Here is a 56,990-nt window from a genome sequence, read left to right as displayed (position 1 = left end):
GTTGCAGCCTCCGCCGCGCAGTAAACCGGCCCGGCACGAAAAAAGCGCCTCAGCGGGCGCTTTTTTTGTTGCCGGCAGCCCAGCTGCCTAGGCCGGCAGATACGGCGCCACATGCTGCATGGCGCGCGCCACATAATCCTCCTTCTCCGCCACCGGCGCCACGTAATGCAGCGCGCCCTGCGCCGCGTCGCGCCCCAGCAGTCGGGCAATCACCCACACCGCCAGATACTGCGCGGCCAGACAGCCCCCCGCGGTGGCCACGTTGCCGTTGGCAAAGAACGGCTGATTCAGCACCGTCACGCCCGCCTCCTGCACCCAGGGCTTGCTGGTCAGGTCGGTACATGCCGCCACGTCGTGCAGCAGGCCGAGTTTCGCCAGCAGCAGCGTGCCGGAGCACTGCGCGCCCAGCAATTGCCGGGCGGGATCAAGCTGTATCTGCGCCATCAGTGCGGCATCGGCGACCACCTGCCGCGTCTGCATGCCACTGCCGACCAGCACCACATCGGCCTGGCTGGCCCCATACAGCGGGATGTGCGACTCCAGCACCACGCCATTCATCGAACGCACGCGGGGTGTCGGGCTGGCGATTGATACCCGCCAGTCCGGCTGCTTGATGCGATTCAGGATGCCCAGCGCAATCAGGGAATCGAGTTCGTTGAAACCGTCAAAGGTAAGGATAGCGATGTGCATGGAGTCGTCTTTCGGTAGCGATGGGGTTGCGACGACACAGCCTAGGCCGAATAATCAATACAATCAAAAAATTGTCATGGATACATTCCGTCATGCCACAGCCGCGCTACAAACAACTGGTGGATACGTTGGCCGCAGACATCCGCAGCGGCCGGCTACCACCCGGCACACGGCTGCCAACCCATCGCCAGCTGGCCGCCAAGCAGCGCATCGCCCTGGTAACCGCCACGCGCGTCTATGCCGAGCTTGAGGCCATGGGGCTGGTAAGCGGCGAACCCGGCCGCGGCACCTTCGTCCGCGACACCTCGCTGCCGCCCGGCCTTGGCATCGACCAGCCGTCGCTTGGCGCCGGCATGGTGGACCTCAACTTCAACAATCCGGCGCTGGCGGAGCAGAGCGCCATGCTGCGCGATGCGCTGCGCCAGCTGGCCGCCTCCGGCGATCTGGAGGCGCTGTTGCGCTACCAGCCACACGGCGGCCGCCCGCATGAGCGCGCCATCGTCGCCCGCCACCTGGCCAGCCGCGGCCTGGCGGTAAGCGGCGAGCAGACCCTGCTCGTCAGCGGCGCCCAGCACGGCCTGACGGTAACGGCCATGGCGCTGCTGCGCGCCGGCGATGTCATCGCCTGCGACGCGCTGACCTATCCCGGTTTTAAAGTGCTGGCGGAAGCCCTGCAGCTCGAGCTGCTGCCCATTCCGGCCACGGCACACGGCCCCGACCTGGCGGCCTTGGCACAGCTATGCACCCACCGCCGGGTCCGCGCCGTCTACAGCATGCCAACCCTGCACAACCCGCTGGGCTGGGTGCTGAGCGCGGCGCAGCGGCAACAGCTGGTATCGATCGCCCGCCGCCACGAGCTGCTGCTCATCGAGGATGCCGCCTACGCTTTTCTCGCGGAGCAAGCGCCGACACCGTTGGCCGCACTGGCGCCGGAACGGACCGTGTATGTATCCGGGCTATCCAAGAGCGTGGCCACCGGGCTGCGCGTCGGCTTTGTCACCGCACCGCTGCCCTGGGTCGCCGCCATCGAGCGCGCGATCCGCGCCAGCACCTGGAACACCCCCGCCGTGATGACCGCCCTCGCCTGCGGCTGGCTCGACGATGGCACCGTCACGCGGCTGGAGGCCGCCAAACGCCAGGACGCCACCAGCCGCCAGGCATTGGCTCGCCGCATCTTCGCCGGCCTGCCCTGCGTCGGCCATCCGGCGTCGTATTTCCTGTGGCTGCCGCTGGCCGAGGAGGTACGTGCCGAACAGCTGGTGGCACGGCTCGCCGCGCAGCAGGTAGCGATCGCGACGGCGGAACCGTTCGCCACCTCCGCCCAGGTTCCGCACGCGATCCGGCTGGCGCTTGGTTCCGCCCCGCCCGATGTGCTGCAACAGGCCTTGCAACAGGTGCGGCAGGCAATCGACTACTGCACGTATTGAATGCGGCCACGGCGTCGGGGCCGTTCCACCCGGCTCAGGGCGCCGCCTGCGCCGGACAACATTCGCGCGCCACGCCGTCACCGCTATTTGCCTCAATAGAAGGACGGATAGGCGACCTGCGTTTTGGCATGGCCATAGCGTTTAGATGTGGCCGAAGGCAGCTCGCCAAAAAAGGTACGATAATCGTGCGCGAAGGCGCTCAAGTGCAGAAAACCCCAACGCACGGCGGCTTCAGTCACAGACAGCCCGCACATCAAATCATGGCGCACATGATTGAGCCGTACCGCCTTGAGGTATTTTGCCGGGTTGGTCCCCACCGCACTTTCAAAGGCATACTGGATAGTACGGCGACTCAATTGCAGCTCGATGCATAGCTCGGCAATCGAAAGAAAGCATGAATCCGGATTCTGCAAAGACTGCTGGACCCGCTTAACAATTTCCCAGTTTTTGGCTGCTCGCGGTGGAGAATGCGGAGGAAACTCCGGAAAAGCAGAAACCACCTCCAAGATGCCATATAGCAGATTTCTCTCGAGCAGCGACATCCGCTCCTTATGCTGCACGGAAACGTTGGCCGCATCAGCCCGGATTGACCCAAGCGCCTGCCGCAACAACTGTCTTATATGCTCTGCGGCGGCGGGGCTTAGCTCGACCACTGGCGCCAGCAATTTTGCATACAGCGCCTGCCCAAGTCCTTGCGTCAACTCCGAGCTTAGCGAGTTAATGTCAAATTCGACATTGGCGACAATATGCCGCTCAGGTGATAAAAACTCAAAATCCGGGTAGCAGGAAAAAACATGCAGCGCATCTTTTGTGCTTTGTTCACCGCACATCCGCGAGTGCCCTTCAAGCTCCAAAGGAATGCCAATCGCCAGCCTATTTTTCGGCACCGTGCCACGCTGCAATATTTTTTTATTCAAATCCTCCACAACAAGCTGCAAGCCCCCTACCGAGGCCATGACGGACGAGCCACGGAAGATGCCGTTAGATATCTGGGTATACGACAGCCCCCACTCGGCAAACGAGCGAGCCTGATCTTCCACGTTGGCACTCACGCAGAAAGATGCACGCATGGTGGTTGGCAAGGCGTTCTGATTTTTCATGTGCGTAAAAATCGGATGCCACTTAAATTCGATAACATATTTATGGTTTCATACGACGCAATTCGTTATCTATTTACCGGTTATTTTTAATAATCCACGGCCGAATTTCCCTGCAAACATCGGCCCAAGACTACCAAACAGACCATCCATGACATATCACTTTCAAGCCGTACAGCTGTCCCGAGCTGGCAGCCCGGCTAGCCAACCGTTGCAGGCGATACTCCCTGCAAACCTATTGCAGCGCCATGCAACAAGTCATAACAGCGATCTGACACCAGAGCCAGCCAGAACAAATCCGCAACAAAAACAACCCGGCCGTCATCGGAATTGTGCGGCAAGCTGGCTACAGCCTGGCCGAGTCGCAGCCTCGCACAATGCAGCATATTAGCTTTGCCGCCCACAGCCGCCGCAATGCACCCGGCAAGTCCCACCACTACGCTAGCAATATAAAAACCAAACGCAGCAGGCATTAAAAAACGTCACCTCATTTTTTGAGGTGACGTTTATCCAAGACTGCGCGATCAAATTTAAATGGCAGAAAAGCCGTTATCGACAAACAGGTGCGTGCCATTCACGAAGCTGGATTCGTCGGAGGCCAGAAACAACGCGGCACTGGCGACTTCGTGCGGCTCGCACAACCGCCCCTGTTGCTGAATAATCGCCGCTTCGCTGACATCTACCCCCATGGCTTGCAGGTCTTGCAGCTCCTTCATGCCATGCGGCGTGCGGATAAAGCCGGGGGCAATGGCATTACAGCGGATGCCCTGGTCGCGATACTCCATCGCCACCGCCCTGGCAAACATGTGGCAAGCGCCTTTGGTGGCATCGTAGAGCACCTCGCCCGGCGTGGCGCAGACTGCAGAAATGGAAGAGGTACACACAATGCTGCCCTTGCCTTTTCTCAGCATCTGCGGCAATACCGCTTGCGTCATCAGGAACATGCTTTTGACGTTCACCCCCATCAGCCAGTCCCACTCGCTTTCCTGTATTTCCAGAAAGGGTTTCACGATCAGCGTGCCGGCATGGTTGAACAGAATGTCGGCATCGCCGTGGCGCGCCTTGATGGCTTCAACCGCCGCATTGACGTCTGCCTGCTTGGCCACGTCGGCGTAATGCGCCGATGCGACTCCGCCCTGATCGCGAATCGCCGCCGCTACCGACCTGGCCTGCTCGATATTGCGGTCGACAATCGCCACGGTGGCCCCCTCACGGGCAAAGCGCTCCGCCGCGGCGGCGCCGCAGCCGCTGGCACCACCGCTGATGATGGCGACTTTCCCAGCCAGGCGGCCTGTTGTAGTTGGCATGTTCATGTCCTGCCTGCTTAGCGAGTGGTTTCGGAAGACAAGTTGGCCGCGTCAAACACGTCCAGATGCAGCTGCTTGTTGCGGTTGACCAGGTAGTACAGCACGCCCGGAATCACCAGCGCCGGCAGCCAGGAAATATCGGTGCCGATAATCTGGTCGATGGGGCCCTTGTAGAAAGACAGCTCCATGAACGGAATCTGCGCCACCACCGCAATGGCGTAGATGGCCAGCGTATTCCAGTTCACCTTGCCGTAGATGCTGTTGACGTCATACATCGCCGGCACGCTGTAACGGCCCTTGCGGATCAGGTAGTAATCCACCAGGTTGATGGCACTCCAGGGCACCAGCACATACACCTGGCCGATCAGGATGTCGCTGAAGTAGGCGTTGAAGTTGTACTGCGCGGCAATGGCGATCACGGTCACGATAACGGCGACAATGGCCATGATGATGAACTTGGTCCACACGCCGATCTTGGTAGCGCCCTTGAAGCCGGTAAAGATGGTGGTGGTCGACATGTACGAGCTGTACAGGTTCATCACGTTCCACTCCAGCACGCCGATGATGATCACGTAGTACGCCAGCTGCGTATGCTCCGGAAACAGCTTGGCAATGGCGCTACCCGGGTCGGTGGTGACATCCATCGCCGCGGCGGCCATGATCGCCCCCAGCAGCATCACCACGGTGGAACCGACCACGATGCCCAGATAGCTGTACCAGAAAGTGGAGCGGGTAGAGATGCTGGACGGCAGGTAGCGCGAGTAATCCGCCACATAAGGGCCGGCGCCCAGGGTCCAGGAAGCAGCCTGGGTCACCACCAGGCAGAAGGTGGCAAACTTGAAGGTGCTGGCCGCTACCAGCCACATCCCGGCCGGCAGGCCTTTCTGCAGCACGAGATACGCGGCCATCAGGAAGATGACGCCGGAGATGGCGCTCATGTAGGCGCCGATCTTGTGGATCAGCTCGTAGCCGATGAAACCGACGATCAGCGTCAGTACGCCAAACAGGATGATGGCGTCGTTATCCGACACCGGCACCACCGCCTTGATGGAATCGCGCATCACCACTCCGTTGGCCGCAGTGAACAGGATGTAGGCCAGCACCACGATGGCCAGCGGCACCCCGGCGCCGATCACGCCAAACTGCGCCCGGCTTTGAATCATCTGTGGAATGCCCAGATGCGGGCCCTGCGCAGAGTGGGCCGCCATGAAAATGGAGCCGATCAGGTTGCCCAGGATCAGCCCGATGAAAGTCCAGCCAAGATTCAGCCCCGCCACCACCCCCAGCGCACCGATCACCATGGTGGTGACTTGCATGTTGGCACTACACCAAATGGTAAACAGCCGTTTGGCTGAACCATAGCGTTCATTCTCCGGAATGAACTCGACACTTCTGTTCTCGATCTCCATACCTTCCCCTATCCGGATGTCTAATGAGTATTTCCGTAAAACCGCACTCCAGCGAAAAGTTGAAGTCACGGTTTGTGAGGGAAAATCTAGGTGATGGCCAGAGCCGCCACTATCAGATATTGGCAAGGCTGGAAAAATTGTCGGGCGAACGCTGGCAGCCGACACGCCGAGCAACAACTGCCCGCCACTAGCCACCGTTACCCCGGGATACCGCGGGCGCCTGCCACGGGCCTACAGCATCGCAGGTTGCCATGCCGCATGCTCCACCCCCTGCCCGGCCGGCCTGCGGCCAACGTTACCGGCCGGGGCGGTGCGCTAGCGCACCGCCGGCGGTTCTAGCCGGCAATAAAAAAAGCGCCGACTGGCGCTTTTTTACCTCCGACAGCAACGGCTATTTCACCGTGCCATGTCGGCCATTTTCTCGCCCAGTCGCACCGGACGCGCCGGCGCCCAGTCGGCGTTGAACTGCACGGTCTGCTGCGGAAACAGCAGCACCACGGTAGAACCCAGCAGGAAGCGCCCCATCTCCTCGCCCTGGCGCAGGCGGATGGCGCCGTCGTCATAGCGCCATTCGCGGACATCGCCACTGCGCGGCGGGTTGACCACGCCATGCCAGGCCGTCGCCATGCTACCGACGATGGTGGCGCCGACCAGCACCAGCAGCATCGGGCCGTGCGCGGTCTCGAATTCGCACACCACCCGCTCGTTGCGGGCGAACAGCCCCGGCACGCCGCGGGCGGTGGTCGGGTTCACCGAGAACAGCTCACCCGGCACGTAGATCATGCGCTTGAGCGTGCCGTCGCACGGCATGTGGATGCGGTGGTAATCGCGCGGGCTGAGATAGATGGTGGCGAAATGGCCGTTGGCAAACGCGGCGGCCAGCTGGCTATCGCCGCCCACCAGCGCGGTGGTGGAATAGTGATGGCCCTTGGCCTGGAACAGCTGATCCTGCTTGATGGCGCCAAACTGGCTGATGGCGCCATCCACCGGGCAGACGAACGGCGCCGCCGCCAGCGGGCGCGCGCCCGGCTGCAAAGCGCGGGTGAAGAATTCGTTGAACGAGGCGTAGCTGGCTGGGTCCGGGTTGGCCGCTTCCGCCATGTTGACGTTGTAACGCTGGATGAAGCGGCGGATCAGCGCCGTCGTGGCGCCGCCACCCTTGGCATTGGCGATGCTGCCGGCGAAGCGGGTCAACGCCTGTTTGGGCAACAAGTACTGCGGCAATACGGCCAAGCGGTCACGCACGATTCATCCCTCGTCAAAAGCAGCCGCGCATTATAGCGGCAGCCCGGCGCCGGCGGCCAGTCGCGTTGCCCCCCCCGGCAGCAGGCCGCGGCACGCCGAGCCCGGCGGCAACGGCGCGGTGCAGACCGCGCCAAGGGCATGCCGGGGTGTGGCGCCGGCCCCGGTTGCGGCCAACGTTGGCCGCAACCGAACGGCACCATGTGCGGCAAGCCGCCCGGCGCCCTTGCCGCGAGCCGCCCCCTAAATGCAACAAGCGGCATGCTCCTCCCGGAACATGCCGCTTGCCGGCAACAGCAGCCGCTGCTCAGGCCGCCAGGATCACCCGGTTGCGCCCCAGGTGCTTGGCCTCGTACAAGGCCGCGTCGGCACGGCGCAGCCAGTGCTCGACATCGCTGTCTTCATGATGCGCCATGGCCACGCCGATGCTGATGGTCAGCTGCACCTCGGCGCCCCCCTCGCTGATCAGCGCCGCCGCCACCCGTTGCCGCACCCGTTCCGCCACTTCCAGCGCCGTTTCGCACTCGCAGCGCCGCAGTAGCAGCACGAACTCCTCGCCGCCAAAACGGCCGGCCAGATCGCTGCTGCGCACTTCGCGCCGCAGCATGCCGGCCACCATGCGGATCGCCTTGTCGCCGGCCATGTGGCCGTGCCTGTCGTTGATGTGCTTGAACAGATCGATATCCAGCATCAGCAGCGCCGCCTCCTCGCCGCGCAGCCGGCTGGTATGCCAGCACTCCGCCAACGCCTGGTTGGTACTCTGGCGATTAGCAAGGCCGGTCAGGCCGTCGGTGCGCGCCTGTTCCGCCAACTCGGCATTGGCGCGCTCCAGCTGCGCCAGCAGCTGGTTGTTGGTACGATGCCAGTGCAGGAACATCTGGTAGCCGAACATGCCCATGAACACCGACACAAAGGCAATCACCCAGAAAAACGCCCAGATCATGGCGGACAGCCGATCGGCCGCGAAGCTGAGCTTGGCAACCGACTGGCTGTGCACCTCGGCCTGCACGCTCTCGGTGCCCAGCCAGATGGTGGTCAGCGCGTAGATCAGCACGCCGATGATCAGCGCGCCCATCAGCTGCAGCACCAGCTTGCGCGACTCGGTGGGCTGAATCGACAGCAACTGCTGGTGCGCGCCCAACCAGACCTCCACCCGCGGCCAGGTCAGCGCCAGCAGCGGCGCCACAATCAGCGAGCTCTGCAGGAAGTTGCCCAGCCACCAACCCTGCCAGATGGCGAACAGCGCCACCTGGTCCACCCGGTTGGTGTAGCACCACACCAGCGCCGCGGCGGAGCTGAACATGCTGCCGACGAAGGCCATCTGCAGGAAAAACACCAGCGCACGCCAGGAAAACAGCGAGCATGGCATGGCAATGGCGCGGTAGCCCAGCACCATCACCCCCAGCCCGATGGGGTTACCGCAGGCAAACAGCAGCGCCCAATACCAGGGCATGCCGGCGTACAGTGCCAGGGTCAGCGTGGACAGATAGGCCGGCAGCGCCCCCCAGCCCCAGCCGAAGCACAGCGCCCACCAGGTACAGATCAGCAGCGGCGGATAAATGGAAACGTACAGCTCGGCGCCGCCAAACTGCAACGCCTGCCCGGACCAGGCATAGATCACCGAGGCCAGCCCCAGCGAGATGCTGAGCAGGATGGACAGGAGCCAGGTGGCCAAGAAGGTCGTCTTTTGCCCGGTAGTGCCGTTGCGCCACAAACGCCGGAAGCTGACGCTATGGTACGCGTCAGCCATATTCACGGCGGCAGGAGGCGGCAGGTCGGCACACAGAGTCATGGCATGATTTCGAAATGGTGGACGTATGCTGACGGGCGGCCCGTCATGCAGATGGCAATCACTGGCTTAACCCTATCAGTAAACCCTATCACTATTAAGTTAAAACGCGACCAGTTTCAAAAAAAGTTTAATGTCATGACGTGCCACGCACAAAATGGCCGCCCGAGCCCGACACATGTTGGCCGCATGCCGGCTGCGCCACCATCACGCCACCACGGCGGCAGCCCGGCTGCCGCCACAACCAGAGAGAAACGCGACATGACCACCTTGCAACGCTGCGGCTGGTGCGGCGACGACCCGCAATACATCGCCTACCACGACGACGAATGGGGCCGCCCGGTGCACGACGACACCCGGCTGTTCGAGATGCTGGTGCTGGAGGGCGCCCAGGCCGGCCTGTCGTGGATCACCATCCTGCGGAAGCGCGACAACTACCGCCGGCTGTTCCACGGCTTTGATCCGGCCAGAGTGGCCGCCATGAACGAAGCCGACGTGGAACGGCTGCTGCTGGACGCCGGCATCGTGCGCAACCGGCTGAAAGTGAACAGCGCCATCCGCAACGCCCGCGTGTTCCTGGCCATGCAGCAGCAGTACGGCAGCTTCGCGCGCTGGCTGTGGCAGCAGGTCGACGGCCAGCCCATCGTCAACCACTGGGCCAGCCTGGCCGACTGCCCGGCCAGCACACCGCTGTCGGACCGCATCAGCAAAGCGCTGAAGCAGCACGGCATGAATTTTGTCGGCAGCACGGTGATCTACGCCTTCCTGCAGGCCACCGGCGTGGTGAACGACCATCTGCTGAGCTGCCCCAACCATCCGCAGCATCACGCCGCGCGCTAGCGGCTACCGGCTCTACCCTGGTCTGCCCGCACACCAAGCCAGCCGCAAGCAAGGTTGGCCGCATGCGCGCCAGCCGCGGCCAGGCTTTATGCCGCCGCGGCGCTCAGGCCAGCTCCAGCAGCTGCACCTCCAGCGCACCGTTGTCGTCGGCCACTTCCTGGCCGAATTCCATGATGGTGTCGTCGTCCGGGTCGCTGTGCCACTGCACCGTCACGTAGTTGCCGGCCACCGCGGCGGCGTTCAGCCGTTCGAAGATGGCCAGGATCGCCTTGGTGCTGGCGCTGTTGAAATAGGCCAGCTGCACGTCCACGATGATGCGGCTGCTGCTCTGCTGCGCCAGGTAGCCATGCAGCGCGTGCATGAGCGGCTCGAAGAACACCGCGGCGTTTTCCGGGTAGCACTCGCCCTTCAGCGCCAGATAGTGGTTGGCAAAGTCGAAGTTCACTTCCGGGCTGAAACTGGTGGCGGCAAGATAGATGTTTTGCATGATCAGATAGTGGCTTTCAGATAGAACATGGTGGTCGGGCTGTCCGGGCCGTGCTCGTCGGCGAAGTCGAACTCCACCGGGCCGGACGCGTCGCGCGCCACGGTGAGGAAGCCCAGCCCGGCCCCCTTGCTTTCGGCGTCGTTGTCGGCGCGCAGCTTCTGCTTGTACAGCTGCTTGATGTCGTCGTTGCTCATGCCCAGAAGCGGCGCCAGCTTGTCGCGGATGCGGCCAACCTGGTTGCGGTCCACCGGGTTGGCGCACACCACGTAGAACTGCCCCAGGTGCTCGCCCACCCACAGCGCGCCGCGGCGGATCTCGTGGTCATCGCTCTCGCTGGCGGTAAGGTGCTCGGCGGAGTAATGCACCACGTTCTGCGCCATCTCGATGAACACCGAGAACAGCTTGCGGCGCTGCACATTGCTGGCGTCGGTCTGGTTCAGCCGCAACCGCAGCGCGTCGGCCATGGCGGTAACGATGGCCTGCGAGAAATAGCCGGTGTAGAAGAACACCACGCTCTCGTCGCGGGCCAGGTTCTGGAAACGGAAGAAAGCGTCCAGGCTCATGCGCGCTGCTCCGTGAAATGCACGCCGAACAGGCTGACGTCGTCGCGGCGGCTGTTTTCGCCCTGCCAGTGGTGGAAGGCGTCCAGCAGTGCCTGGCGCTGTGCCGCCATCGGCTGCTGGGCGTGCTTGAGAATCTGTTCCTTGAAGCGCTTCTTGCCGAAGCAGATACGCTTGGGGCCGCCGATCTGGTCGATGATGCCGTCGGTGCTGATGTACAGCCGGCTGCCCGGCTTCAGCTTCACGCGGTGGTTGTCCCACTGGTAGTCCAGCGGCGTGGACACATAGCCGACGCCCTTCTTGTTGCCGTCGATCACCTCCACCGCGTCGCCGCCCTTGGGCAACACGAAGATCGGCGTCTTGGCGCCGGCAAAGGTCAGCGTGTGGCTGGCGTGGTCGTACCAGCAGAACGCGCAGTCCATGCCGTCGTCGGAGCGCACCTCGATGTTTTCCTCCACCTGGTGCTCGTCGGCCGACAGCTGGCCCAGCGACTCCTTCACCTGGCGGTTGATGGCCGACAGCAGCGCCGCCGGATTGTGCAGATCGTAGGTGCCCAGCACCTGTTTCAGTGCCGAGGCCATGATCAGTGTCATGAAGGCGCCGGGCACGCCGTGGCCGGTGCAGTCGATCACCGCCACGAAAAAGCCGTCGTCGCGCTTCACGAAGTAGTAGTAGTCGCCGCCCACCACGTCGCGCGGCTCCCAGGCCATGAAGTAGTCGTCCAGGCAGGCAGCCATGTCGCGGCGCGAGCTTTGCAGGAACGATTGCTGGATCACCGAGGCGTAATTGATGCTGTCCATCATCTGGCGATGCTTCTGCGCCTGCTGGTCGGCCAGCGCCTGCACCAGCGACACCCCCAGCCCCACGCCGGCGTAGTCGCCATCCACGGTAATCAGAAAGCCATCGGACAGCACCTTGTCGCCGCGCGACAGCGCCAGGTAGGACAGCTCGGTCAGCGGCAAGTGGTAGTCCACCACCAGCGGGTTGGCGTCCATGAACGCGGTGCACGGCTTGCGGCCGAAGATCTCGCGGTGAAACGGCCGCGCCAGCATGCTCATGAAATGGTTGCGGTTGATGATGCCCAGCGGCGCGCCATCGCGCACCACCGGCAGGTTGGACAGCTCCGGCTGGCTGCTGAACAGCTCCAGCACCTGGTAATTGCTGCTCTCCGGCGTTACCACCGGCGGGCTTTGCAATAGATGACCGGCTACCTGGGTTACCGCAGACAGCGCGGCACGATCGCTATGCATGGTGAATTCCTGCGTCGACAAACAATGCCGGCAGTGTAGGCAGCCCGCATTACTGGCAGGTGACGGCAATTTGAAATCACTGTTAAACAAAAGCCGGCAAATTGTTCGTCATTATTAAACGCTTGCTCAAAAATGCCACGTGGCGGCGGCACAAAGCCAGCACCGTGCCCCGCCGGCTGTTTTATAGTCAGCAGATGCCATCTGCCTGCCGCCACGCCATGCGCCGCTACCTGCTACTGCCCCTGCTGCTTGCCAGCCTGCCCGCCGCCCATGCGGCCAACTGCGACGGCCTGCCGGCGCTGGCCGCGCCCACCGCGCCCGGCCTGTGCGCCGGCATCGTCGCCGACGGGCTGCACCAGCCGCGCGGCATCGCCGTGCTGGCGGACGGCAGCGTGCTGGTGAGCGAAATGCGGCGCTGGGACGCTCCAACCGGACGACTGTTGCGCTTTAGCCAGCAAAATGGCCGCTGGCAGCGGCAGACGCTGCTGCGCCAGCTGGATCGCCCGCACAGCGTGGCGCAGCTGGCGGATGGCAGCATCCTGCTGGGCGAGGTTGGCCGCATCAGCCGCTTCAACCTGGCCAATCCGCAGCAGCGCCAGACACTGGCCACCCTGCCCGCGCGCCAGCGCCACCCGCTGACCACCTTCACCCTCGCCGGCGACACGCTGTACGTGAACATCGGCAGCAGCAGCAACAACTGCGAGCAGGCCAGCGCGGCGCAGCGCCAGGCCGGGCGCTGCGCGGAGGTGGAAGGCGACGCGGCCACCGGCGTGGTGCGCCGTTACCGCTGGGACGGCAGCGCGCTGCAGTACCAGGGCGTGTTCGCCCGCGGCCTGCGCAACAGCATGGCCATCTCCGTGCACCCATCCGGCAGCGTGCTGCAGGTGGAAAACAGCCGCGACGGCATCCACCTGCCGCTGGGCCTGCCCGACGACAACGAGCTGCCGCACGACGAACTGAACCTGCTGCAGGCCGGCCGGCACTACGGCTGGCCGTTCTGCTACGACAACGCGGTGACGGCGCCGGAATTTCCTGGCTATAACTGCCGGCAGAGCGCCAAGCCGCTGCGGCTGCTGCCGGCGCATGCCGCGCCGCTGGGGCTGGCCTGGTGGCAAGGCGGCAACGCCCCGGCGGCCTGGCGCGACTGGCTGGTGATCGGCTACCACGGCTACCGCCAGCACGGCCAGCGCGTAGTGGCCTTCGCCAGCGATGCGCGCGGCCTGCCGCGCGGGGCGGGCGTCACCCTGCTGGGGCCGTGGCGCGGCCAACATGGCCCGGCCGGGCCGGTGGAAATCAAGGCGGCAGCGGACGGCAGCCTGTGGCTGACCGACGACCGCAACGGCCAGCTGCTGCGGCTGGTGGCCCACTCACGCTGACCAGCCGGCCACCGCCTGCTGCGCCGGCGCGGCACAACGGCGCCCCGGCAGCGCAGCGGCGCCTTCCCCGCCGTAACGCGTGCGGCACGCCGCCGGTCACGCATTGCCATCGGCATAGGCAAATCACATAATGCGCCGTCCCCCACCCAAGGAGCCCAGCATGATCGACCACACCGGCATCAGCGTCAGCGACTTTGCCCGCAGCAAGACCTTCTACCAGGCCGCACTGGCGCCTATCGGCTACCAACTGCTGCTGGAATTTAGCGCCGCCGTTACCGGTCGCAGTGACGTGGCCGGCTTCGGCGAGCCGCCCAAGCCGGATTTCTGGCTCAGCCACGGCACGCCGAACCAGCCGCCGCTGCACGTGGCGTTCCGCGCCGCCAACCGCCAGCAGGTGGACGCCTTCCACGCCGCGGCACTGGCCGCCGGCGGCCGCGACAACGGCGCGCCGGGGCTGCGGCCGCACTACCACCCAGACTATTACGGCGCCTTCGTGCTGGACCCGGACGGGCATAACATCGAAGTGGTCTGCCATCAGCCGGCCTGAGCACCATCACGCCCCCGCAGGCCGGCCGTGCGGCCAACATCCGCCGCCGCCGGCGTGCGCCAAGGTTGGCCGCAAGCCCCCTTGCTGCTACACTCCCGCGCCTTAGTCCGTTTCCATAGCCAAGTCATTGTGAACAAAGCCAAATTCTCCAGCCTCAACCTGCCTGACGCTCTGGTGTCCAACCTCGATAGCCTGGGCTATCACAGCATGACCGCGATCCAGGCCGCCAGCCTGCCCGCCATCCTGGACAACCGTGACGTGATTGCGCAGGCCAAGACCGGCAGCGGCAAGACGGCGGCGTTCGGCTTGGGCCTGCTCACCAGCATCAACCCGCGCTGGTTCGCCATCCAGGCACTGGTGCTGTGCCCCACCCGCGAGCTGGCCGACCAGGTGGCACAGGAAATCCGCCGCCTGGCGCGCAGCATCGACAACGTGAAGGTGATCACCCTGTGCGGCGGTACGCCGATGGCGCCGCAACGCGCCTCGCTGGAACACGGCGCGCACATCGTGGTGGGCACCCCGGGCCGGCTGCAGGATCACCTGTCGCGCGGCACGCTGGAGCTGGCCGGGGTCAAGACCCTGGTGCTGGACGAGGCCGACCGCATGGTGGACATGGGCTTCATCGAGGAGATCGTCGGCATCGTGCGCGCCTGCCCGCGCCAGCGCCAGACGCTGATGTTCAGCGCCACCTACCCGGACAACATCCGCAAGCTGGCCGAGCAGTTCATGAAGAACCCGCACATGGTGCAGGTGGAAGCGCTGCACGACGCTGGCCAGATCGAGCAATGGTGGTACGAGATCGACCCGGATCACCGCCTGGAGGTGGTGGCGCGCATCCTGCAAAGCGTGCGGCCAACCTCGGCGCTGGCGTTCTGCAACACCAAGCAGCGCTGCAAGGAGCTGGTCGACGCACTGCAGCAGGCCGGTTATTCCGCCATCGCGCTGTACGGCGAACTGGAGCAGCGCGACCGCGACCAGGTGCTGGCCCGCTTCGCCAGCAAGAGCGCCACCGTGCTGGTGGCCACCGACGTGGCGGCGCGCGGCCTGGACATCAAGGAACTGGACCTGGTGATCAACGTCGACGTGGCGCACGACCCGGAAGTGCACATCCACCGCATCGGCCGTACCGGTCGCGGCGAAAAGCACGGCCTGGCGCTGACCCTGGTCAGCCCCAGCGACGCCCGCCGCGCCTCGGCGATCGAGGAATACCAGAAGGCCGACCTGAACTGGGAAGAGCTGGACGACCTGAAGCCGGCCCCGGGCGGTGCGCTGCTGCCGCCGATGGTGATGCTGGAAATCGCCGGCGGCAAACGTGACAAGCTGCGCCCCGGCGACATCCTCGGCGCGCTGACCGGCGAAGGCGGCCTGAGCGGCCCGCAGGTAGGCAAGATCACCGTGTTCGAGTTCAACACCTTCGTGGCGCTGGACCGCCACATCGCCGAACAGGCGTTCGGCCGCCTGTCGCGCGGCAAGATCAAGGCCAAGCAGTACAAGATGCGCCTGCTGGACTGAGCTGCCGCCAGCCCGCATGCTGCCGCGACCGCCCGCCCGGGTGTCGCGGCATTTTTATTGCCCGCCGCACGGCCCCGCCGAGCGGCAACAGCACAAGGTCGCCCCATGCGCATTACCCTGGACAAGGCCCGCCGCGAGCAGGCCATCGCCTCGCTGCAGCGCTACGGCGCGGAAAACTTCGACGAACCGCCGGGCCGGCTGCAAAGCGAGGCGCTGCTGGACTTCCTGCTGGCCGAAATCGGCCCCGCCATCTACAACCGCGCGGTGCACGACGTGCAGCAGCGACTGCTGCAGCGGGTGCAGGAGGTGGACATCGAGGTGCACGCGGAAGAGTTCGACTGGTGGCAGGCACGGCGCCAGCGCTGAGCCGGCCGCCACTCCAAAAAAAAACAGCCCGGCCGCAGCCAGGCTGTCTTGCGCGGCAAGTCGCGCTTATTTCTTCGCCAGCTTGGCGAACGCTGCCGCCATGGCGCCGCCGGCCGGCTCCTGCGCCTGCTGGCGCGGCTTGCCGCCAGCACGCGGCTCGCTGCGGCCGGCACCGCTGCGGCTGCTGCTGCCCGGCTCATCGTCCAGGCGCATGGTCAACGCGATGCGCTTGCGCGGCACATCCACCTCCAGCACCTTCACCTTCACTACCTGGCCGGCCTTCACCACCGTGCGTGGGTCGTCGACGAACTTGGTCGATAGCGCCGAGATATGCACCAGGCCGTCCTGGTGCACACCGATGTCGACGAAGGCGCCGAAGTTGGCGACGTTGGTCACCACGCCTTCCAGCAGCATGCCCGGCTGCAGGTCCTTGATGTCCTCCACCCCGTCCTTGAAGGTGGCGGTGCTGAATTCCGGACGCGGGTCGCGGCCCGGCTTTTCCAGTTCCTTCAGGATGTCGATCACCGTGGGCAGGCCGAAGCGCTCGTCGGTGTAGTCGCTGGCGCGCACGCTCTTGATGAAGCTGATGTCGCCGATGATGTCCTTCACCGCGCGGCCAGTCTTGCCGACGATGCCCTCCACCAGCGGGTAGGCTTCCGGGTGCACCGAAGAGGCATCCAGCGGGTTGGCCCCGCCCATGATACGCAGGAAGCCGGCCGCCTGCTCGAAGGTCTTGTCGCCCAGGCGGCTGACTTTCAGCAGCTCGCGGCGGCTCTTGAAGGCGCCGTTGGCGTCGCGGTGGGCCACGATGTTGGCCGCCAGCGTGCTGTTGAGGCCGGAGACGCGGGTGAGCAGCGGCACCGAGGCCATGTTCACGTCCACGCCCACGGCGTTCACGCAGTCTTCCACCACCGCGTCCAGGCTGCGCGCCAGCTGGCTCTGGTTCACATCGTGCTGGTACTGGCCGACGCCGATGGATTTCGGGTCGATCTTCACCAGCTCGGCCAGCGGGTCCTGCAGGCGGCGGGCGATGGACACCGCGCCGCGCAGGCTCACGTCCAGCTCCGGGAATTCCTTGGCCGCCAGCTCGGAGGCGGAGTACACCGAGGCGCCGGCCTCGCTGACCACGATCTTGGTCATACCCAGTTGCGGGAAGGCGCGGATCAGCTCCTGCGCCAGCTTGTCGGTTTCGCGGCTGGCAGTGCCGTTGCCGATGGCGATCAGCTGCACCCGGTGACGGGTGCACAGCGCCGCCAGGGTGGCGATGGAGCGGTCCCAGTCGCGGCGCGGCTCGTGCGGGAAGATGGTGCTGGTATCCAGCAGCTTGCCGGTGTTGTCCACCACCGCCACTTTCACCCCGGTGCGCAGCCCCGGGTCCAGGCCCAGGGTGGCACGCGGGCCGGCCGGCGCCGCCAGCAGCAGGTCTTTCAGGTTGGCCGCAAACACCTTGATCGCCTCGGCATCGGCGGCTTCCTTGATGCGCGACATCAGTTCCAGTTCCAGCGACAGGAAGATCTTGGCGCGCCAGGTCAGGCGTACGCTGTCCAGCAGCCACTTGTCGGCGGCGCGGCCGGCATCCTTGATGCCGAACTGTGCGGCCACCAGCTCCTCGTAGGCGGAGCGCTGCGTCAGCGGGGTATCGTCCGGCTGGTACTTCAGCGCCAGGCTCAGCACGCCCTCGTTACGGCCGCGCAGCAGCGCCAGCGCGCGGTGCGACGGCGTGGTTTTCAGCAGCTCGCGGTGGGCGAAGTAGTCGGCAAACTTGGCGCCTTCCTGCTCCTTGCCGGCCACCACGCTGGCGGCCAGCTCGGCCTCGCTCCACAGCTTGTCGCGCAGGCGGCCCAGTAGCGCGGCGTCCTCGGCAAAGCGTTCGATGAGGATGGCGCGGGCACCGTCCAGCGCCGCCTTGGTATCGGCCACGCCCTTGTCGGCGTCGACATAGCCTGCGGCCAACGTTTCCGGCACTTGCGTCGGGTCGGCCAGCAGGCTGTCGGCCAGCGGCTCCAGCCCGGCCTCGCGCGCAATCTGTGCCTTGGTGCGGCGCTTGGGCTTGTACGGCAGGTACAGGTCTTCCAGCGTGGTCTTGTTGTCGGCACCGTAGATGGCGGCCTGCAGTTGCGGCGTCAGCTTGTCCTGCTCGGCAATGCTTTTCAGGATGCTGTCGCGGCGCTCGTCCAGCTCGCGCAGGTAACCCAGGCGTTCGCCGAGCATGCGCAGCTGGGTGTCGTCCAGGCCGCCGGTGGCTTCCTTGCGGTAGCGGGCGATGAAGGGAATGGTGGCGCCCTCGTCGATCAGGGCAATGGTGGCGCTGACTTGCGCTTCGCGGACATTCAGTTCGGTAGCCAGGCGGCTGGCGATGCTCTTCAACATGCGGCGTGATTCTGTGCGAAAAAACGGAAGCCGCTACTGTAACGGCATACGCCGGAAAAGCAAGCCGCGCGGCGCCAAAAGCACAAGGCCCGGCATGCGCCGGGCCTTGTGCTGGCAGAACTTGCGAGCTGCTTACACCGCCACCGGGCGCAGCAGCCAGGCCTGCGCCTCTTCCACGGTGTCGAAGTATTCCGGGTGGCTGCGGGTAAGCAGGCCGGAGATATGCGCCGCCAGGTTGATCCACACATCGTTGCGCACGATGGCGAAGCGGCCGAAATCGTTCTCGTGCGCGCGCATGAAGCGCACTTCTTCCATCGCCATGTCCAGCGTGAAATCCTTCATGCCGGACAGGTCCAGCAGCACATCCGGCTTGCCATGCTCTTCGGCGCGCTTGAGCAGCGCCTGCTCCAGCAGCTTGAAATCGCCGAGGGTGAACTCGTTGAACAGCGCCACATCCAGGCCGTATTCCTGTTCGCGGATGGAAATCATGTCGGGCTCCTTTCTGGGTAACGGCAACCAGCCCCCTTGCGAGCGGTGCCAACGGTCATGCTCAGTCTGAATTCTAGCGGCGGCTGGCCAGAATGCCGCTGAGAATAATCAAGCCCATGGCGGCCAGCTCGCCGGCGCTCAGCACATGCCGCCACACCAGCACGCCGAACAAGGCGGAGAACACCACGGTGAGATAGGACAGATTGGCCACCAGCAGCTTGCGGCCAACCTTGTAGGCGCGGGTCATCGCCAGCTGCGCCACCATCGCGGTGGCACCCAGCCCCAGCACCCACGGCAGGTTGGCCGCGGTGAGCGGCTGCCAGTCCTGCCCCAGCATCAGCAACAGGCCGCCCAGGGTGGAGATCAGCGCAAAGTAAAACACCGTGCGCCATTCCGCCTCACCGGCCTGGCCCAGCTCGCGCACATGCAGGTAGGACCAGCCGGCGAGGAAGCCGGAACCCAGCCCGATCACCCCCGGCCACAGCCCCACCCCCAGCAGCGTGGGCTTGAGCAGCAGCGCCACGCCGGCAAAGCCCAGCACCATCGCCAGCAGCGCCGGCGGCGCCAGTTTCTCGCGCAGCAGCAGCACCGACAGCAAGGCCAGGAACAAGGGCGAGGTGTAGTTGAGGGTGACGGCGGTGGACAGCGGCAGATGGCTGATGCCGTAGAAGTAGCACAGCAGCGAGATGTAACCCAGCACGCCGCGCCGCAGGTGGCGGCCCAGCAGCGGCGTGGCGAACGACTGCCGCCGCAGCAAGGCATTGCCGCCCAGCAGCAGCACGGCAAAAGCGGTGCGCCAGAACACCAGTTCCACCGTCCCCAGTGTGGCGGCGGCCAGTTTGACGAACACGCCCATCAGGCCGAAGCTGCCGGCGGCCAGCAGCATCCACAGCGCACCGTTCATCGGCCGCCCCGGATCGCCAGCAAGCCGCAGGCCACGATCAGCAGCATGCCGGTCAGCGCCGACGACGCCAGCACCTGGCCCTGCAGCAGCACGCCCAGCAGTGCGGAAAACACCACGGTGAGATAGGACAGGCTGGACACCAGGTACTTGCGCCCTTCCTTGTAGGCGCGCGTCATCGCCAGCTGCCCCCACAGGCCGAACAGGCCCACCGCCACCAGCTGCAGCAGCGCCGGCAGATCCGGCAGCGAGAAGCCGCCGCGCAGCAGCACCATGCCGAGGCCGAACAGCGAGGCCAGCAGGAAGAACCAGAACACGATCACCGACGGCGCCTCGCCCAGCTCGCCCAGCTCGCGCACGTGGAACACCGCCAGCCCGGCGCACAGGCCGGAGCCCAGGCCGATCAGCCCCGGCAGCCACTGGCCGGCATCAAAGCTGGGGCGCAGGATGAAGCTGATGCCGGCAAAGCCCAGCAGCAATGCCAGCAGCACCGGCGGCGACAGCCGCTCGCCGCGCAGCAGCACGAAGCACAGCGCGAACGACAGCGACGAGGTGTAGTTGAGGGTGACCGCGGTAGCCAGCGGCAGGTGCGCCAGCGCGTAGAACAGCATTGCCATCGACAGATAGCCCATCAGGCTGCGCTTGACGTGCGCGCCGACATGACGGGTGAGCAGCTGCTCATGGCGGCGCAGCATGGCCGGCAGCAGCGCCAGCAGGCCGACAAAGGTGCGGTAGAACAGCACCTCGAAGGAATCGAAACGGGTGCCAAGGTTGGCCGCAAAGAAGCTCATCAGCGCAAAACACAGCGCGGCGATCACCATCCAGCCCGAGCCCAGGCGGGCAAACCACTGCTGCATGCCTATGCCCCCTTGCCGCCACGTAGCACGGTGGCGCCCAGGCACAGCGCGGCAAAGGCCTTGCGGTAGCGGTGAAACTCGGAGGCATTGGCGGCACAGTCGGCCAGCAGCGCGTTGCGGCCGTCCTGCTGCACCACGCGCAGGTGATTGCGCACGATCCACAGGCTGTTCTGCACGTATTCGCCCTCGCGGTATTCCAGCACCAGGCGGCCGGTGGTGCGCTGCAGCTGCACCTTGCCGGCGCTCTCGCGCTCGCCCTGCGGCTTGCGGTAGCTGTCGGCCAGCCTGGCCATCGGCTCCTTGCCGCGCAGGCGCTCGCGCCACAGCCGCACGCTGACGCCGCTGCGCTCGCGGTCTTCCACCTGCGGCGGCAGCACGCGGATGCCGCCCTGGCTGTCCGGGCGCACCTTCCAGCCGGCCGGCAACTCGAAGCTCACACCCAGATCGGGGTTACGGTACGGCGCCGCGTAAGCGGCAGAGGCAAGCAACAGCAGGACAGGCAGCAGGCGGTAACAGCGCATGGAGGGCAATCGGCAAATAAAAAGGCGCGGAAATCCGCGCCCTTTTATTGTGCCGCACAATACAGTGTCTTAGCCAGCCAGTTGTTCGCCCATCAGCCGGCGGTAGAACTCGTGGAAGTGCTGCATGCCGTCCTCGGTGGGCGACTGGTACGGGCCGACCTCGCTCTCGCCGCGCAGCCACAGCGCCTTACGGCCCTCGTGCATGCGCTGGCAGATTTCGTCGTCCTCCACCGCGGTTTCGAAGTAGGCGGCCTGCTCGGCTTCGATGAAGTCCGGCTCGAACCACAGGATGTCTTCCGGGTAGTAGAACTCGGTGATCACCGTGCACTGCTCCGGTCCCTTGGGAATCACCACGCTCACCACCAGCACGTGCGGGTACCACTCCACCATGATGTTGGGGTAGTAGGTCAGCCAGATGGCGCCGAACTCCGGCTGCTGCTCGGCGTAGCGCTTGATCACTTCCTCGTGCCACTTGCCGTACACCTTGCTGCCGGAGCGCGCCAGCTTGTTCTTCACCCCCACGGTCTGCACGTGGTAGTGGTCGCCCCACTCCCACTGCAGGTCGCCGCAATCGACGAAGTTGCCGAGGCCGGGGTGGAACGGGTCCACGTGGTAGTCCTCGGAATACACCTCGATGAAGGTCTTCCAGTTGAAGTTGTATTCGGTGGTGAACGACTTGTGAAAGCCGTAGCCTTCGAACGTCATGTGGCTGGCCACGCCCAGCTTGGCCAGGTCGCGGCCAACGTCGCGGCGGGCGTCGAACAGCAGGCCGTTCCAGCGCGTCAGCGCGGTCTGGTTCAGGTTCAGGCACGGCGTTTGCGGGAAATGCGGCGCGCCCACCAGCTGGCCGGCATTGTCGTAGGTCCAGCCGTGCAGATTGCACACGATATGGTTGCCGTTGCCGCGCCCCTGGTAGATCAGGGCCTGGCGGTGACGGCAGACATTGGAAATCAGCTTGATGTCGCCGGCGACATTCTTGAGCATCTTGCCGTGGCCCATCCAGGCCAGGGTGTGATAGTCGCCGGCGTTCGGCACCATCAGTTCGTGGCCATAGTATTGCGGGGCATCGGCAAACAGGGTCTTCTGTTCCAGCGCGTAATAGGCCGGGTCGAAGTAGGTATGAATAGGCAACTGCGCGGCAGAAGCCTGGAGCAACTGGGACGAAGCCAGATCAGACATTATTCCCACACCTCCGTGGAAGAAGATATAAGACCAGCCGAATCTCGCTCTTAACGAGTTTACGGAGAGCTATAAAAAATAAAAATCAATTGCCAGCGTGGCTTATCTGCGGCCAGCCCTGCAATCGAGGCCGGGATTTTGGGCCAAATCCCCCCTCGGGGCAAGCACTTTTTGTCCCGGTTTTTTGCCAGAAGTCAACAGGTTGCGGCATTTAATAGCACCAACGCGGCAAATTTGAAGTTTATGTCGCAAATTCCGTTTACATTCATGACCTTGGCGTGCAGCGATCGCACAAACACCCCGCCCGGCGGCACGGCGGGAAACCCCTATGGTGCAATGCACCACAAACAGCGATAATGCCGCTTCCCGCCACGCAGACAGCCCGTTCTGCCGCGTGCGGCAATAACAACAACACGCAACCACGGCACAGACTCCTTGTTTCGCAGTCTTACCGCTTACGGATCCAACATGATCACCCACACTCTCGTCATCAACTGCGGCAGCTCGTCGCTGAAATTCGCGCTGATCAACCCGCAGACCCAGGCCACCACGCTGACCGGCCTGGCGGAAAAACTCGGCCTGCCCGATGCCTGCATCAGCTTCAAGCAGGACGGCGCCAAGGTGGAGCTGTCGCTGGCGCAGGGCGACCACGCCGGCGCCATGCGCGCGATCCTGAGCTACCTGAACGAGCGTGAACTGACCGGCAGCGTGACCGCCATCGGCCACCGCGTGGTGCATGGCGGCGAGACCTTCCAGCAATCCACCCTGATCGATGCCGGCGTGATCGCCGCCATCGAGGACTGCGCGCGCCTGGCGCCGCTGCACAACCCGGCACACCTGCTGGGCATCCGCACTGCCATGCAGTGCTTCCCCGGCCTGCCGCAGGTGGCGGTATTCGACACCGCCTTCCACCAGAGCATGCCGCAGCATGCCTACCTGTATGCGGTGCCGATGCGGCTGTACCGCGAGCACGGCGTGCGCCGCTACGGCTTTCACGGCACCAGCCACCGCTATGTCAGCGCCGAGGCGGCGCGCATGCTGGGCAAGCCGCTGGCCGACACCGCGCTGGTCAGCGCCCACCTCGGCAACGGCGCCTCGGTGGCGGCGGTGCTGGGCGGCAAGAGCGTGGACACCAGCATGGGGCTGACCCCGCTGGAAGGGCTGGTGATGGGCACCCGCAGCGGCGACATCGACCCCGGCGTGTTCGGCTACCTGGCCACCGAGCTGCACACCGACATCCAGGGCGTTGCCGACATCCTCAACAAGCAGTCCGGCCTGCTGGGGCTGTCCGAGCTGTCCAGCGACTGCCGCGAGCTGGAGCAGGCCGCCGCCGACGGCCACGCCGGCGCCATCATCGCGCTGGAGGTGTTCGCCTACCGCCTGGCCAAGCAGATCGCCGCCATGACCGTGGCGCTGGGCCGCCTGGATGCGCTGGTATTCACCGGCGGCATCGGCGAGAACTCGCCGCTGCTGCGCGGCAAGGTCATCAAGCAGCTGGGCTTCCTCGGCCTGCAGCTGGATGTTGCGGCCAACGAGGCGGCCTGCCGCGGCCAGTCCGGCCGCATCAGCCGCGCCGACGGCACCGCCGCGCTGGTGGTGAACACCAATGAAGAGCTGATGATCGCGCTGGATACCGCCGCCCTCACCGGCCAGCAAGGAGCGTAAGCAATGCGCACATTCCTGATCGCCCCGGTCGGCTTCGACGCCGGCCTGACCTCGGTATCGCTGGGCCTGGTGCGGGCGCTGGAGCAGGACGGCCTGAAAGTGGGCTTCGTCAAACCGATCGCCCAGGGCGGCAACGGCGACGAACCGGAACGCTCCACCCACTTTGCCCGCGAGCTGTGCCACCTGAACGCGCCGGCGCCGATCAGCATGGAACGCGCCGAGCACCTGCTGAGCCAGGGCCAGCTCGACCAGCTGCTGGAAGAGGTGGTGAGCCTGTACCAGCAGGCGGCGGCCAACGTCGACGTGGTAATCGTCGAGGGCCTGGTGCAGGACCAGCAGCACGTGTTCACCACCTATATCAACAGCAAGATCGCGCGCACCCTGCAGTGCGACGTGGTGCTGGTGAGCAGCGGCAGCGACCTGCCCAGCCACGAACTGGCGGAAAAACTGGAAATCGCCATCCAGGCCTTCAACGGCGGCAGCGGCCAGATCGCCGGCTACATCCTCAACCGTCTGCAGCCGGAGCAGCAGGCCCGAACGTTGGCCGCAGAAATCTCCGCCAGCAGCCGGCTGATCCAGGCACGGCGCATTCCGTGCCTGGGCGGCATTCCGCTGGAGCCGGAACTGATGGCGCCGCGCACGCTGGACGTGGCCAACTACCTGAAGGCGCGTCTGCTGCACGCCGGCCAGCTCACCCGCCGCCGCGTGCTGAGCATGTCGGTGATGGCGCGCTCGGTGCCGCACATCGTGCACCTGCTCAAGCCCGGCGCGCTGATCATCGCCCCCGGCGACCGCGAGGACGTGATCCTGGCCACCGCCATGGCGGCGCTCAACGGCGTGCCGCTGGCCGGCCTGCTGCTGACCTGCGGCGCCGAGCCGGACCCGCGCGTGGCGCAGCTGTGCCACAAGGCGTTCACCAGCGGCCTGCCGGTGCTGTCCATCGACACCAACACCCTGGACACCACCACGCTGATCGCGGCGATGAACCGCCAGGTACCGTCCGACGACCTGGAGCGCATGGAGCGGGTGGTGGATTTCGTCGCCGAGCACCTGAACTGCGCCACGCTGCAGCAGCGCATCGGCGAAACCAGCGAGAAGCGCCTGTCGCCGCCGGCCTTCCGCTACCAGCTGATGGAAAAGGCGCGCCGCGCCGCCAAGCGCATCGTGCTGCCGGAGGGCAACGAGCCGCGCACGGTGAAGGCCGCCGCCATCTGCCACGAGAAGGGCATCGCCCACTGCGTGCTGATCGGCGACCGCAACGAGATCACCCATGTCGCCGAGGCGCAGGGCATCACCCTGCCGGCTAGCGTGGAGATCGTCGACCCCAACGAGGTGCGCGCCCGCTACGTGGCGCCAATGGTGGAACTGCGCAAGAGCAAGGGCCTGAACGCGCCGATGGCCGAGCAGCAGCTGGAGGACAACGTGGTGCTGGGCACCATGATGCTGGCGCTGAACGAGGTGGACGGCCTGGTATCCGGCGCGGTGCACACCACCGCCAACACCATCCGCCCGGCGCTGCAGCTGATCAAGACCGCGCCGGCGGCCAAGCTGGTGTCCAGCGTGTTCTTCATGCTGATGCCGGACCAGGTGCTGGTATACGGCGACTGTGCGGTGAACCCGGACCCGAGCGCGGAAGAGCTGGCCGACATCGCCATCCAGAGCGCGGATTCTGCCGCCGCCTTCGGCATTCCGCCGCGGGTAGCGATGATCTCCTACTCCACCGGCTCCTCCGGCAGCGGCGACGACGTGGAGAAGGTGCGCGAAGCCACCCGCCTCGCCCGCGACAAGCGCCCCGGCCTGCTGATCGACGGCCCGATGCAGTACGACGCCGCCAGCGTGGAAAGCGTGGGCAGGCAGAAGGCGCCGGACAGCCCGGTGGCCGGCCGCGCCAACGTGTTCGTGTTCCCGGACCTGAACACCGGCAACACCACCTACAAGGCGGTGCAGCGCTCCGCCGGCGTGGTGTCGGTGGGGCCGATGCTGCAGGGGCTGAAGAAGCCGGTGAACGACCTGTCGCGCGGCGCGCTGGTGGACGACATCGTCTACACCATCGCGCTCACCGCCATCCAGGCCGAGCAGATGCCGGTGACCTAAGCCGGCCACGGCCCGGCACCACGCGGCACCGGCCGTGACGATGCCGTGCCACCGCACGTGACAAGGCCCCCGCCAGGCGGGGGCCTTGTCACGTGCGGCCAACCTTGCGGCGCGTCAACTGCTGCCGAGATCGAACTCCACGCCCGGCACCGCTTCCGGGCGGTTGGCATGCTGGATCGCGCGACAGGCGGCCAGCGCCTCGCTGCGCAGCGGCTCGTCCAGCTTGTCCCACAGATCGTTTACCGCCGCGGCCAGCAATTGCCCGCCCAGGCATTCGCTGCTGGCGTCCAGCACCTGCGCCAGCGCCTGCAATTGCAGCGCCTGCTCGGCGCCCAGCGGCAGCTTTTGCAGCCGTACCGACGAGCTCTTCACATCGCAGCAGGCCAGGCCGTGATCCCGGCGCGACAGCAGCTCGCTCAGCTGTTTGTCCAGCATCTGTCCCATGATTCATCTCCATCCCGGTTGTGTGTCCTCAGCATAGGCCAGCCGCGGCGCTTTTCCAGGCTGCGCAAAACTTGAAAACAATTGTAAGCAAGCAAAAAAACCGTTTCCAGCCAGCCGCTTGTCGAATTCAAACAATTGTTTTAGCCTGTTGCTCGCTGCATAGACAGCTCCAACAAAGCATGAGTCGCGCCCGCACAAGAGGCGCCGCCAACACGACAACGCGAGGAAACAACATGTCTCTCAACGCCATCACCGAGTGGTTCATTCCGGAGGCCATCCGCCAGGATGCCGAAGGCCTGATCCGCGCCCGCACCGTGGTCAGCGTCGGCCTGCTGGCCGGACTGATCGCGCCGCTGTTCGCCATCTCCTACTTCAAGCTGCACCACCCGGCGATGGGCACCGGCATCGTGGTGGGCGGCGTGGCCATGCTGCTGGGGCCGCTGCTGCTCAAGCTCTCTTCCGCCCTCAAACTAGTGGCGCAGTTCATCGTGCTGGTGATGTACGGCATGGTGGCGTGGATGGTGTATGTCAACGGCGGCATCATGTCCACCAGCATCATGTGGTTCGCCTCGGTGCCGTTTGCCGCCATCTTCGTCAGCGGCCGCCGCTCCGGCATCGTGTGGACGCTGCTGACCTTCGTGATGATCGCCGTGATGTTCCTGCTGTCCGCCGCCGGCGACATCCCGCCCACCCCGATCGCGCACGAGGAGCTGCCGATCCTGCAGGCCAAGTCGCTGATCGGCCTCACCCTGGTGGTGCTGAGCCTGGCACTGGCCTACGACCGCGCCAAGTCGCGCAGCTTCGCCAAGCTGGAGCAGGCGCGCGAGGCCGCCGAGCATGCCACGCTGGCGATGAAGCAGATGATGGAGCAGGTCACCCGCTCCATCAGCGCCGCCTCCAGCGAGAGCCGCGACATTGCCGGCAGCACGCAGATGATCGCCCGCACCATGAGCGCGCAGCGCCACCGCGCCGAAGACATGGTGGTAATCGCGCAGCAGATGGCGGTGGTCACCAGCCAGACCGCAGCGCAGTCGCACAGCGCCACCAGCATGGCGCACAACGCCGGCACGGCGGCCAACGACGGCGGCACGGCGATGGATCAGGCCGTCAGCCAGCTCAATCAGGCCGGCGAGGTGATCGTGCACGCGGTGGAGCGCATGGAAGACCTGGGGCAGCGCAGCACCGAGGTGAACGGCATCGTGCAGCTGATCCGCGACATTGCCGACCAGACCAATCTGCTGGCGCTGAACGCCGCCATCGAGGCGGCGCGCGCCGGCGAGATGGGCCGCGGCTTCGCGGTGGTGGCCGACGAAGTGCGCAAGCTGGCCGAACGCACGCAGCAGGCCACGCTGGACATCGAGCAGAAGATCGGCCTGATCGTCAGCGGCACCAACCAGGCCATCGACGCCATCCGCAACGGCAACCAGCAGGTGAATGCCGGGCGCCAGCACGCGGTGGATGCGCAGCAGCGGCTGGGCGGCATCATCCGCGACACCCACGCGCTGGCGCAGCTGTTGCGCGAGGTGTCGCATGCCGGCGAGAACCAGAACCAGGGCTTCGCCCAGTTCGCCGGCGACATCAGCGCGGTAGGCGACGCCAGCCGCACCCTGTCCGGCGAAACCGACACCATCGCCAGCGCCACCGAGCGGCTGGACAAGCTGATGGCCGAGCTGGGCGAGAGCGTGCGCCAGTTCCACCTCGCCACCGCCTGACGCCGCGGCACAAAGCAAAACCGCCTGGCCGGATCAGCGGCAGGCGGTTTTTTATTTGCGGCCAACCTTCGCCGCTCAGGCGAAGGCGCGCTCCAGCACGCCGGCCACCGCCGAGTCGGCATGGTGGCCGATGGCACGCGCCTGCGGCACCTTGCCGCTCAGCCGTGGGCTGGCATTGGCCATGCGGTGCGGATGACCGACTAGCTGCAGCATCTCCACATCGTTCTGCGCATCGCCGAACGCCGCGCAATGCTCGGCGGCGATGCCCAGCCGCGCCAGCAGCAGCGACAGCGCACTGCCCTTGCTCACCCCCGGCGCCATCACCTCCAGGTAGCAATCCTGCGAGTACACCAGTGCCAGCTGGCCTTCGAAGCGGTACAGGATGTCCCGCTCGATGGCCGCCAGCGCGTCCGGCGCAGCATAGTAGATGATCTTGGCGACATTGCTGCCGTGGTAATCGGCCAGGCTGTCCAGCTGCTGCGCCTTGCCGGCATAGGCCTGCAACGGCCCCTGGTAGCGGCAGGCCAGCCGCTCACTATCCAGGTACAACGCCATCTCGGCATCGCCGGCCAGCGCCGGCTGCACCAGCTTGTTCACCAGCGCCGGCGGCAGGTTGGCCGCATACAGCTCGCTATCGTCATGACCGTGCACGCGCGCACCGTTGGAGCTGATCACGCTGATCGGCAGATCGCGGCCCGCCGCCAGAATATCGCGCACGTCGCGGTGGTGGCGGCCGGTGGCGACGATCAGCTGGCAGCCGGCGGCGGCGGCGCGACGCAGTGCCTGCCAGCTGCGGGCGTTGACGCGGGAATCGGCATCCAGCAGGGTGCCGTCCAGATCGGTGGCGATGGCGCGGAACATGGTGCTCTCCTCAGTGACAGTCACGCCAATTGTGCACCTTCACGCACAAACACGCAAACAATCGTGCAAAAACATATGCAGCATTCGGCAAAAAATTGACCTGTCGCGCCCGATGCTGCACGATTGCGCAAACTTTACCGGCCAAACACGCATGAACAGCGACCACACCCTGCTCCGCCCCGGCAACAGCAGCCTGCCCGGCGAACGCCAGCTCTACATCCGCCAGCTGCTGCTGCAGGATGGCCGCGTGCTGGCCACCGAACTGGCGCAGACGCTGGGGGTGTCGGAGGACTCCATCCGCCGCGACCTGCGCGAACTGGCCGCCAGCGGCGCCTGCAAGCGCGTGTACGGTGGCGCCATCGCCATGACACCCAACACCGGCAGCTTCAGCGAACGCAGCCAGGAGAACGTGGCCAGCAAGGCGCGGCTGGCGGCGGCGGCGGTGCAGCTGCTGCAGCCGGCACAGTTCGTGTTTCTGGATTCCGGCACCACCAATCTGGAGATCGCCCGCGCGCTGCCGGACATGCCGCTGACCATCGCCACCAACTCCATCCCCATCGCCGCCGCCCTGCTCGGCCGCCAGCAGTTCGACGTTACCCTGGTGGGCGGGCGCATGGATCACCGCATTGGTGGCACCATCGGCACCGCCGCCGCGCTGGAGGTGCAGGCGATGCGGCCGGACATCTGTTTTCTGGGCACCTGCTCGGTGGACATCGAGCTGGGCATCGGCACCACCATCGCCGAGGAGGCCGCGTTCAAGCGCCTGCTGGTGCGGCAGTGCAGCCAGATCGTGCTGGCGGTCACCAACCAGAAGCTGGGCACGGCCTCGCCGTTCGCGGTGACGCCGCTGGCGGAAGTGAGCCGGCTGGTGATAGAGGCCGACGCCGAGCCGCACAAGGTGGCGCAGCTGCAGGGCAGCGGCGTGCCGCTGCTGTTCGCCGCGCGCGGCTGAAGCTCGCCAAACGAAAACGGCGCGCAGTTCTCACTGTGCGCCGTTTTGCTTGCGGCCAACGTTGGCCGCATGAAGCCCGGGTGGCTTACACCCGCTCACCCCACAGGTCATGCTCGCTGGCGTCGACGATGTCCACTTCGACAAAGTCGCCGACATTCAGCCCAGCCGCATCCTCGACAAACACCAGGCCGTCGATTTCCGGCGCATCGGCGTAGCTGCGGCAGATGGCGGTACCTTCTTCGTCGATCTCGTCCACCAGCACGGTGCAGCGGCTGCCGATGCGGGCAGCCAGGCGCGCAGCGGAGATTTCCGCCTGCACTGCCATGAAGCGCTCCTTGCGCGCTTCCTTCACCTCTTCCGGCACCGGCTCGGCCAGCTCGTTGGCGGCGGCGCCCTCCACCGGCGAGTAGGTGAAACAGCCGACGCGATCCAGCTGCGCTTCGCGGATGAAGCTCAGCAGCTCTTCGAAGTCTTCTTCGGTCTCGCCCGGGAAGCCGACGATGAAGGTGGAGCGGATCACCAGCTGCGGGCAGATCTCGCGCCATTTTTTGATGCGGCCGAGCACGTTCTCGCTGTTGGCCGGGCGCTTCATCAGCTTGAGGATCTTCTGGCTGGCATGCTGGAACGGGATGTCCAGGTAGGGCAGGATCTTGCCTTCCGCCATCAGCGGAATGATGGCGTCCACGCTCGGGTACGGGTACACGTAGTGCAGGCGCACCCAGATACCGTGCTTGCCCAGCTCCTCGCACAGTTCGAGCAGGCGGGTCTTGATCGGGCGGCCGTTGTGGAAGCCGAGCTTGTATTTCACGTCCACGCCGTAGGCGGAAGTGTCCTGCGAGATGATCAGCAGCTCCTTCACCCCGGCCTTGGCCAGGTTGGCCGCCTCGGCCAGCACGCTGTCGATGGCGCGGCTGTCCAGGTCGCCGCGCATCGACGGGATGATGCAGAAGGTGCAGCGATGGTTACAGCCTTCGGAAATCTTCACGTAGGCGTAGTGCTTGGGCGTCAGGCGCACGCCGATGTCCGGCACCAGGTCGACGAACGGGTCGTGCGGCTTGGGCAGGTGGGTGTGCACGTGCTCCATCACCTCGTCGGTGGCGTGCGGGCCGGTAATGGCCAGCACCGACGGATGCGCCTCCTTCACCACCTCGCCCTTGGCACCCAGACAGCCGGTAACGATCACCTTGCCGTTCTCGTTCAGCGCCTCGCCGATGGCATCCAGCGATTCCTGCACCGCGGCATCGATGAAGCCACAGGTGTTGACCACCACCAGGTCGGCACCATCGTAGGTACCGGAAATTTCATAACCCTCGGCGCGCAGGCGGGTGAGGATCTGTTCGGAATCGGAAGCCGCCTTGGGACAGCCCAGGCTCACGAATCCGACTTTTGGAGCAACATGCGACATGTAAGTGCCAACCCTGGAAGTTCAAAAATACACAAAGCCGGGCCCTGCAAGCAGGGTCCGGCTGTGGTAAAGCGTTGCGGATTATAGGAAAAACCGCGCCAGAAAAAAACTGGCTAGTGCTTATTTTTTATCGTCGTCCTGGCTCGGCGGGTAGGCCGGGAAGCCAAAACCGGTAAACATGGTACGCGCCTGCTCCTGCATGCGGTTCTGCATGTCGAGGAACATATTGGTGCTCTGATCCAGGTAACTGGTCATCATGTTCTGCATCGCCGGCCCCTGGAAGTTCAGGAAATCGGACCACAGCTTGGCGCCCATCAGCGGATTGTTTTCGCCATACATGGTCTTGGCCTGTTCCTGCATGCGTTGCTGCAGCTGCGCAAACATCTGCAGGTTTTTCTCCAAGAACGGCCCCATCATGCCCTGCATCGCCTGGCCGTAGTAGCGGATGAACTGGGTCAGCACTTCGTAGCTGAACATCGGTGAGCCACCGCTCTCCTCTTCCAGAATGATCTGCAGCAACACACTGCGGGTGATGTCATCGTGGCTCTTGGCATCCACCACCTGAATGTCCACGTTGTCCAGCACCAGCTGCTTTACATCGCCCAGGGTGATGTAGGAACTGGTGGCGGTATCGTACAGACGACGGTTCGGATACTTCTTGATGACCCGCTTCTCAACACTCATGTATCACTCCCAGCATTATCGTTTTGTTGTGTGCCGCCACATTACCATATTTGCAACACACTAGAGTAAAACTCCTAGGCGCTGATGTTGCACTGCGCTAAGATCGCCCCGTCATTGTGCAACGCACAATACGGCCGCGAATATTGTGCGATGCCGCAGCAATAAAAACAACGTCTGCTGTGCAGTGACAGCCATACCAACATCAACTGCGAGTGAGGGTTTGAGATGATGACTACCAATGAGCAACTGAACAAACTGTCTTTTGGCGCGCTGGATATTGCGTTCCGCATGGCACAAATTTCGCTGGACAGCACCGAGAAATTCGCCAAGCTGAGTCTGGCGCTGTCCAAGCAGTCGCTGGAAGACAACGTCAAGCTGGCACGCGAGCTGGGCGACGTGAAAGAGCCGCAGCAAGCGGTGAGCAGCCTGAACCAGCTGGCCGCCCGCAACCTGGAACAGGCGGTGGCCAACTCCCGCAATGTCTACGACATCGTGTCGCAAACCCAGGCCGAACTGGGCAAGCTGGCCGAAGACAATTTCAACGAGCTGAACAAGAGCGTGATCGGCAATCTGGAGGCGCTGACCAAGAACGCCCCGGCCGGCTCCGAAACGCTGGTGAACACCCTGAAGTCCGGCCTGGCCGCCAGCACTGCTGCGCTGCACACCCTGACCAAGGCCGGCCAGCAAGTGGTCGAGTTCGCCGACAGCAGCGTAAAAGCCGCCAGCAGCGCCACCGCCGATGCAGTGAAGAGCGCCGCCAAGCGCACCGCCGGCTAAGCCAGCCAGCGCGCAACAGCAAGGGCCGTCATCGACGGCCCTTTTGCTTTGCCAGCCGCACAAAAAAGGCCGTCACGCGACGGCCTTTTTCCTGGCGACCATGCGGCCAACCTGCAAGGTTGGCCGCATGCCTTACACCGACAGATACGACGACTGCTTCAAGCCGCGGCAGAACTCGGCGAAATACACCGAGCGCTCCTCCGACGACAGCCCGGCAACGCGCGCCTTGCCCTCGTAGCGGTTGAGGATCTCCTCCGGCGACAGGTGCACGTAGCGCAGCATGTCTTCGATGGTGTCGTGCTCTTCCACGCCCTCGAAGCTCACCTTGCCGCCGTCGCGCACGTACACGTTCACCGAATCGGTATCGCCGAACAGGTTGTGCATATCGCCCAAGATCTCCTGGTAGGCACCCACCATGAACACCGCGATCAGGTATTCCTCGCCCGCTTCCACCGCATGCACCGGCATGCTGGACTCAATGCTCTGCTGGTCGACGTAGTGCTTCACCTTGCCGTCGGAGTCGCAGGTCAGATCCTGCAGCACTGCACGGCGGGTAGGCTGCTCGTCCAGGCGATGCAGCGGCATGATGGGCAGCACCTGGTCGATGGCCCAGGTATCCGGCAGGCTCTGGAACACCGAGAAGTTGCAGAAATACTTGTCGGCCAGCTTGTCGGTCAGCTCGTCGTACACCTGGCGCTGCGAGCGCTGGCTGGCGGTGAGCTGCGCCTGCAGACGGCGGCACAGCGCGGCGTGCACCTGCTCGGCCAGCGCCTTCTCCTTCAGCGTGATGCGGCCTTCGGCGTACATGTCCGACACTTCCGAGCTCAGGTGGCTGGCGCGGTAGTAGGTCTCGGTAACCATTTCGGCATCGGTCAGGTTCATCAGCTCGAACAGCTTGCGCACCGGCTTGGGCAGCGCCTGCACATCGTCCACCTGCGGCACGCTGTCTGGCAGGCGCTCCACGTCGGTGACGTTCATCAGCAACACGGCGTGGTGCGCGGTCATCGCACGGCCGGATTCGGAAAACACGCGCGGATGCGGGATGTCGTTTTCGTCGCAGAACTCGGACAGCATCGACACGATCACGTTGGCGTATTCGTCCATGTCGTAGTTGATGGAGCTGGCATTGCGCGAGTGGGTGCCGTCGTAATCCACACCCAGACCGCCGCCCACGTCGACGTGGTCCACCGGCAGGCCCAGCGCGCGCAGCTCGCCGAAGTAGCGGATGGCTTCACGGAAGCCGGCGCGGTAGTCGGCGATGTTGGCGATCTGCGAACCCATGTGGAAGTGCATCAGGCGCACGTTGTCGCCGTGACCGGCAGCCACCAGCTTGTCCACCGCGGAGATCAGCTGCGCCGCGGACAGGCCGAACTTGCCCTTCTCGCCGCCGGTATCCGCCCACTTGCTGGACGCCAGCGACGACAGCCGCACTCGCAGGCCGATATTGGCCTTGACGCCCAGCTTGGCGGACTCCTGGATCAGCAGGTCGACTTCGGATTCCTTCTCGATCACGATGAACACTTCGTGACCCAGGCGCTGGCCCATCAGTGCCAGGCGGATGAAATCGCGGTCCTTGTAGCCGTTGCAGACGATGGTGCCGCCCTTGGGCGACAGTGCCAGCACCGCCATCAGCTCCGGCTTGGAGCCGGCTTCCAGGCCGATGGACACGTCCTGGGTAGCGATGATGCTCTTCACCACCGCTTCTTGCTGGTTGACCTTGATCGGGTAGATGGCGGTATAGCGGTTGCCGTAGTTCTGGCTGGCAATCGCGTTGTCGAAGGCGCGGCACAGCCGGGTGACGCGGTCTTGCAGGATGTCGGGGAAACGCACCAAGAGCGGCATGTCCAGGCCTTTGTCCGCCAGGGTATGCGCCAGCTCGTGCAGATCGATTTCGCGCTGGTGATGTGCATTCGGGCGCACCTTCACGCAGCCGTTTTCGCCGACATTGAAATAGCCAGCACCCCAATGCCGGATGCCATACAGGCTCCGGCTATCCGCCACAGTCCAAGCCATGAAAGGATTTCCTAATTATTCAGAAATGGAAAACTGCTCCTTAGTGCGCGGCTTTCGGGCTAAGAAAGCTTCATGTGGGCCTGGGATGTCGGAGCGCGCAATAAAACGGCGGTTGCCGCAAAAAACGAGCGCGGATTTTAGCAATCTCACGCCCCTTGACAAGCATAATTTTGCCGTGTCCATTTTAATGAACAAGCATGCGGCCAACCCTGCACCGCATACCCCACCCTACACGGTATACATGACTGTTTTTTAAAAGATTGCGCCTTCGCGACGGGCGCAAAAAACCGGGCCGGCTCGTGCATGATTTTCGACACCACCCGGCGCCGCCGCTACAGATAATCCTGCAGCCGATACCAGCCCATGCCCAGCACCAGCGCCGGCGTGCGCAGCAGCTTGCCGCCGGGAAAAGCCCGGTGCCGCAGGCGCTCGAACAGCGCCAGCCGGCTGTCGTCACCGGCAATGGCCTCGGCGATCACCTTGCCGGCCAGCCCGGTCACCGCCACGCCATGACCGGAGAACCCCTGTGCATAGTAGACGTTGGCCGCCAGCCGGCCAAAGTCCGGCGCCCGGTTCATGGTGATATCGCAGAAGCCGCCCCAGGCGTACTCCACCTTCACGTCCGCCAGCTGCGGGAACACCCGCAGCATGTCCTTGCGCATCTTCGCCGCCAGATCGGCCGGTTCACGACCGGAGTAGCTGACTTTGCCGCCGAACAGCATGCGCCGGTCGCCGGACAGCCGGTAGTAATCCAGCACGAAGTTGGTGTCGCACACCGCCATATTGTTGCCGATCAGGCTGCGGGCGCGCTCCTCGCCCAGCGCTTCGGTGGCGATCACATAGGTGCCTACCGGCATGATGCGGTTTTCCAGCTTGCCGGACAGCGCGCCGACGTAGGCATTGCAGGCCAGCACCAGCTGGCGGCAACGCACGCTGCCGGCAGCGCTGTGCACCAGCGGCGCCGCGCCGTCGTCATAGCGCAGCACCGGCGTCTGCTCGTAGATGCGCACGCCAGCTTGGCGCGCCGCCTGCGCCAGCCCCAGCAGGTAATTGAGCGGGTGGATATGCCCGGCCAGCGGGTCGAACAGGCCGCCCTGGTAGCGATCGGACGCCAGCATTGCGGCCAACTGTTCACGCTCCCACAACTGGTAATGCTCGTAGCCGTAGAAGTCCTGCGCCTCGCGCTGCCAGCCCAGCAGATCCTGAAAATGCGCCGGCTTCACCGCCGCCGTGCAGTAGCCGCGCGTCCAGTCACAGGCGATGTCATGCTGCCGCACGCGCTGCTCGATGATCTCCACCGCCTCCAGCGACATGCGCCACATCTGGCGCGCCGCGGCATCGCCAAGTTGGCCGCGCAGGGTGTCCATATCACAGGCAAAGCCGGCAATCACCTGGCCGCCATTGCGGCCGGAGGCGCCAAAGCCGATGCGCGACGCTTCCAGCAACACCACCTGCAAGCCCTGCTCCGCCAGGTTCAGCGCCGCCGACACCCCGGCCAGGCCGCCGCCCACCACGCACACATCGCACTCCACCACGCCTTGCAGCGCCTCCCCGGGCTCCCAGGGGACCGCGGTGGCGACGTAGTAGGACGGAGCGTGTGGCTGACGGCTGCAGTTGAGCATAAAGACCTCTGGTTGACGTAAGGAAACGGGAATCAGGGAAACGCGATACTGGGCAACACGATGAACACCTCATGACAGCGGGCTGTCGGACAGGCATGAAAAACGGCGAAGCCCCGCCGGGGGCCTCGCCGTGGTAACGACAGTGGATTCAGCTGGCGACCGGAACCGGCGCCGCCTCGCGCATGGCGGCGGCAATCGCCTGCTCGCGCTTGCGCTGCGCGTTGAGCATCAGGTAGTTGGCCACCAGCACGATCACCCCCACCACCAGCACGGTGATAGCAGCCAGCGCGTTGATTTCCGGGTTCAGCCCCAGACGCACCTTGGAGAAGATCACCTGCGGCAGCGTGGTGGAGCCAGGGCCGGACAGGAAGGCGGTGGTGACCAGATCGTCCAGCGACAGGGTGATCGACAGCAGGAAGCCGGAGGCAATCGCCTGCGACACCAGCGGTAGCGTGATGACGAAGAAGATCTTCAGCGGCCGCGCGCCCAGGTCCATGGCGGCGTCTTCCAGGTTCTTGTCGATCTCCAGCAGCCGCGAGCGCACCACCACCGATACGTAGGCCATGCACAGCGTGGTATGGCCCACCCAGATGGTGAGGAAGCCGCGCTCGGACGGCACGCCGATGAACTGCTCCAGCGAGATGAACAGCAGCAGCATGGACAGGCCGGTAATCACCTCCGGCATCACCATCGGCGCGGTCATCATGCCGGCAAACAGCGTGCTGCCGGTATAGCGCTTGAAGCGGGCCAGCACGAAACCGGCAACGGTGCCCAGCATGACCGCAGCGGTAGCACTGGCCAGCGCGATCTCGAGCGACAGCTTCACTGCGCTGATGATCTGCTCGTTCTGGAACAGCGAGCCATACCATTTGACCGAGAAGCCGCCCCACACTGTTACCAGCTTGGAGTCGTTGAACGAGTACACGATCAGGCTGACGATGGGGATGTACAGGAACAGGAAGCCCACCACCAGCACGCCCTTGAGGAACGGGGACAGTTTGTTGCCGTTATACATTGCCCTTGCCCTCCAGCTCACGGGTCTCGAAGCGGTGCAGCAGTGCGATCGGCACGATCAGCAGCAGCACCATGATGATGGCCACGGAGGCCGCCATCGGCCAGTTGTTGTTGTCGAAGAACTCGTTCCACAGCACCTTGCCGATCATCAGCGTATCGGTACCGCCCACCAGTTCCGGGATCACGAACTCACCCACTGCCGGGATGAACACCATCATCGAGCCGGCAATGATGCCGTTCTTGGACAGCGGCAGGGTGATCGCGCAGAACGCCTTGATCGGACCGGCGCCCAGGTCGGCTGCCGCCTCCAGCAGGCGCACGTCCATTTTCACCAGGTGCGAGTACAGCGGCAGGATCATGAACGGCAGGTAGGCATACAGCATCACCAGATACAGCGAGAAGTCGGTGTGGAACATGTGCAGCGGCTCGCTGATCACCCCCAGCGACAGCAGGAAGTTGTTGATCAGGCCGTTCTCGTTCAGCAGCCCCATCCAGGCATACACCCGCAGCAGGAAGGAAGTCCAGAACGGCAGCATCACCAGCATCAGCAGGATGTTGCGCCGCGCCGGGTCGGTGCGGGCAATGGCATAGGCGATGGGGTAGCCCAGCAACAGGCACATCACCGTGGTAAAGAACGCCACCTTCAGCGACGACAGGTAGGTGGCCGCGTACAGTTCATCGGTGAAGATAAAGCTGAAGTTGCCGAAGTACAGCGACAGACCGCGGATCACCCCCTCCTCTTCCTGCAGCAGGCTGGTGAACGGCGGAATCGCCAGTGCCTGTTCGGCGAAGCTGATCTTCAGCACGATGAAGAACGGCACCAGGAAGAACAGCAGCATCCAGGTGTAGGGAATGGAAATGACCGCAGTCTTCCCCAACCTGAATTTGGCTTTCATTTTCAGCAGGCTCATGACCGTCTCCTTAGCGCGTCAGCACTACCGGCATATCCGGGCGCCAGCTGACATAGACCGGCTCGCCCCAGGTCGGCGCCTTGATGTCGTTCTCGTGCCAGTGGTTGGCCGACACCATGGATTTCACCACTTTGCCGCTGCCCAGCTTGACGTGGTAGATGGAGAAGCTGCCCAGGTAGGCGATATCGTCCACCACGCCGCGCGCGGTGTTCGGCCCGGCCGGCGGCGGCGCCACATGCACATGCACGTCTTCCGGACGCACGCTGGCCCATACCTGCATGCCTTTCGGGCCGGTGATGCCGTGATCGATCATTACGCGGCCACCCAGATCCGACGATTCGATTTCGACGCGATCCGGCTCGTCCACCACCACCGGGCCGGCAAACATATTGGTGTCGCCGATGAATTCAGCGGTGAAACGACAGTTGGGGTAGTCGTAGATTTCGGCCGGGGTGCCGATCTGCAGCAGCTGGCCTTCGGACATGATGCCGATGCGGGTGGCCATGGTCATGGCTTCTTCCTGGTCGTGGGTCACCATGATGCAGGTCACGCCCACTTTTTCCAGCGTCGCCACCAGCTCCAGCTGCGTCTGCTGGCGCAGCTTCTTGTCCAGCGCGCCCAGCGGTTCGTCCAGCAGCAGCAGTTTCGGGCGCTTAGCCAGGCTGCGTGCCAGCGCCACGCGCTGTTGCTGGCCGCCGGACAGCTGGTACGGCTTACGCGAGCCGTACTTGCGCAGCTGCACCAGATCCAGCATCTCGGTCACGCGGGCGTCGATCTCGCCTTTGGGCAGTTTGTCCTGTTTCAGGCCGAAGGCGATGTTCTCCGCCACACTCATGTGCGGAAACAGCGCATAGCTCTGGAACATCATATTGATCGGACGCTCGTACGGCGCCAGGCCGGTGATGTCCTCGCCATCCAGAATGATCTTGCCGGAGGTTGGCCGCTCCATCCCTGCCAGCATGCGCAGCAGGGTGGACTTGCCGCAGCCGGAGCTGCCCAGCAGGGCAAAAATCTCGTTCTTGCGGATATCCAGATCCACGCCGTCCACTGCGGCGGTCTCACCGAAGCGCTTCACCACATTGCTGATGCGCAGATAGGGCGTCTCAGTTTGAGAAACAGCAGACTGTTTACCAGTTTCCACCATGATATTTCTTCCCGATTGGAGGCTGCGAAGGCCCCCGGTAATTTTCAAACAGCTGTATAAGCGACCAATTTCAACCCTACCCTGCGATGCAAGCTGCAGGCAAGACACCGGCGGGCGGGCCAAGACTGAGCGCGGGGCAAACTTTCCATGCAGAGCGCGCAAAAACCGGGCCATCGTGCAGGGGGCAGCATACTAGCACCGACTGCCACTTGCTTCCGACGCCATGGCAAAGCGGCCTGCTGCTGGGCACCCTATTCCGGCACGCGCAACTTCAGGCTACTCCACGTTTAATAAAATTGACAAGGACGACGTAAGAAAATTAACAGCGACAGTTTTACGCAGCACAACAGGCACTTACACGCTGCGGCGCAACAAAATGACCGGCGGGAACGGCAGAATTGCCAGTAGCGTTTAATTACTCAAACACGGGCACGGCGTGCACCAACGTGGTGCCGATAGCGGCCGTGTCGATAAACAGCACGCTACCCCCCTGTTTTTTGGCGGATTTTTTTGCCGAGGTGGCGGCCGATGCCACCTGATAGTGCGAGGCGTAGCAACCGGGTCGCACCGGCAGCACGCCAATGGAGACACTGGTGAGCGGAAAGAAGCGCAACCGGCCGTCGCGATCGGCCATTTCAAAGCCCCCCGCCGCCCGGTCCGGCGGCAGGAACAGCGTCGGCACCGACAAATCGAACTGCTGCAGCACCTGCCGCAGCCGCTGCTGCCAGTTGCAACTTTGCAACAGCACCACGAAGTCATCACCGCCGATGTGACCGACAAAATCCAGCAGCGGATCCACCGCCGCCTCCAGAATCGCCCCCAGCAGGCGGATCATGTCATCGCCGGCCCCGTAGCCGTAGTGGTCGTTGAACGGCTTGAAATGGTCCAGATCGACATAGGCGACCACGAAAGGTTGGCCGCCGGCCAGCAGCCGCGCCACCTCGTCGCTGATCGGTACATTGCCGGGCAGACCGGTCAGCGGATTGGCGTAGCGCGCGGCCGCCAGCTGCATCTCGCTGATCACCCGCATCAACTCGTGACCGGTACCCATGCCCAGGTAGGCGCCGTCTTCCACGATGATGAAGCCGTTGACCAGGTGGCGGCGATCGGCCGCCGCCAGCGCCGACAGGGTCTGGATGTCGGTATCCGCCGCCACCACCAGCGGCGACATGTCTGCCAGCGCCAGGCACGGCTTCTTGGCCAGCAGTTCGCGGTTGAACGGCTTGGCAAACGTCTCCAGCACCCGGTGCCGCGACAGCAGCGCCAGCGGCCGCTGGCCACGCAGCACCGGCACCGCGAACAGCGCCGGATTATCGGCAAACAGCCGGTAGGCCTCGTCGCAGCGCGACTGGTCGCTCAAGAACGGCGTGTCCAGCAGCAACTCGCGCGCCACCGGCAACTGGCGGCCAACCTTGCCGGCCGTCGGCAGCGGCAGCAGGTAGTTGCCGTGGCGCGGCGGCTGCGCCACCGGCCGCGCCACCAGATAGCCCTGCCCCATCACCACCCCCAGCTCGCGCAGCACCGCCAGCTCCTCCGGCTGCTCGATGCCCTCCGCCACCAGCACCGCGCCGGCCGCGCGCGCCATGTCCACCAGCGAGCGCACAAACTGCAGCTTGAGTCCGTCCTGGTGAATCTGCTGCACGAAGTATTTGTCCAGCTTGACCAGGTCCGGCCGCAGCTCGGACCACAGCCGCAGATTGGAAAAGCCCTCGCCCAGATCGTCCAGCGCCAGCCGCAGGCCGCCCGCCCGCAGCGCCGCCGCCACCTGGCACAAGGCACGGTAGCCGGCATGCGGGCGGGTTTCGGTCAGCTCCAGCACCACCCGCGCCGGCGCCACCCCGGCTGCGGCCAACATCGCCAGCAGCTCGGCGGCCGGCAGGTGCTCGCCCAGCAGCGTGTCCGGAATCACATTGACGAACAGCGTGCCCGGCAACTGCTGGCGGGCGAACTCCCGCAGCACGGCAGCGATGCACACCCGGTCCAGCTGCGCCAGCACACCGCGCTGCGCCGCCTGCTCGAACAGCGCCACCGGCGAATACAGCAGCGAATCCGACGGCCCGCGCACCAGCGCCTCGTAACCGACCAGCCCGCCGGTGGCCAGGTAGACAATGGGCTGGAACACCACCTGCACCAGACCATCGCGAATGATGGCGTCAAGCAATTCGGCAGCATCGCCGGCGGCGGCGGCACCCAGCACGAGCGGGTCTTGCATAATGAGCGGACACAGTGTTTGGTCGAAGACCGCCACTGTACTGCGGCTGTATGACAGCATCGGGACAGCAGCCGGCACGCGGTCACGCCGTTTGCATCTAGAATGAAAGCTCGTGCAGGGGGAAATCGCATGCCATATACCACCATCCAGCAACGCCAGGTGTATTACGAAATCAGCGGCCAGGGCAGCCAGACGCTGCTGCTGTTCAACGGCCTGACCATGAGTACGCTGGCGTGGGGGCTGATGACGCCGGCACTGGAGCAATGCTTCCGCGTGCTGCGCCTGGATTTCCAAGGCCAGGGGCAGAGCGAGCAGACGGCGGCCCAGCTGTACCCGCTGCCACAACAGGCAGACGATGCCGCCGCGCTGCTGGTGCAGCTGGGCATCGACAGCGTGTATCTGGTGGGGCTGTCGTATGGCGGCATGGTGGCGCAGCACTTTGCCCGCCGCCACCCGCAGCGGCTGCAGCGGCTGCTGCTGGCCTCCACCCTGGCGTGGTCGGACAGCGTCAACGAGCAGATCGCCAGCAGCTGGGGCGCGGCGGAACAGGCCGGCGGTGCCGAGCTGCGCTTCAATATCAGCCTGCCGTGGCTGTTTTCCAGCCGCTTCTTCGCCACCGCCAGCGCCATGCTGCCGGAACTGAGCCGCGTTTCCGCGCTCACCGGCTGGCAGGCGATCCAGCGCATCATCGGCGGCGTGCTGCAGCACGACGCGCGCAGCTGGCTGAGCGAATTGCGCGTGCCCACCCATGTCATCGTCGGCGACGAAGACCGCCTCACCCCGCCGTACCAGGCGCGGCTGCTGCAGCAAGGCATTCCGGGCGCCACGCTCACCATTCTGCCTGGCGCCGGTCACGCCATTCATCTGGAAGCGCCGCAGGCTTTCTGCCAGCAGATCTTCCAGTTTGCCGAGCGCTGACCGCGCTTGCTGCGGCTAAGCCCTGGCGCCGGGGCGGCGGCGTGACTTGCGCAGATGCGCCATCAACATTCACCCCCGTGACAGCCGGCTGGCCGTGCACGGGGGTTTGCTTAGAATGGGGCATCTCATAAAGGAGCGCGCATGAACCCGTTTGCCCCCGCCCGTGATTTTCTCGACCTCACCCTGCAAGGCCTCCGCCCCGCGCACGCCCAGTGGCAAACCCCGGCACTACAGGCGCAGTGGCTGGGCCACGGCCTGCTGGAACTGAGTCCGCATGCGGCCAACCTGCAGCAGGAGCACATCCTGCTGTCCACCGGCGTGCACGGCAACGAAACCGCGCCGATCGAAATCCTCAACAGCATCGTGAGTGACCTGCTGAGCGGCGCGCTGCCGCTGGCCTGCCGCATCCTGGTGGTGCTGGGCAACATCCCGGCGATGCAAAGCGGCAAGCGCTTTGTCGACTACGACATGAACCGCCTGTTCGACGGCGCACACGCCAAGCAGCCAGACGCCAGCGAGGCGCACCGCGCGCTGGAGCTGGAACAGGCCGCCAGCACCTTCTTCGCCGTCACCCCGGCCGCGGCGCCTCGCCGCCACTACGACCTGCACACCGCCATCCGCGGCTCGGTGTTCGAGCGCTTCGCCATCTACCCCTTCATCCACGACCGCGCCCACAACCGCGAGCAGCTGGCCTGGCTGCTGGGCGCCGATGTCGACACCGTGCTGCTGCACAGCAAGCCGGCCGCCACCTACAGCTACTACACCAGCGAGCGCTGCGGCGCCGATGCCTTCACCCTGGAGCTGGGCAAGGCGCGTCCGTTCGGCCAGAACGACCTGTCACGCTTCGCCGGCATCGACCGCGCACTGCGCGAGCTGCTGGCCGGCCGGCGCACCACGGCGGCCAACCCGGACATTTCGGCGGTGCGGCTGTTCAAGGCCAAGTACGACATCGTCAAGCACAGCGGCGATTTCGTACTGCACCTGGCCGACGACGTGGAGAATTTCACCGCGCTGCCGCACGGCATGACAATTGCAGAAGATGTGCAAGTGCGCTACGTGGCCGACGGCGGCGAGGAGCGCATTCTGTTCCCCAATCCCAAGGTCGGCATCGGCCTGCGCGCCGGCATCGTGATCGAGCCGGCCACCCTGGACTAGGCACATATCCACAGGCAAACAGGGAAAAAGCTGTGGATATCCTGTGAGCGACACTAAAAAAATGCGCGGCGTCAGCAGTTTGCTGGCTCCGCGCATTTTTCATGCAATTTTTCCGCTCACGGCAGCAGCTTGCCGGGGTTCATGATGCCATCCGGGTCAAACACCTTTTTGATGCCCTGCATCATCGCGATTTCCTGCGCGCTGCGACTTACTGCCAGGTAATCCCGCTTCAGCAGCCCCACGCCGTGCTCGGCCGACATGCTGCCACCGAAGTCGCGCACCAGCGCAAACACCTGCTCGTTCACCTGCTCGCAGGCGGCGCGGAACGCCTCCAGCGCCAGCGCCGGCGGCTTCAGCACGTTAATGTGCAGGTTGCCGTCGCCGATGTGGCCATACCAGATCACCTCGAAATCCGGATAGTTGGCCGCCAGCAGCGCATCCAGCGAGGCAATGAAGGCCGGCACCCGGCTGATGGTGACGGCGATGTCGTTCTTGTACGGCGTGTACGGGGTGATGCTTTCGCTGATGCCCTCACGGTAGCGCCACAGTTGCTGCGCCTGCTGCGCCGACTGCGACAGCACGCCATCCAGCACCCAGCCCTGCTCCAGGCAACGCTCGAACAGTTGCAGCGCGGCTTCGTCGCCGCTATGCGCCGGGTCGTCCAGCTCCAGCAGCACGTAGAACGGCGCACGCACCTCGAACGGCGCCGCCAGTTGGCCGTGCGCCAGCACATGCCCCAGCGCCTGGTCGGAGAAGAATTCGAACGCCGACAGCGCCACGCCCTCGCGGAATACCTCGAACACCCGCATCACGTCGGCCAGCGCCGGCAGCGCCAGCAGCAGCACCGCCTGCGGCGGCGGCGGCAGTGTCAGCTTCATGGTGGCGCCGACCACGAAACCCAGCGTGCCTTCCGAGCCGACGAACAGGTGGCGGAAATCGTAGCCGGTATTGTTCTTGGCCAGGCCGCGGTTCAGCTCCAGCAGCTCGCCGCTGCCGGTCACCACGGTGAGGCCGGCCACCCACTCGCGGGTCATGCCGTAGCGGATCACCTTGATGCCGCCGGCGTTGGTGGCGATATTGCCGCCCAGCTGGCTGCTGCCGCTGGCGGCGAAATCCACCGGGTAGTACAGCCCCTTGCCGCTGGCGTACTGCTGCAGCGCGGCGGTCACCACCCCCGGCTCGCACTGTATGGTGCGCGCCACGCGATCGAAGGCGCCGATGCGGTTCATGCGCTCGAACGACACCACCAGCTCGCCGTTGGCCGCCACCGCACCGCCGGACAGGCCGGTACGGCCGCCGGACGGCACCAGCGCCACCTGGTGTTCGCGCGCCCAGCGCACGATGCCCTGCACCTCGGCCACGGTGGCCGGCTGGGCGATGGCCAGCGGCGCCGGCTGGTAGTAGCGCGTCCAGTCCAGGCCGTAGTGGCGCAGGCTGTTGTCGTCGGTGCGCAGCAGCAGCTGCGGCAATTGTTGGTGCAGACGGGCAAGTGGCGGTGACACGGCATTCTCCGGGTGGGTGGCGCCGTGATGCGGACGCCTGCCGACGATGCTACCACGCCGCGGATGGCAGTTTTTGTAACGGCGGCGCCAGCGGCTGCCTGCGGCCAACCTTGCGGCCGGCTGCCCGTCCGGCCAGCATCCACGGCGGATAAAACTACGGTGCTGCCGCGCAATCGGGTTACAATTGCGCGTTAACTCAATACAGCCTTTCACTATCAGATGTCCGCCGAAAACAACGCTCCGGTAATCAGCAACTTCATCCGTGCCATCATCGACGAGGACCTGTCCTCCGGCAAACACCACAGCATCGTCACCCGCTTTCCGCCGGAGCCGAACGGCTACCTGCACGTGGGCCACGCCAAGTCCATTTGCCTGAACTTCGGCCTGGCCGAGGACTACCAGGGCAAGTGCAACCTGCGCATGGACGATACCAACCCGGAGAAGGAATCCGACGAGTACGTGCAGTCGATCAAGGACAGCGTGGCCTGGCTGGGCTTCCAGTGGGACGGCAACGTGCGCTACGCCTCCGACTACTTCCAGCAGCTGTACGACTACGCGGTGGAACTGATCCAGAGCGGCCACGCCTTCGTCTGCGACCTGAGCGCCGACGAGATGCGCGAATACCGCGGCAGCCTGACCGAGCCGGGCCGTGAAAGCCCGTACCGCGGCCGCAGCGTGGCGGAGAACCTCGACCTGTTCAGCCGCATGAAGAACGGCGAGTTCGCCGACGGCAGCAAGACCCTGCGCCTGAAGATCGACATGAGCTCCGGCAACGTCAACATGCGCGACCCGGTGATCTACCGCATCCGCCGCGCGCACCACCATCGTACCGGCGACGACTGGTGCATCTACCCGATGTACGACTACACCCACTGCATCTCGGACGCGATCGAAGGCATCACCCACAGCCTATGCACGCTGGAGTTCGAAGACCATCGCCCGCTGTACGACTGGGTGCTGGACAACATCAGCATCGGCTGCCACCCGCGCCAGTACGAATTCTCGCGCCTGGAGCTGCTGTACGCGCTGACTTCCAAGCGCAAGCTGAACGCGCTGGTGACCGACGGCAAGGTAGGCGGCTGGGACGACCCGCGCATGCCCACCATCGAAGGCATGCGCCGCCGCGGCTACAGCCCGGCCGGCATCCGCCTGTTCTCGCAGCGCATCGGCGTGTCCAAGGGTGAGAACATCATCGACATCAGCGTGCTGGAAGGTGCAGTGCGCGAGACGCTGGAAAGCGAAGCGCCGCGCGTGATGGCGGTGCTGGACCCGATCAAGGTCACCCTGACCAACTTCCAGGATGGCGTTACCGCCAGCCGCAGCGCGCCGTACCACCCGCACCACCCGGAATTCGGCGAGCGCGAAGTGCCGATCGCCCGCGAGCTCTACATCGAGCGTGACGACTTTGCCGAAGTGCCGCCGCCGAAGTGGCAGCGCCTGACCGCCGGCGGCGAAGTGCGCCTGCGCTACAGCTATGTGATCAAGTGCGACGAAGTGATCAAGGACGCCGACGGCAAGGTAGTGGAGCTGAAGTGCTCCATCGACCACGACACCCTGGGGCAGAACCCGGTGGGCCGCAAGGTGAAGGGCGTGATCCACTGGATCTCCGCCAGCCACGCGGTGGAAGCCGAAGTGCGCCTGTACGACCGCCTGTTCACCGAGCCGCGCCCGGATGCGGTGCGCGGCGATGACGGCGAATACGTGGACTTCATGCAGTTCCTCAACCCGGACTCGCTGGCCACCGTTACCGGCTACGTCGAGCCGGTGGTGCGCGACGCGGCGCCGGAAACCCGCTACCAGTTCGAGCGCATCGGCTACTTCGTTACCGACCGCCTCGAGCACCAGCCGGGCAGCAAGCCGGTGTTCAACCGCACCGTGGGTCTGAAGGACTCTTGGAGCAAATAAGGCATTATCATGAAAGCGGTAGGCACCTCGTGTGCCTGCCGCTTTTTTTGTTTGTAACGCACTCGCTGTCGGTTAACGCATACCAGGGGCTTTCATGAAAACTCGCCATACCGCCATCCGCCTGTCCGTCCTTGCTTCTCTTGCCAGTCTCGCCGCCCTGCCGGCCAGCACGTTGGCCGCACCGGTAACAGACCAGAGCTACCAGATCACCATCATCCACACCAACGACCACCACGGCCGCTTCTGGAAGAACGGCGACGGCGAATACGGCATGGCCGCACGCAAGAACGTGATCGAGCAAATCCGCGCCGACGTACGCCTGCACGGCGGCTACAGCCTGCTGCTGGACGGCGGCGACGTGAACACCGGGGTGCCGGAATCCGACATGCAGGACGCCGAGCCGGACTTCAAGGGCATGAATCTGCTGGGTTACGACGCCATGGCGGTGGGCAACCACGAATTCGACAAGCCGCCGGCGGTACTGGCCAAACAGCGGCAATGGGCGCAGTTCCCCATGCTTGCGGCCAACATCTACCAGGGCGGCAAGCGCCTGTTCGCACCGTACAAGATCTTCAATCTCGGCGGCGTGCGGGTGGCGGTGATGGGCCTGACCACCGACGACACCAAGAAACTGACCAACCCGGAGAACACCCGCGGCATCGAATTCCGTACCCCGGCTCGCGAAGCAGCGCGGCTGATGCCCACGCTGAAGAAGAAGGCCGACGTGGTGATTGCCGCCACCCACATGGGCCACTACACCGATGGCGAGCACGGCGTGAACGCACCGGGCGACGTGGAAATGGCGCGCCAGGTGAAGGGCTTCGACCTGATCGTCGGCGGCCACAGCCAGAACCCGGTGTGCATGAAGGCGGAGAACGTACGCAACGATGCCTACGTGCCGGGCAGCGACTGCGCGCCGGACCGCCAGAACGGCGCCTGGATCGTGCAGGCGCACGAATGGGGCAAATACGTTGGCCGCGCCGACTTCGAATACCGCAACGGCGAATTCCGGCTGCTGAAGTACCAGCTGATCCCGATCAACCTGAAGAAAACGGTGAAGGGTGAGGACGGCAAGGAGCGCAAGGTGACCTACAGCCGCGAGATCCCGGAAAACAGCGAGATGCTGGCGCTGCTCAAGCCCTACCAGGAAAAAGGCCAGGCGGTGCTTGGCGTACAGGTAGGCAGCAGTGACGGCAAGCTGGAAGGCGACCGAGCCATCGTGCGCAAGCAGCCCACCAACCTGGGCGTGTTTATCGCCAGCGCAATGAAGGACAAGGCCCACGCCGACTTCGCCATCATGAACGCCGGCGGCATCCGCGACTCGCTGCCGGCCGGCAGCATCAGCTACAAGGACATTCTCAAGGTGCAGCCGTTCGGCAACACCCTGGTGTACGTGGACATGAGCGGCAAGGAAGCGCTGGCCTACCTGCAGGCCGCCGCGAAGATGAGCCCCGGCTCCGGCGCCTTTGCCCAGTTTGCCGGCGTGCAGCTGCGCATTGTCGGCGGCGAAGTGCAGCAGGCGCTGATAGCCGGCCAGCCCATCGATCCGGCGCGCAGCTACCGGCTGGCGCTGAACAACTTCACCGCCGCCGGCGGCGACGGCTACCCGCGGCTAAACACCCACAAGGGCTACGTCAACACCGGCTATGTCGATGCCGACCTGCTGCGCGGCTACTTTGCCAGCCACGGCAGCATCAAGACCGCCGACTTCGCGCCGGGTGATGCGGTAGTGCGGCAGTAAACCCGCCCGCGGCGGCAATGCCGGCAGTGGGCTTACTCCAGGCCGGCATTGCCGTTACAAACATCGCGCATCACGGCCTGCCCGCGCGGGCCGTTTGCCTGTAAAATCCCCCGGTTAATTTTGGCGGCCCGACAGCATGTTGGCCGCGGCTAATTCTGTAGAAAGTTGAGCAACGTGAAAGACGCGTTCCTGAAGAAGATTGCGGACAAGTCCGCGGTAATCGGCATCGTGGGCCTGGGCTATGTCGGCCTGCCGCTGATGCTGCGTTTCAATGAAGTGGGCTTCAAGGTACTGGGCTTCGACATCGACCAGAGCAAGGTCGATGCGCTGCACGCCGGCAACAGCTATATCGAGCACATCAGCGGCGACAGCATCGCCAGCGCCCGCGCCAGCGGCTTCGAGGCCACCACCGACTTCAGCCGTGCGCCGGAAGCCGACGCGCTGATCCTGTGCGTGCCCACCCCGCTCAACAAGTACCGCGAGCCGGACATGTCCTACGTGCTGGGCACTATCGACAGCCTGGTGCCGCACCTGCGCGCCGGCCACCTGGTGTCGCTGGAATCCACCACCTACCCCGGCACCACCGACGAAGAACTGCTGCCGCGCATCGAATCGCGCGGCTTCAAGGTGGGTGAGGATGCCTACCTGGTGTTCTCGCCGGAGCGTGAAGACCCGGGCAACCCCAATTTCACTACCCGCACCATTCCCAAGGTCTGCGGCGGCGTGACCCCGGCCTGCCAGGAAATCGGCGTGGCGCTGTACAGCGCGGTAATCGACAAGGTAGTGCCGGTGTCGTCCACCCGCGCCGCCGAGATGACCAAGCTGCTGGAGAACATCCACCGCGCGGTGAACATTGGCCTGGTGAACGAGATGAAGATCGTCGCCGACAAGATGGGCATCGACATCCACGAGGTGATCCGTGCCGCTGCCACCAAGCCGTTCGGCTTCGTGCCCTACTACCCGGGCCCGGGCCTGGGCGGCCACTGCATCCCGATCGACCCGTTCTACCTGACCTGGAAAGCGCGCGAGTATGGCGTGCACACCCGCTTCATCGAGCTGGCCGGCGAAGTGAACTCGTCGATGCCGGACTACGTGATCAGCAAGGTGGCCGCGGCGCTGAACGAGCGCAAGAAGGCGATCAACGGCAGCAAGATCCTGGTGCTGGGCATTGCCTACAAGAAGAACGTCGACGACATGCGCGAAAGCCCGTCGGTGTTCCTGATGGAAAAACTGCGCGACCTCGGCGCCGAGATCAGCTACAGCGATCCGCACGTGCCGGTGTTCCCGAAGATGCGCGAGCATCACTTCGAGCTGTCCAGCGTGGCGCTGACGGCCGACAGCATCGCCGGCTACGACTGCGTGCTGCTGGCCACCGACCACGACAAGTTCGACTACGCGCAGCTGCAGCAACATGCGCAGCTGATCGTGGACAGCCGCGGCAAGTACCTGCAGCCTGCGGCCAACGTGGTGAAGGCGTAAGCCTGCACCCCGTCTGCCCCGCATGAAAAAAGCCGGATCGTACGATCCGGCTTTTTTATTGCCCATGGCGGCGGCCACGGTAGGCCCGTCATCAGGCCAGCAGCGATTTCACCAGGTCAACGTAGCCCTGCATCGCCTGCTCGTTGCCCTGGCCCTTGAGCTTGTCCCAGGCGTCATACTTGGCGCGGTTGATGAAGTCCATCATGCCCGGGCGCTCGCCCTGCACGTCGCCATCGGTGGCCTGCTTGAACAGCGCGTACAGCTGCAGCAGGGTCTGGTTGTCCGGGCGCTCGGCCAGGGTGGTGACGTCTTGTTGTGCCTGTTCGAACAGCGCTTTCAGATCGGACATATGTTTATCCTTTGCACGGCGGAACGAAGTCTCGCTCCTGGTTGATGTTGTATTAGCCCGCCGGTTGCCCGGCTGGCCAAATTTACCATGAAACGATCGTTTAATGCGGCTGCAACGCCAGCTGAATGTGCTTGCGGCTGCGCACCGCCACGCCGCCTTTCTGCGCCGGCATGAAGTGCGCCTGCTGGAAGACCGCCACCACGAAGCGCGCATAGTCGCTGTCACCATTGCCGGCGATCACCTCCACCTTATCCACCGTGCCGTCGCGGCCGATGTAGAGCTGCAACTGCAGCTGCTCGGGGCTGCCGGCCGGGTAGTCCAGCAGCAGCTGGCCGATGGGCGCCGCCAGCACGTCCAGCTCCCCGGCCGGGTAATACGGATCCAGTGCCAGGCCCGGCAACGCCGCTGTCGGTGCGGAAGCCGGCAGCAGCGGCGCCTCCGCCACCGGCTGCGAGGCGGCCACGGCGGCATCGACAGGCGCCTCAACAGGCACCACGGCTGGCGGCGCCGCCTCGACGGACACCGGCACGGCCGATGGCGCTGCCGGCTGCGTGGCCGGTACTGCTGGCGGCGCAGGCGCGGCACTCGCCAGCGTCACCGCCAGCGGGCGCCCGCCGCCGCCCTGCCCGGCGGGCGCCAGCGGCAGCAACAGCAAGGCCGCATGCGCAGCCAGCGCCAGCAAGGCACTGGCCAGCAGCGGCCGGAGGCGGGCGAAGCAGGCGGACATGCCGCGCTTACTTGGCCTTGAACGCCGCTTCGATGGTTTCCACCGGTACCGCACCGGAGATCATCCGCCCATTGGGCAGGAACAGCGCCGGGGTGCCGGCCACGCCCAGTTTTTCGCCCAGTGCGGCCAACTCGGCCAGCGGGGTGCTGCAGCTGGCATTGCCGGCCGGCAGCTTGGCGCCGTTGCGCATCACCGCGGTCCAGGTGGCGGCGCGATCCTTGCTGCACCAGATCTGCGCGGCCTTGCGCGGCGCATCCGGGTGCAGCTGCGCCAGCGGGTACAGGAAGGTGTAGATGGTGACGTTATCCAGCTTGGACAGCGCGTCCTGCTCCAGCCGCTTGCAGAACGGGCAATCCGGGTCGGAGAACACCGCCAGCTTGCGCTCGCCCTTGCCGCGCACTTCCTTAATCGCCTTGTCCAGCGGCAGCGCGTTGAAGTCGAACTTCACCTGGTTCAGTTCTTCCAGCCGGCCTTCGGTAATGCTGTTGCGGCTGGCGGTGTCGATCAGGTCGCCGGTCAGCAGGTGCTCCACCTTGGCGTCGGCGTAGACGATGGTGTATTCCTCGCGCGCGCCGCGCTTCATTTTCACCACCAACTCGTACAGCCCGGCCACCGGCGCCGCCTGCACGCTGGTCACCTCGTGCTGCGGAAACTTGCTCTTGAAGATGGCGCGCACCGAATCCGGCGTTTCATCGGCCGCGGACGCGGTGCAGGCCAGCAGCGACAGGCAGAGCGGGATGATGGCCAGTTGGGGCAGACGGAGCTTCATTGCAATCCTTTTCAGTTATCGGTTAAAAGCCCACCGCGTGGCGGGCCAGCTGCCGCTTGAGCAGCGGCAGGCGGTTGGTCAGGTTGAGGCCGGTATTGCGCAGCCAGGCAATGCCCGGCAGTTCCTTGGCGTGAAACAGGCCGAACAGCGTGTCGCAGGTCAGCTGCATGGTGCGCACCGCTTCCTTGCGGCCGCGTTCGTAGCGGCGCAGCGCCAGCCACTCGCCCGGGTCCTTGCCGGCGGCGATGATGTCCGCCAGCCGCGCCGCGTCCTGGAAACCGAGGTTGACGCCCTGCCCGGCCAGCGGGTGCACGGTGTGGGCGGCGTCGCCCACCAGCGCCACGCGCTCGGCGATCACGTGCTGCGGCGTCAGCAACCGCAGCGGGAAGGCCGCCGCCGGCGTCAGCACCTCCAGCTTGCCCAGCGCATGCCCACCGGCTTCGGCCACCACGGCGGCAAAACGTTCCGCCGGCAGCGCCAGCAGCGGCTCCGGCTGCGGTGTGGACCACACGATGGAAATGCGCTGCCCCGGCAACGGCAGCCAGGCCAGGATGCCATCGCCGAGGAACCACTGCCGCGCGATGTCGCCGTGCGGCAGCTCGGTAGCGAAGTTGGCCACCACCCCGCTCTGGCCATACGGCTTCACCGCGGCGGCGATGCCGCTTTGCTGCCGCACCCAGGAGTTGGCGCCATCGGCGCCCACCAGCAGCCTGGTCTGCAGCACGCGGCCGTCTTCCAGCTGCAATTCCGCGGCTTTGGGCGAATGCCGCAGACAGGTTGGCCGCACGCCTTCCAGCAGCTCGACGCCGCTGGCGGTGTGCAATTGCTGCCACAACGCGGCCAGCAGCCAGCGGTTTTCTGCAATCCACGCCAGCGCCTCGGCGTCGGCATCGGCGGCGGAAAACGCGATGCGCCCGCCCTGGTCGCCGCGCACATCCATGCCGGCGATGGTGCCGATGCGCGCCATGTCCGGCCACACCCCCAGGCTTTCGATAAAACGGCGGTTGGCCGGGCTGATCGCGTACACCCGCGCATCCCAACCCTGCTGCAGGCTGTCGAAGCGCGCCTGCTGGCCTTCCACCAGCGCCACGCGCCGGCCCTGCTTGTCCAGCGCCAGCGCCAGCGCCGCGCCGACCAGGCCGCCGCCGACGATAACGACATCAAATGAAGTGCTCATGATTCCCTAATGGCAACGCTAGCGGCCAAAGGTTGGCCGCATCCGCGCGCTGCAATGCAGTTTACACGCCAAAAACCAGATGACCGGCGAAGCGCCTGCGCAGCGGCGGCAGGCTGTCCAGCGCGTTCATGCCGGCGCCACGCAGCGTCTTCAGCAGCGGATTGGCGCCGTCGAACAGTCGGATCAGGCCGTGGGTAAAGCCCACCACTGCGTGGCTGTCCACCCGCCGTGCGGCGGCATAGCGGCGCAGCAGCGCGGCATCGCCCGGATCGGCGGCCCCGGCCAGCATGTCGGTGAGCGCCACCGCATCGCGCAGGCCCAGGTTGAAGCCCTGCGCCGCCACCGGGTGCATGGTCTGCGCGGCGTTGCCTATCATCACCACCCGGCCGGACAGCACGCTGTTGAGCTGGCGCAGCAGCAGCGGAAACACCGCGCGCTCACCGATGGCAGTGAAGCTGCCGAGGCGCTCGCCGAACGCCTGCTGCAGCTCGGCCAGCACCGTGGCCTCGTCGGCATCGTGCAGCCGCTGCGCGTCTGCCGGCGTGCGCGTCCACACCAGCATCAGGCGCTCGCCGTGTGGCAGCAGCGCAAACGGGCCGGCGTCGGCAAAACGCTCGTAGGCGATGTGCTCGTGCGGCAGGCTGGCCGTCACCTCGGCCAGCAGCGCGCTTTGCTGGTAGTCGTGCACGTGGCGGCGGATGCCGGGCAGGCTTTCCGCCAGCGCGCCGCCTTCGGCCAGCACCACCAGCCGCGCCGTCAGCTGGCGGCGCTGGCCGGCGGCGTCTTCCACCGTCAGGCTGGCATAGCGCGCCAGCGACTGCACCGCGGTCACCTTGTGCTGCCAGCACACCGCCACGCCCTGCTGCTGCAAGGCATCGCCCAGGCTGGCGGCCAGCGCCGGGTAATCCACCACCGCGCCCAGATGCGGCAGCGCCAGGTCATCGCGGCTGATCACCGTGCGCCCCCAGGCGGCCTGCTGCGACACGTGCACGGTGTCGATGTCGGTGGCCGGCAGGCTGTCCGGCCAGGCACCCACCGCCGCCAGTTGCTCGCGGCTGTACCACGACAGCGCCAGCGCGCGGGCATCGCGCAGCGGCGCATCCTTGGCGCGCGCCTCGATCAGCAACACATCGCGGCCGGCCTGCTTCAGGCGCAGGGCGGCCAGCGCCCCCACCGGGCCGCCGCCCACGATCACGATGTCGGAATGAAGAATGTTTGCTTGCATGCTTGCTTACGCTGCGGCCAACTAGCTGGCCTGCATCAGCGCCTCGATGTCGTCTATGCGTTTGGGCGCCGCATCGGTGTACACGTGGCGACCGGTGGCGGTCACCAGCACGTTGTCCTCGATACGGATGCCGATATGGTGGAAAGCGGCCGGTACGCGGTCGTCCGGGCGCACGTACAGCCCCGGCTCGATGGTGGTGCACATACCGGGCTGGAACTGGCGCCACTGCCCGCCGGGGCGGCGCAGGCCGACGTCGTGCACGTCCAGGCCAAGGAAATGGCCGATGCCGTGCATGTAGAAGCGGCGGTAGTCGCCGGATTCGATCACCCCGTCCACGCTGCCTTGCAGCAGCTGGTAGTCCAGCATGCCCTGCACCAGCACGCGCAGCGCGGCGTCGCCCGGCGCGTCCAGCGTGGCGCCCGGCTGCACCGCGGCGATGGCCGCCAGCTGCGCCGCCAGCACCACTTCGTACAGGTCGCGCTGCGGCTGGCTGAAGCGGCCGTTCACCGGGAAGGTGCGGGTGATGTCGCCGGCGTAGCCCATGAACTCGCAGCCGGCGTCGATCAGCAGCAGCTCGCCGTCGTTCAGGCGCGCATTGTTGGCCGCATAGTGCAGCGTGCAGGCGTTGCCACCACCGGCGACGATGCTCTCGTAGGCCGGCTGGCGCGCGCCGTTGCGCACGAAGTGGTACAGCAGCTCGGCCTCGATCTCGTACTCGTACTTGCCGGGGCGGGTGGCCTGCATCGCGCGCACGTGCGCCTCGGCCGACACCTGGCCGGCACGCAGCAGGATCGCCTGCTCGCGCTCATCCTTGAGCAGCCGCATCTCGTCGATCAGCGGCAGCAGGTCGCCGAACTGCGCCGGCGCATCCACGCCGAGGCGGGCGCGGCTGCGCACCACGCCCAGCCAGCCGGCGATGCGCGCATCCCAGCCGGCACTGCGGCCCAGCGGCCAGTACAGCGCCGGCACGTCGGCCAGCAGCTCCGGCAGGCGCTGCTCCAGCTCGTCGATGGCATAGGCCTCGTCGAAGGCAAACGCCTCGGCGGCGGCCTGCGGGCCGTGGCGGAAGCCTTCCCAGATTTCCATGTCCGGGTTCTTGGCCCGGCAGAACAGCAGGCTCTTGCCGCGGCGGCCGTCCAGCACCAGCACCGCCTCCGGCTCGGCAAACCCGGTCAGGTACAGGAAGTGGCTGTCGGCGCGGTACGGGTAGTTGGCATCGGCATTGCGCACCGCTTCCGGCGCGGTGGGCAGGATGGCGACAGCGTCGCCAATGGCGGCCAGCAGCTGCTGGCGGCGGTCAACAAGACTCTGGTGCATGCGAGACACCCGCAATCAAAACGGCGCTCAGTTTACACCCGCCGCTGCTGCCAGGCGATGGCGCATGCGGCCAACATGATGCCGCCGGCGGCGCCCAGCATATCGGCCAGCGCATCGCCCAGCTCGGCGCTGCGCGTGGCGGTCAGCCAGCCTTGCGCCAGTTCGGAGCCAACGGCCCACGCCAGGCACAGCCACAAGGTTGGCCGCCACAGCGCCGCGCCGCGCGCCCCCAGCCGCAAGCGTGGCCAGGCCAGCAGCACGCCGCCCAATAAAAACAGGCTGAAATGACCTATCTTGTCGAAATACGGGATGCCGGACGGCGCCCCCGCCGGCTTGAGCAACAGCAACCACACCGACAGCGCCCACCACAGCCAGGCCGGCAGCCAGTAACGTGAATCAGGCATCGCGCGCCTCCACACCGTAAAATGTCCGGATTGTGCCCGGCCGCTGCCCGCCGTGCACGCCCACCGTTAATTTTCAAGAAAGCAATGCCATGCCCCGCATCCTGATCACCGGCAGCAGCGGCCAACTCGGCTTCGAGCTGCAACGCGCACTGTGCCTGTTCGGCGAACTGCGCTGCCCCGGCCGCCAGCAACTGAACCTGGCCAGCCGCCAGGCGCTGCTGGCCTGGCTGGATGCGGAACGGCCGGAGGTGATCGTCAACGCCGCCGCCTACACCGCGGTGGACCTAGCGGAAAGCGAGGTGGAACTCGCCCACGCCATCAACGCCGCCGCACCGGGCGCCATGGCCGAGTGGGCGGCGGCCAACGATGCGCTGCTGCTGCACTACTCCACCGACTACGTGTTCGATGGCAGCGGCGAAACCGCCTGGCGCGAAGACGACAACGCCAAGCCGCTGTCGGTGTACGGCCACAGCAAATGGCTGGGCGAACAGGCGGTGCGCGCCGCCGGCGCGCGCCACTTCATCCTGCGCACCAGCTGGGTGGCCGGCGTGCATGGCAACAACTTCGCCAAGACCATGCTGCGGCTGGCGGCCAGC

At 65.3% G+C, this 56,990-nt stretch carries 51 protein-coding genes (2 of these 51 only partly in view); 18 read left to right on the top strand and 33 right to left on the bottom strand.

What is annotated here, in order from left to right; all coding sequences use genetic code 11:
- Positions 1-24, top strand: the final stretch of a protein-coding gene (locus tag ACFOLG_RS13170; protein WP_386092584.1) for a branched-chain amino acid ABC transporter substrate-binding protein. The gene continues 1,176 nt to the left of window position 1, outside the view; the window shows 24 of its 1,200 coding nt (coding positions 1,177-1,200); its start codon lies beyond the left edge, outside the window; the stop codon is at positions 22-24.
- 63 nt (positions 25-87) lie between these two features.
- On the opposite strand, the gene ACFOLG_RS13165 is transcribed toward ACFOLG_RS13170, so the two are convergent.
- Positions 88-690 carry a DJ-1/PfpI family protein gene (locus tag ACFOLG_RS13165; RefSeq protein WP_386092582.1) on the bottom strand — a complete coding sequence of 201 codons (603 nt, stop codon included), beginning with the start codon at positions 688-690 and terminating at the stop codon, positions 88-90.
- A gap of 92 nt (positions 691-782) precedes the next feature.
- On the opposite strand from ACFOLG_RS13165, the gene ACFOLG_RS13160 reads away from it, so the two are divergent.
- Positions 783-2,117, top strand: coding sequence for an aminotransferase-like domain-containing protein (locus tag ACFOLG_RS13160; protein ID WP_386092581.1), 1,335 nt, complete (start codon positions 783-785; stop codon positions 2,115-2,117).
- 92 nt (positions 2,118-2,209) lie between these two features.
- On the opposite strand, the gene ACFOLG_RS13155 is transcribed toward ACFOLG_RS13160, so the two are convergent.
- The 5 genes from ACFOLG_RS13155 to ACFOLG_RS13135 all read right to left on the bottom strand — a co-directional run bounded on the left by ACFOLG_RS13155 (position 2,210) and on the right by ACFOLG_RS13135 (position 8,847).
- A complete protein-coding gene (locus ACFOLG_RS13155) occupies positions 2,210-3,217 on the bottom strand; it encodes a helix-turn-helix domain-containing protein (protein ID WP_386092579.1) in 1,008 nt (335 codons plus the stop codon).
- A gap of 527 nt (positions 3,218-3,744) precedes the next feature.
- Positions 3,745-4,521, bottom strand: coding sequence for an SDR family NAD(P)-dependent oxidoreductase (locus ACFOLG_RS13150; protein ID WP_386092577.1), 777 nt, complete (start codon positions 4,519-4,521; stop codon positions 3,745-3,747).
- Positions 4,522-4,538: 17 nt separating this feature from the next.
- Positions 4,539-5,930: a purine-cytosine permease family protein gene (locus ACFOLG_RS13145; protein WP_386092575.1), complete on the bottom strand. Its 1,392-nt coding sequence runs from the start codon at positions 5,928-5,930 to the stop codon at positions 4,539-4,541.
- Between the two features lie 396 nt (positions 5,931-6,326).
- A complete protein-coding gene (gene asd, locus ACFOLG_RS13140; RefSeq protein WP_386092573.1) occupies positions 6,327-7,175 on the bottom strand; it encodes an archaetidylserine decarboxylase in 849 nt (282 codons plus the stop codon).
- 304 nt (positions 7,176-7,479) lie between these two features.
- A complete protein-coding gene (locus tag ACFOLG_RS13135) occupies positions 7,480-8,847 on the bottom strand; it encodes a GGDEF domain-containing protein (RefSeq protein ID WP_386092571.1) in 1,368 nt (455 codons plus the stop codon).
- Positions 8,848-9,222: 375 nt separating this feature from the next.
- On the opposite strand from ACFOLG_RS13135, the gene ACFOLG_RS13130 reads away from it, so the two are divergent.
- Positions 9,223-9,801, top strand: a complete 579-nt coding sequence (locus ACFOLG_RS13130; RefSeq protein ID WP_386092570.1) for a DNA-3-methyladenine glycosylase I — start codon at positions 9,223-9,225, stop codon at positions 9,799-9,801.
- A gap of 103 nt (positions 9,802-9,904) precedes the next feature.
- Here the strand turns inward: ACFOLG_RS13130 and ACFOLG_RS13125 are convergent, their stop codons facing one another.
- From ACFOLG_RS13125 to ACFOLG_RS13115, 3 genes are read right to left on the bottom strand one after another with little or no spacing between them, the layout of a single operon-like run.
- Positions 9,905-10,288 carry a DUF1987 domain-containing protein gene (locus ACFOLG_RS13125; protein ID WP_386092568.1) on the bottom strand — a complete coding sequence of 128 codons (384 nt, stop codon included), beginning with the start codon at positions 10,286-10,288 and terminating at the stop codon, positions 9,905-9,907.
- A 2-nt stretch (positions 10,289-10,290) separates the two neighbouring features.
- On the bottom strand, positions 10,291-10,851 hold the full coding sequence (locus ACFOLG_RS13120; RefSeq protein WP_386092566.1) for a SiaB family protein kinase: 561 nt from the start codon (positions 10,849-10,851) through the stop codon (positions 10,291-10,293).
- Complete coding sequence (locus tag ACFOLG_RS13115) at positions 10,848-12,098, bottom strand: SpoIIE family protein phosphatase (protein ID WP_386092564.1); 1,251 nt, start codon at positions 12,096-12,098, stop codon at positions 10,848-10,850. Before ACFOLG_RS13115 ends, ACFOLG_RS13120 begins: the two co-directional genes overlap by 4 nt.
- Before the next feature lie 194 nt (positions 12,099-12,292).
- Here ACFOLG_RS13115 and ACFOLG_RS13110 point away from each other — a divergent pair, with 194 nt between their 5' ends.
- The 4 genes from ACFOLG_RS13110 to ACFOLG_RS13095 all read left to right on the top strand — a co-directional run bounded on the left by ACFOLG_RS13110 (position 12,293) and on the right by ACFOLG_RS13095 (position 15,899).
- The gene (locus tag ACFOLG_RS13110; RefSeq protein WP_386092562.1) at positions 12,293-13,474 is read left to right on the top strand and encodes a PQQ-dependent sugar dehydrogenase; all 1,182 of its coding nucleotides are present in this window, start codon (positions 12,293-12,295) and stop codon (positions 13,472-13,474) included.
- Between the two features lie 160 nt (positions 13,475-13,634).
- Positions 13,635-14,021, top strand: a complete 387-nt coding sequence (locus ACFOLG_RS13105) for a VOC family protein (protein ID WP_386092560.1) — start codon at positions 13,635-13,637, stop codon at positions 14,019-14,021.
- 129 nt (positions 14,022-14,150) lie between these two features.
- The gene (gene dbpA / locus ACFOLG_RS13100) at positions 14,151-15,533 is read left to right on the top strand and encodes an ATP-dependent RNA helicase DbpA (protein WP_386092558.1); all 1,383 of its coding nucleotides are present in this window, start codon (positions 14,151-14,153) and stop codon (positions 15,531-15,533) included.
- A 105-nt stretch (positions 15,534-15,638) separates the two neighbouring features.
- Positions 15,639-15,899, top strand: a complete 261-nt coding sequence (locus ACFOLG_RS13095) for a DUF2164 domain-containing protein (RefSeq protein WP_386092556.1) — start codon at positions 15,639-15,641, stop codon at positions 15,897-15,899.
- A gap of 66 nt (positions 15,900-15,965) precedes the next feature.
- Here the strand turns inward: ACFOLG_RS13095 and ACFOLG_RS13090 are convergent, their stop codons facing one another.
- The 6 genes from ACFOLG_RS13090 to ACFOLG_RS13065 form a co-directional block, all read right to left on the bottom strand.
- Positions 15,966-18,269 (bottom strand): Tex family protein, encoded by a 2,304-nt coding sequence (locus tag ACFOLG_RS13090; RefSeq protein WP_386092554.1) that lies wholly within the window; start codon positions 18,267-18,269, stop codon positions 15,966-15,968.
- Between the two features lie 132 nt (positions 18,270-18,401).
- On the bottom strand, positions 18,402-18,758 hold the full coding sequence (locus ACFOLG_RS13085; RefSeq protein WP_349585862.1) for a SpoIIAA family protein: 357 nt from the start codon (positions 18,756-18,758) through the stop codon (positions 18,402-18,404).
- A gap of 73 nt (positions 18,759-18,831) precedes the next feature.
- Positions 18,832-19,662, bottom strand: coding sequence for a DMT family transporter (locus ACFOLG_RS13080; protein WP_386092552.1), 831 nt, complete (start codon positions 19,660-19,662; stop codon positions 18,832-18,834).
- On the bottom strand, positions 19,659-20,516 hold the full coding sequence (locus ACFOLG_RS13075; RefSeq protein WP_386092550.1) for a DMT family transporter: 858 nt from the start codon (positions 20,514-20,516) through the stop codon (positions 19,659-19,661). The genes ACFOLG_RS13080 and ACFOLG_RS13075 overlap by 4 nt, the downstream gene beginning before the upstream one ends.
- Positions 20,517-20,518: 2 nt before the next feature.
- Positions 20,519-21,037, bottom strand: coding sequence for a hypothetical protein (locus tag ACFOLG_RS13070; RefSeq protein WP_386092549.1), 519 nt, complete (start codon positions 21,035-21,037; stop codon positions 20,519-20,521).
- 69 nt (positions 21,038-21,106) lie between these two features.
- Positions 21,107-22,216, bottom strand: coding sequence for an aromatic ring-hydroxylating oxygenase subunit alpha (locus ACFOLG_RS13065; protein WP_386092548.1), 1,110 nt, complete (start codon positions 22,214-22,216; stop codon positions 21,107-21,109).
- Between the two features lie 468 nt (positions 22,217-22,684).
- On the opposite strand from ACFOLG_RS13065, the gene ACFOLG_RS13060 reads away from it, so the two are divergent.
- Together ACFOLG_RS13060 and pta are read left to right on the top strand one after the other, a co-directional pair.
- A complete protein-coding gene (locus ACFOLG_RS13060; RefSeq protein WP_386092546.1) occupies positions 22,685-23,881 on the top strand; it encodes an acetate/propionate family kinase in 1,197 nt (398 codons plus the stop codon).
- 3 nt (positions 23,882-23,884) lie between these two features.
- The gene (gene pta, locus ACFOLG_RS13055) at positions 23,885-25,975 is read left to right on the top strand and encodes a phosphate acetyltransferase (protein WP_386092545.1); all 2,091 of its coding nucleotides are present in this window, start codon (positions 23,885-23,887) and stop codon (positions 25,973-25,975) included.
- A gap of 114 nt (positions 25,976-26,089) precedes the next feature.
- Here the strand turns inward: pta and ACFOLG_RS13050 are convergent, their stop codons facing one another.
- Positions 26,090-26,419, bottom strand: coding sequence for a hypothetical protein (locus tag ACFOLG_RS13050; protein ID WP_386092542.1), 330 nt, complete (start codon positions 26,417-26,419; stop codon positions 26,090-26,092).
- Positions 26,420-26,652: 233 nt separating this feature from the next.
- Here ACFOLG_RS13050 and ACFOLG_RS13045 point away from each other — a divergent pair, with 233 nt between their 5' ends.
- Entirely contained in the window at positions 26,653-28,131 is a 1,479-nt protein-coding gene (locus ACFOLG_RS13045; RefSeq protein ID WP_386092539.1) for a methyl-accepting chemotaxis protein, read from the top strand.
- 75 nt (positions 28,132-28,206) lie between these two features.
- Here the strand turns inward: ACFOLG_RS13045 and ACFOLG_RS13040 are convergent, their stop codons facing one another.
- Positions 28,207-28,992 (bottom strand): Cof-type HAD-IIB family hydrolase, encoded by a 786-nt coding sequence (locus ACFOLG_RS13040; RefSeq protein WP_386092536.1) that lies wholly within the window; start codon positions 28,990-28,992, stop codon positions 28,207-28,209.
- A 151-nt stretch (positions 28,993-29,143) separates the two neighbouring features.
- On the opposite strand from ACFOLG_RS13040, the gene ACFOLG_RS13035 reads away from it, so the two are divergent.
- Positions 29,144-29,944, top strand: a complete 801-nt coding sequence (locus ACFOLG_RS13035) for a DeoR/GlpR family DNA-binding transcription regulator (RefSeq protein ID WP_386092534.1) — start codon at positions 29,144-29,146, stop codon at positions 29,942-29,944.
- 85 nt (positions 29,945-30,029) lie between these two features.
- Here the strand turns inward: ACFOLG_RS13035 and rimO are convergent, their stop codons facing one another.
- Together rimO and phaR are read right to left on the bottom strand one after the other, a co-directional pair.
- Positions 30,030-31,319 (bottom strand): 30S ribosomal protein S12 methylthiotransferase RimO, encoded by a 1,290-nt coding sequence (gene rimO / locus ACFOLG_RS13030; RefSeq protein ID WP_386092531.1) that lies wholly within the window; start codon positions 31,317-31,319, stop codon positions 30,030-30,032.
- Between the two features lie 150 nt (positions 31,320-31,469).
- Complete coding sequence (gene phaR / locus ACFOLG_RS13025) at positions 31,470-32,033, bottom strand: polyhydroxyalkanoate synthesis repressor PhaR (RefSeq protein ID WP_386092530.1); 564 nt, start codon at positions 32,031-32,033, stop codon at positions 31,470-31,472.
- 225 nt (positions 32,034-32,258) lie between these two features.
- On the opposite strand from phaR, the gene ACFOLG_RS13020 reads away from it, so the two are divergent.
- Positions 32,259-32,810 (top strand): phasin family protein, encoded by a 552-nt coding sequence (locus ACFOLG_RS13020; RefSeq protein ID WP_386092528.1) that lies wholly within the window; start codon positions 32,259-32,261, stop codon positions 32,808-32,810.
- Between the two features lie 132 nt (positions 32,811-32,942).
- On the opposite strand, the gene speA is transcribed toward ACFOLG_RS13020, so the two are convergent.
- From speA to ACFOLG_RS12990, 6 genes are all read right to left on the bottom strand, one after another.
- On the bottom strand, positions 32,943-34,823 hold the full coding sequence (gene speA, locus ACFOLG_RS13015; protein ID WP_386092525.1) for an arginine decarboxylase: 1,881 nt from the start codon (positions 34,821-34,823) through the stop codon (positions 32,943-32,945).
- A 332-nt stretch (positions 34,824-35,155) separates the two neighbouring features.
- Complete coding sequence (locus ACFOLG_RS13010) at positions 35,156-36,445, bottom strand: NAD(P)/FAD-dependent oxidoreductase (protein WP_386092523.1); 1,290 nt, start codon at positions 36,443-36,445, stop codon at positions 35,156-35,158.
- A gap of 148 nt (positions 36,446-36,593) precedes the next feature.
- The gene (locus ACFOLG_RS13005; RefSeq protein ID WP_386092521.1) at positions 36,594-37,460 is read right to left on the bottom strand and encodes an ABC transporter permease subunit; all 867 of its coding nucleotides are present in this window, start codon (positions 37,458-37,460) and stop codon (positions 36,594-36,596) included.
- On the bottom strand, positions 37,453-38,370 hold the full coding sequence (locus ACFOLG_RS13000) for an ABC transporter permease subunit (protein WP_349585830.1): 918 nt from the start codon (positions 38,368-38,370) through the stop codon (positions 37,453-37,455). The genes ACFOLG_RS13005 and ACFOLG_RS13000 overlap by 8 nt, the downstream gene beginning before the upstream one ends.
- A 10-nt stretch (positions 38,371-38,380) precedes the next feature.
- A complete protein-coding gene (locus ACFOLG_RS12995) occupies positions 38,381-39,514 on the bottom strand; it encodes an ABC transporter ATP-binding protein (protein ID WP_386092518.1) in 1,134 nt (377 codons plus the stop codon).
- Between the two features lie 415 nt (positions 39,515-39,929).
- Positions 39,930-41,726, bottom strand: coding sequence for a GGDEF domain-containing protein (locus ACFOLG_RS12990; RefSeq protein WP_386092516.1), 1,797 nt, complete (start codon positions 41,724-41,726; stop codon positions 39,930-39,932).
- A gap of 129 nt (positions 41,727-41,855) precedes the next feature.
- Between ACFOLG_RS12990 and ACFOLG_RS12985 the strand changes: the two genes are divergently transcribed.
- Together ACFOLG_RS12985 and astE are read left to right on the top strand one after the other, a co-directional pair.
- Positions 41,856-42,644 (top strand): alpha/beta fold hydrolase, encoded by a 789-nt coding sequence (locus ACFOLG_RS12985; protein ID WP_386092514.1) that lies wholly within the window; start codon positions 41,856-41,858, stop codon positions 42,642-42,644.
- A gap of 141 nt (positions 42,645-42,785) precedes the next feature.
- On the top strand, positions 42,786-43,799 hold the full coding sequence (gene astE / locus ACFOLG_RS12980; protein WP_386092512.1) for a succinylglutamate desuccinylase: 1,014 nt from the start codon (positions 42,786-42,788) through the stop codon (positions 43,797-43,799).
- A gap of 116 nt (positions 43,800-43,915) precedes the next feature.
- On the opposite strand, the gene ACFOLG_RS12975 is transcribed toward astE, so the two are convergent.
- Positions 43,916-45,301: an FAD-binding oxidoreductase gene (locus tag ACFOLG_RS12975; protein ID WP_386092509.1), complete on the bottom strand. Its 1,386-nt coding sequence runs from the start codon at positions 45,299-45,301 to the stop codon at positions 43,916-43,918.
- 219 nt (positions 45,302-45,520) lie between these two features.
- Here ACFOLG_RS12975 and ACFOLG_RS12970 point away from each other — a divergent pair, with 219 nt between their 5' ends.
- The 3 genes from ACFOLG_RS12970 (at position 45,521) to ACFOLG_RS12960 (ending at position 50,426) form a co-directional block, all read left to right on the top strand.
- Complete coding sequence (locus ACFOLG_RS12970) at positions 45,521-47,206, top strand: glutamine--tRNA ligase/YqeY domain fusion protein (protein WP_386092506.1); 1,686 nt, start codon at positions 45,521-45,523, stop codon at positions 47,204-47,206.
- Between the two features lie 94 nt (positions 47,207-47,300).
- Positions 47,301-48,947, top strand: a complete 1,647-nt coding sequence (gene ushA, locus ACFOLG_RS12965; RefSeq protein ID WP_386092503.1) for a bifunctional UDP-sugar hydrolase/5'-nucleotidase UshA — start codon at positions 47,301-47,303, stop codon at positions 48,945-48,947.
- A 174-nt stretch (positions 48,948-49,121) separates the two neighbouring features.
- A complete protein-coding gene (locus ACFOLG_RS12960) occupies positions 49,122-50,426 on the top strand; it encodes a nucleotide sugar dehydrogenase (protein ID WP_386092500.1) in 1,305 nt (434 codons plus the stop codon).
- A gap of 91 nt (positions 50,427-50,517) precedes the next feature.
- Here ACFOLG_RS12960 and ACFOLG_RS12955 read toward each other — a convergent pair whose 3' ends face one another.
- The 7 genes from ACFOLG_RS12955 to ACFOLG_RS12925 all read right to left on the bottom strand — a co-directional run bounded on the left by ACFOLG_RS12955 (position 50,518) and on the right by ACFOLG_RS12925 (position 56,394).
- Positions 50,518-50,775, bottom strand: coding sequence for an acyl-CoA-binding protein (locus ACFOLG_RS12955; RefSeq protein WP_386092497.1), 258 nt, complete (start codon positions 50,773-50,775; stop codon positions 50,518-50,520).
- Between the two features lie 100 nt (positions 50,776-50,875).
- A complete protein-coding gene (locus ACFOLG_RS12950) occupies positions 50,876-51,502 on the bottom strand; it encodes an energy transducer TonB (protein ID WP_386092494.1) in 627 nt (208 codons plus the stop codon).
- 7 nt (positions 51,503-51,509) lie between these two features.
- Positions 51,510-52,271: a DsbC family protein gene (locus ACFOLG_RS12945; RefSeq protein ID WP_386092492.1), complete on the bottom strand. Its 762-nt coding sequence runs from the start codon at positions 52,269-52,271 to the stop codon at positions 51,510-51,512.
- 22 nt (positions 52,272-52,293) lie between these two features.
- Positions 52,294-53,448, bottom strand: a complete 1,155-nt coding sequence (locus tag ACFOLG_RS12940) for a UbiH/UbiF family hydroxylase (protein ID WP_386092490.1) — start codon at positions 53,446-53,448, stop codon at positions 52,294-52,296.
- A gap of 61 nt (positions 53,449-53,509) precedes the next feature.
- Positions 53,510-54,673: an FAD-dependent monooxygenase gene (locus ACFOLG_RS12935; RefSeq protein WP_386092487.1), complete on the bottom strand. Its 1,164-nt coding sequence runs from the start codon at positions 54,671-54,673 to the stop codon at positions 53,510-53,512.
- 21 nt (positions 54,674-54,694) lie between these two features.
- Positions 54,695-55,990, bottom strand: a complete 1,296-nt coding sequence (locus tag ACFOLG_RS12930) for an aminopeptidase P N-terminal domain-containing protein (RefSeq protein ID WP_386092485.1) — start codon at positions 55,988-55,990, stop codon at positions 54,695-54,697.
- Between the two features lie 32 nt (positions 55,991-56,022).
- On the bottom strand, positions 56,023-56,394 hold the full coding sequence (locus ACFOLG_RS12925; protein ID WP_386092483.1) for a VanZ family protein: 372 nt from the start codon (positions 56,392-56,394) through the stop codon (positions 56,023-56,025).
- A gap of 89 nt (positions 56,395-56,483) precedes the next feature.
- On the opposite strand from ACFOLG_RS12925, the gene rfbD reads away from it, so the two are divergent.
- Positions 56,484-56,990, top strand: partial view of a dTDP-4-dehydrorhamnose reductase gene (rfbD, locus tag ACFOLG_RS12920; protein ID WP_386092480.1) — the 5' portion only. It continues 393 nt past the right edge of the window; 507 of the gene's 900 nt are visible here — the first part of the coding sequence; the start codon lies at positions 56,484-56,486; its stop codon lies beyond the right edge, outside the window.

Origin of the sequence: Vogesella facilis, assembly GCF_042648525.1 — a bacterium.
In the GTDB taxonomy this organism is placed as follows: domain Bacteria; phylum Pseudomonadota; class Gammaproteobacteria; order Burkholderiales; family Chromobacteriaceae; genus Vogesella; species Vogesella facilis.
The sequence above is the reverse complement of the archived record's forward strand: the minus strand, read 5'-3'. Positions and strand labels throughout refer to the sequence as shown.

Bases quoted from the DNA above. Each gene is read 5' to 3' on its own strand.
- ACFOLG_RS13155 (WP_386092579.1), bottom strand. From the start codon at position 3,217: ATGAAAAATCAGAACGCCTTGCCAACCACCATGCGTGCATCTTTCTGC.
- ACFOLG_RS12925 (WP_386092483.1), bottom strand. From the start codon at position 56,394: ATGCCTGATTCACGTTACTGGCTGCCGGCCTGGCTGTGGTGGGCGCTG.
- ACFOLG_RS13060 (WP_386092546.1), top strand. From the start codon at position 22,685: ATGATCACCCACACTCTCGTCATCAACTGCGGCAGCTCGTCGCTGAAA.
- ACFOLG_RS13115 (WP_386092564.1), bottom strand. From the start codon at position 12,098: ATGCATAGCGATCGTGCCGCGCTGTCTGCGGTAACCCAGGTAGCCGGT.
- ACFOLG_RS12955 (WP_386092497.1), bottom strand. From the start codon at position 50,775: ATGTCCGATCTGAAAGCGCTGTTCGAACAGGCACAACAAGACGTCACC.
- speA (WP_386092525.1), bottom strand. From the start codon at position 34,823: ATGGCTTGGACTGTGGCGGATAGCCGGAGCCTGTATGGCATCCGGCAT.
- ACFOLG_RS13090 (WP_386092554.1), bottom strand. From the start codon at position 18,269: ATGTTGAAGAGCATCGCCAGCCGCCTGGCTACCGAACTGAATGTCCGC.
- ACFOLG_RS13065 (WP_386092548.1), bottom strand. From the start codon at position 22,216: ATGTCTGATCTGGCTTCGTCCCAGTTGCTCCAGGCTTCTGCCGCGCAG.
- ACFOLG_RS13010 (WP_386092523.1), bottom strand. From the start codon at position 36,445: ATGCTCAACTGCAGCCGTCAGCCACACGCTCCGTCCTACTACGTCGCC.
- ushA (WP_386092503.1), top strand. From the start codon at position 47,301: ATGAAAACTCGCCATACCGCCATCCGCCTGTCCGTCCTTGCTTCTCTT.
- ACFOLG_RS13080 (WP_386092552.1), bottom strand. From the start codon at position 19,662: ATGAACGGTGCGCTGTGGATGCTGCTGGCCGCCGGCAGCTTCGGCCTG.
- ACFOLG_RS13105 (WP_386092560.1), top strand. From the start codon at position 13,635: ATGATCGACCACACCGGCATCAGCGTCAGCGACTTTGCCCGCAGCAAG.
- ACFOLG_RS12985 (WP_386092514.1), top strand. From the start codon at position 41,856: ATGCCATATACCACCATCCAGCAACGCCAGGTGTATTACGAAATCAGC.
- astE (WP_386092512.1), top strand. From the start codon at position 42,786: ATGAACCCGTTTGCCCCCGCCCGTGATTTTCTCGACCTCACCCTGCAA.
- ACFOLG_RS13050 (WP_386092542.1), bottom strand. From the start codon at position 26,419: ATGGGACAGATGCTGGACAAACAGCTGAGCGAGCTGCTGTCGCGCCGG.
- ACFOLG_RS13020 (WP_386092528.1), top strand. From the start codon at position 32,259: ATGATGACTACCAATGAGCAACTGAACAAACTGTCTTTTGGCGCGCTG.
- ACFOLG_RS13110 (WP_386092562.1), top strand. From the start codon at position 12,293: ATGCCATCTGCCTGCCGCCACGCCATGCGCCGCTACCTGCTACTGCCC.
- ACFOLG_RS13130 (WP_386092570.1), top strand. From the start codon at position 9,223: ATGACCACCTTGCAACGCTGCGGCTGGTGCGGCGACGACCCGCAATAC.
- ACFOLG_RS12950 (WP_386092494.1), bottom strand. From the start codon at position 51,502: ATGTCCGCCTGCTTCGCCCGCCTCCGGCCGCTGCTGGCCAGTGCCTTG.
- ACFOLG_RS13150 (WP_386092577.1), bottom strand. From the start codon at position 4,521: ATGCCAACTACAACAGGCCGCCTGGCTGGGAAAGTCGCCATCATCAGC.
- ACFOLG_RS13145 (WP_386092575.1), bottom strand. From the start codon at position 5,930: ATGGAGATCGAGAACAGAAGTGTCGAGTTCATTCCGGAGAATGAACGC.
- ACFOLG_RS13000 (WP_349585830.1), bottom strand. From the start codon at position 38,370: ATGAGCCTGCTGAAAATGAAAGCCAAATTCAGGTTGGGGAAGACTGCG.
- phaR (WP_386092530.1), bottom strand. From the start codon at position 32,033: ATGAGTGTTGAGAAGCGGGTCATCAAGAAGTATCCGAACCGTCGTCTG.
- ACFOLG_RS13125 (WP_386092568.1), bottom strand. From the start codon at position 10,288: ATGCAAAACATCTATCTTGCCGCCACCAGTTTCAGCCCGGAAGTGAAC.
- pta (WP_386092545.1), top strand. From the start codon at position 23,885: ATGCGCACATTCCTGATCGCCCCGGTCGGCTTCGACGCCGGCCTGACC.
- ACFOLG_RS13005 (WP_386092521.1), bottom strand. From the start codon at position 37,460: ATGTATAACGGCAACAAACTGTCCCCGTTCCTCAAGGGCGTGCTGGTG.
- ACFOLG_RS13120 (WP_386092566.1), bottom strand. From the start codon at position 10,851: ATGAGCCTGGACGCTTTCTTCCGTTTCCAGAACCTGGCCCGCGACGAG.
- ACFOLG_RS13165 (WP_386092582.1), bottom strand. From the start codon at position 690: ATGCACATCGCTATCCTTACCTTTGACGGTTTCAACGAACTCGATTCC.
- ACFOLG_RS12990 (WP_386092516.1), bottom strand. From the start codon at position 41,726: ATGCAAGACCCGCTCGTGCTGGGTGCCGCCGCCGCCGGCGATGCTGCC.
- ACFOLG_RS13085 (WP_349585862.1), bottom strand. From the start codon at position 18,758: ATGATTTCCATCCGCGAACAGGAATACGGCCTGGATGTGGCGCTGTTC.
- ACFOLG_RS13045 (WP_386092539.1), top strand. From the start codon at position 26,653: ATGTCTCTCAACGCCATCACCGAGTGGTTCATTCCGGAGGCCATCCGC.
- ACFOLG_RS12940 (WP_386092490.1), bottom strand. From the start codon at position 53,448: ATGAGCACTTCATTTGATGTCGTTATCGTCGGCGGCGGCCTGGTCGGC.
- ACFOLG_RS12935 (WP_386092487.1), bottom strand. From the start codon at position 54,673: ATGCAAGCAAACATTCTTCATTCCGACATCGTGATCGTGGGCGGCGGC.
- ACFOLG_RS13040 (WP_386092536.1), bottom strand. From the start codon at position 28,992: ATGTTCCGCGCCATCGCCACCGATCTGGACGGCACCCTGCTGGATGCC.
- ACFOLG_RS13160 (WP_386092581.1), top strand. From the start codon at position 783: ATGCCACAGCCGCGCTACAAACAACTGGTGGATACGTTGGCCGCAGAC.
- ACFOLG_RS13070 (WP_386092549.1), bottom strand. From the start codon at position 21,037: ATGCGCTGTTACCGCCTGCTGCCTGTCCTGCTGTTGCTTGCCTCTGCC.
- ACFOLG_RS12930 (WP_386092485.1), bottom strand. From the start codon at position 55,990: ATGCACCAGAGTCTTGTTGACCGCCGCCAGCAGCTGCTGGCCGCCATT.
- ACFOLG_RS13095 (WP_386092556.1), top strand. From the start codon at position 15,639: ATGCGCATTACCCTGGACAAGGCCCGCCGCGAGCAGGCCATCGCCTCG.
- ACFOLG_RS13075 (WP_386092550.1), bottom strand. From the start codon at position 20,516: ATGCAGCAGTGGTTTGCCCGCCTGGGCTCGGGCTGGATGGTGATCGCC.
- ACFOLG_RS12995 (WP_386092518.1), bottom strand. From the start codon at position 39,514: ATGGTGGAAACTGGTAAACAGTCTGCTGTTTCTCAAACTGAGACGCCC.
- ACFOLG_RS12945 (WP_386092492.1), bottom strand. From the start codon at position 52,271: ATGAAGCTCCGTCTGCCCCAACTGGCCATCATCCCGCTCTGCCTGTCG.
- ACFOLG_RS13035 (WP_386092534.1), top strand. From the start codon at position 29,144: ATGAACAGCGACCACACCCTGCTCCGCCCCGGCAACAGCAGCCTGCCC.
- ACFOLG_RS12970 (WP_386092506.1), top strand. From the start codon at position 45,521: ATGTCCGCCGAAAACAACGCTCCGGTAATCAGCAACTTCATCCGTGCC.